Source organism: Amycolatopsis sp. lyj-90 (assembly GCF_046549035.1).
In the GTDB taxonomy this organism is placed as follows: domain Bacteria; phylum Actinomycetota; class Actinomycetes; order Mycobacteriales; family Pseudonocardiaceae; genus Amycolatopsis.
The window spans coordinates 282,904-340,574 of sequence record NZ_JAJPWP010000009.1 but is presented as its reverse complement, the minus strand read 5'-3'; the positions used below and the strand labels follow the sequence as shown (position 1 = coordinate 340,574).

Below are 57,671 nucleotides of genomic sequence, written 5' to 3'. Positions count from 1 at the left end.
CTGCGTGGCCGGCGATCCTGTCGAAATCGGTGTCTTCGGGGTGCTCTTCGGCGAAGTCCTTCAGCTTGCGGGTGATGCGCTCGTACTCGAGTGGCGCCCTTTCCGACAGGCTGGCCGCGATCGCTCCGCGGAAGGCGTCGTGCGGAGCGTCTTCCTCGATCAGGATCGTTTCCATACCGTGGATGCCCAGTACCCGGAGCTGCTCCCCGGACACGACGTCGCGAGGCAGCATCATGCCCGGATACGGGTCGTTGATCACGACGGAGTTGACGGTGACCGCCGACCTCGAAGACATCCCGGACGCGTTCCGGCTTCCGGGCGACGGCCTCGGCGGCACGGCCGCGGCGGGGTGGAGGTCGACGGAGATCACCGCACGACGGCGAGCCTGCTTCCGGGTGAGGTTCTCCGGTAGCGGCCCGTCGCCGAGATCACGCCCCCGTGACGTCGGGACGATGTCGATGTCCGACGCGGGAATCGGCGAGTCTTCCGGCAGCTTGCCGCCGACAGCGGCGCGCAGTTCCTTCTCGACCGTTTCGGCGCGTTCCTGCCCCGTCCTCGTCGCCCGGGCCCTGTCCAGGAAACCACCGTTGCCGTATCCGACGACACTCACGGCGGGGCGGCCGTGGCGGACCGCCGACACCACGAGATCCGCCGCTTCGTCCAAAGTGGAGCGTCCCGACGGGGGAAAGTCCTTGCCGCCCTGGTCGAAATGGATCTCGAACTTCACCGGGCCGGTTCCCTCGTGCGGGACGACCGTGGAGACGAGGACGTCCTGGTCCGTGTCGGAGGCGATCGTCGTCAGCGGGGTGTCTCCGGGGAGGGTGGACCGCAGTTCCCGGGCGATGGCCGGGACCCGCGGATCGTCCGCCCGCCCGCGCACTTCCACCGGCGGCGGGACGGGCTGGGCGGCGACCACCTCCGCGAACTCGGCCAGGTTCGCCAGCACGGTCTCCGGTTTCCCGACCCCGGCCCCGTCGTCTTCGTCCCCGAACGGCATGGAGCCCGGGATGGACCTCTCGATCAGGTCGCCGTCGGCGGTAGCCACGACGTCGAAACCTCCCGGCGCCTGCCGGAAGACGGGCGGGTCGTCGTCGCCCGCGACCAGGTACGCGCCGTGCTCCGTCACCTCGATTTCGGAGTTCCCGGTGAACCGGAAGCCCAGCCAGTGACCGTCGCCGGTGACCACCGGAGTGCCGTCCGCGCGGAAGCCGATCCGGCTCGCCACCACCACTTCGCCCGGCCCGGCCCCGGTTTCCTGATCGGGCGTGGACCAGACGGCCGTGTCGCCCGCGAGGGCGTCGGTCTCGATGCCCTCTTCGGCGAGTCCGTGCAGCACGGTGGACACGTAGCCCTGGATGTCCGGCGAGCCGAGTCCGCAAGCGACGAACCGCAGGGTCCTGCCGTCGGTCCAGGTACCGTCCTCGGCGAGCCGGGTCAGCAGGGCGGTCATCACCTCGGGGGTGATCGGCCGCCCGCCGAACACCGGGACACCCTCGGGGCCGACGTGCGCGACCAGGGTGAAGAACCGGGGATCCTCGCGGAGGGCGCGGAACGCGTTCCGCTGAGCCTCGGTCGCCGCCAAAGTGGCCGACGGGTCGGTGAGCCAGATGCCGGAGCCTTGGCGTTCCGCTTCGGCCAGCACATCTGCGGCGAGCCTGTCGGCGGATTCGGGCTCGGGCTCGGGTGTCTCGGGAGCGAGCGGCTGGGCCTGCACCGAATCCGGCTGTGAAGGCACCACGACGGCGCGATCCGACAAGACGTCCCGGCCGACCACGAGGTCGTTGCGCCTGGCCCAGCGGACGAACCCGTCGACCGAAAGGTAGTCGTACTGGAACTTCTTCGGATCACCGAGGACGAACATCCGCTCGCCGCCGACCTCGGCCGCCTTGAGGAACATCTGATGGGACTCGGTGCCGACCCGGACGCCGGTGCCGGACCGGAGCCACTGCCAGAACGAATCGGGATCGTCGAGCCGCGACGAAAACGACACCTCCGGCTCGTTTCGCAGCTGGCCTTCGTAACGCTCGCGGGGAGCGAGCGCGAGATGCCGGGAGACGGCGGCACGGAACGGGTTGTCGTCGAGTCCGGTCGCGCGCCGCATCGGCTGGTCCACGGCGAGCGGCAGCAGAAGCGGGGCACTCAGCGCCCAAGCGCCGGGAATGATCTTCTTCGTCAGGATGGGGACCGAAGACCCGTCGCGCCGGTCGAGCCGGACCACTCCGGCGAGCTTCTGCAGGGTCCGGCCCCACTGGGTGGTGAGCCGGGCCCATTCCTTGCGGACGGCGGGATCGGCGGCGTCTTCCGTCGCGAGCCGGAGTGCTCGCCGTTCGAGGGCGTCGAACCGGTTCTCGGCGTCGGCGATCCGTTTCGCCGCCAGGTCGCCGATGGTCCGGCCGAACGGCCGGTCCTTCTTGTCCAGCTGATCCACCCGCACCGTGCGCAGCTGATCCCGGACCGCGTCGGCGACGCCGCGGCCCACCAGGACCAGGCCCGCGATGGTCGGGACCGTGCTCCGGACGTCGGTGTTCGTGGCCGCCGCTTCGCAGGTGTTCATGAAGTGCTGCTCGTCGTGACCGGTGGTGGCGAACAGCGCCTCGGTCATCGCGGCGGGATTGGCCAGGAGCGCCTCGAAGAGCGGGCTGTGCTGCAGCGTGCCCCGTGACTCCGGTGCGACGTTGGTGAGTCCCAGCCGGGCCAGGCGGGACGGCAGTTCCTCTTCGGGCCGGTACTCGATCCCCCGCAGCGTCGATCCTTCGACGGTGAACGGGTCGCGGCCTGCCTCCAGGTTCACCGCGAGGTCGCCGAGCACCTGACGCAGCCTGTCGATCGACAACGGCTGCACGACCCGGCGATCGCGCACGGTCCCCAGGCCGAGCCGGGAATTGTCCCGGACGTCCCGCTCCCGCGACGGCATCAGCGACGTCACCAGCACGGCGTCGTTGACCAGTGACCGCACCCGCGCGCGGACGTCCGGATCGGTCAGGGCCGCGTCGATACGGCCCAGCAGGGCGGAAATCTCGTCCGAGCCGAGGACGGCCTCGAGGTGGTTCTCGAGCCGTCCGCCTTCGGCGATCCGCGACAGCCCACCGAGTCCGGTGTCGGCGGTCACCAGGTTCGGCAATCCGGCGAAGACGGCCTCGTAGCGGGCCGCGTACTCGTCCGTGCCGGGCAACGCCGGCTCGGCGTCCTCGTCGCCGACGTCGGTGCTCTCGGCCTGGCCGCCGCCGTCGGACTCGCCGAACGTGTGGTTCACCGGGGCCTGCCTCGTCGGCGTCCTCGTCTCGGCCTCCCCCGGGATGAGGCGGGTGCCCAGGAAGTCGGCCGAGGACGAAAGAACCACGCGCACCGGCTCGCCGTGGGCGGGGCCGAGGAAGACGGTCGTTCCGCGTTCGGTCAGCAGCCGCAACCGGACGTTGAGCGCCCGCGCGACCTCCTTCGGGGTCGCGTGCCGCAGCGAGGCGCCCAGTTCCCGCAGTTCCGCCTGGCGCGAAGGCGAATCGGGCGCCAGCGTCTTCGCGATCGCCTCGATCAGGTTCGACTGGACCGTGTCGCCGCCGACCGTGAAGGTCTCGCGCCGGTCCCGGGTCAGGATCGTCCGCTGGAGGTCGGTGAGCGGGGACGGCGGCACTCCCGGAAGGTCGTCCTGGCCGGGGTCGTCGATCCGGCTTTCCACCCCGAGCTGGCTTTCCAGGACGTGCTGGATCTGCCAGGCGTGCCGCGGCAACAGTTTCGGCGCCTGCCCCGGGTTGACCACATCGGCGCCCATGACGCCGCCGTCGCCGGTGACGACGCCGGACGTGCCGTCGTCCTCCTTGCTCAGGAACACGCGGTCCGGATCGTGTTCCTCGTCGGGCGCGCCGAGGTAGTGGAGCAGTTCGTGGGCCAGCTCCTCCGGGGTGGCGTCCGGCCGCCAGGTGGTCTGGGTGGTGCGCTCGTCGTCGCGGGCGACCACGTCGTACGCGCGGTACCGGGGTTCGCCGTTCGCACTCGGCAGCCTGTCGTCGGTGAACTCGACGCGGACGTGCAACTGGTCGCCGTTCGGCAGGCCATGACGTTTGTTGATCAGGGTTTCGATGCCCGTCCGCGCGCGTTCGCGCAACCGCGTGAGCTGCTCCTCGGTGACGCCGGGGCCGGGCACGAGGTTGATCGGCACGGTGAATTCGGTGACCTGACGGTCGCCGACCTCGAACCTGCTGACGCCGTACCGGATCACGCCGTCGTAGCGTTTGTCCTTCCCGGTGAGCAGCGTGGTGAGCACGTCGGCGGTCTCGGTGGCCACCGCCCGCCTCGGCGTGTTCGCCCGCTGGTGCTCCCACTGCCGGGGGTCGAGCGGATCCGTCACCGTGAACCACGGCGCGTCGGTGGCCCGGCTGTGCCGCCACGCCTCGTCTTCCGGCGATTTCGGCTGCGCCGCCAGCCGGGTGAATTCGTGGTCCAACGCGTCCTTCGCCAGCCACCAAGCGTCCTGTTTGGACTCGGCGAAGTCCAGCCACGCGGCCTGCACCAGCGCTTGGGTCCTGGCCACCTCTTCGGCGGCGGTGTCGCGCTGGACCCGGGCCTCCACCACGGTTTCCCACGCTTCGACCACCGCCGTCTGCTGCTCGGGGTCGTCGTCCCCGGCCGCCATGGCCTCCAGTTCGGCTTCCAGCGTGTCGGTGGCGGTCGTCAGCTGGTCGAGCCGGGTTCGCGCGGCCTCGGCGACGTTTTCGGCGTCCCGCAAGGTTTGTTCGGTCGAACGCGCGTACCTGTGGTGCCGTTCCGCGAGGGTGCCGGGACGCTCCGCCCGTGCCGCGGCGACCGTGGCCCGCCAGTCGATGCCGACACCCAGTTCCCGCACCAGGGCTTGAGCCTGGAGACGGTGCCGCTCCGCTCCGGTCTCGGCCTCCCGCCACGACTTCGCCGTCCTGGCGACCCTTCCCTGCCGTGCCTTCAGCGTGCGGGAAAGCTTCTGGCCGGTGAACTCCGTCAGGTCGCCGACCGGCATCCGCACGTCCGCCGAGGCGGGCAGCGCGAGGTCGACGACCTCGGTGCGGCCGCCGACCTTGACCACGATCCGGTAGTCCACGTCGAACCGCACCAGCGCGGTCCGCCCGGCGGGTTTGAGGTTCGCGGCGGCGGACACGGCCGTCCCGTCGGTCGTGGCGGCGGCGGGCTCGTCGGCCCAGCGCCCCTCGACGCCGGTGACCAGGCCCCCGATGTTGGCCGAGTCCTTGACCGGCGCGACCGAAGGGCCGCCGATGGTCATCTCGCCGACCTCGGCCGTCTTGCGTTCCGCGGACCGGGTCACCGTCGCGTTCTTCGGGTTCTCCAGGTTGACGCCGTCGCTCAGCGCGACCAGGCGGGGCGTGGTGAGGCGCGCGTGCACCTCGACGTCCGCGCGTTTGCCCCGCAGCACGGCCGCTTCACGGAGGGCGGGCACGGGAAGGCTTTCCTTCGTCATCGAGGGCAGGAACGCTTGCAGCACTTGAGGGCTCAGCGTGGACCACAGCGCGTTGACCGTGCCGGTGCCGTAACCGGTGATGCCGCTGTCCGCCCCGGCGAGGGTGAGCGTGTCCCGCACGACCTCGCGCAGCCGGGCGGCGGCGCGCACGGATTCCACCGACGCCGCTTCCGGCAGTTTCGCCACCCCGCCCTGGCGCCAGGCCTTCAGCTCGCCGGGGAGCGCGTCCCGTCGCGACAGCCTGGCGGGGCCGGAGTTCTCGACGGTGTTCGCGCCCGGCGTCAGGTTGTCGGCCAGCAGCCGGATGCCGAGGTTCCGTTCCCCGGTGCTCACGAAGGCGACGGATCGGCCGTCGTGCCGCACCTCGAGGGTGAACTCGATCGGGACGTCGAACCTCGCGGCGGGCCCGGTTCCCGTCCGCAAGTGGGTTTCCTGCTTGCCGGTGACCTCGTTCGTGCTGGTCGTCTTGGTGACGCCGACGCCCGCGGTGACGGCACCGCCGACCGACGTCACCGTCGCGCCGCCGGAGAACTTCTCCTGCCCGCCCAGCCGCAGCGCGGCGGCCCACGAGGTGGCCTTGCCGTCCGTGCGGGTTTCCTTGATCGCGCGCGCGGTGCTGTGCTCGATGGTCCGGCCGTCGTTGACGACCTCGCGGAACTTCGGTTCGCCCACGACGTTCGCGCTCAGCAGGACCTGGTAACCGCGGTCGGTGAACAGTTTCGGCAGATGCGCCTGGAGGGGGACGCCGCCGTCGAGGGCGCTGTCCACCAGCGCTTGCACGCCGTCCGGGGAGAGGAGGTCGGTCAGCCGCGACCAGTTGTTCATCGCGTCGTCCAGGAACGAGCCGGGCAGCAACGGCACGCCGAGCCGGGAAAGCCGCTTGGTCAGCGCCGGGGCCAGGTCGGACAGATCGGGCAACCGCTCGATCGCGCCCAGCCCCAGCGCGGCAGGCCGCCGCAGCGGCAGCGTCGTGGGCCGGGAGACCCGCTCTTTCCGCTGCCGTGTCGCCGGCGCCTCGGGCAGGAGACGGTATTCGCGGGCCTGCTCCTCGGTGAGCCAGACGTAGGCGGCGCCGGGAAGGTCGACGAAACGGGCGGCACCGCGGGCGTCGGGACGCACCACGGTGGTCTGCTGCCGCGCCTCGGCGAGCACCGTGAAGGCGATGTCGAACCGTGCCAGCACCCTCGGCGTCCCTGCCGCCGTGGTGACGTTGCGGTCCACGCTCGCGGAAATGTCGAGACCGTCGGCCTCGGTGGTCGTCTTCGCCCACGGTTTCCCGGACACCCCACCGGTACCGGAACTCGCGGGATCGTCGTTCGCCGCGCCGGTGACCACGGCCCCGGCGGTGACCGTCCACCCGCTGCTCCTGCTCTTGCCGCTCTCGAACCGGAACCCGCCCGCGGTGGAGCGTTCCGCGCCCGCGTCGTCGGCCACCCGGACGAAAACGGGGTTGCTCAACCGGGCGACGACACCCAGCCTGCCCACCCTGTCGGCCACGCGCCGGGGATAGACGAGTTCGGTGCTCAACACCCCGCGGGTGAACGAACGCAGAGCCGCCTTGATGTTCTCGGCGCTCAGCATCGCCTGGACACCGGCCCAGGCGTCGCTGCCGGGAAGGGTGAGCGCGCGGTCGCCGTCCGAAGCCTCCACCAAGGCCGCCATGGCCGCTTCGCTGACACGGCCGGTGTGCGCGATGGCTTCGACGCCGACCCACTCGCCGACGTCCGGCGGCGCGAGGGCCTGGAGGTGCCCGATGATCGACTTCGGCGGGTCGAACGCGCGCACCCGCGGCGCGCCGGGGGCGAACCGCGCGGGATCGGCCGTCAACGTGGCGCTGTCCGCTGTCAGCAGCGTGTACGCCGCCGGAAGCCGGTACGGGCCTTCGTCGGACTCGTCGGGGGTCGTGTAGATCGGCCGGACCTCAGGAACCTGCGTCCCCGGCAGCCCGGGGAGCGTCTGCCGGACCACCGCGCGGGAACGGGAGTACCCGGTGATGGTCACGACGAACCGGCCCGTGTGCTCGAAGACCTGCGAGTCGGGACTGCCGATGTTCAGGGAGGTCGCGTCGGCCGTCGGTCCGCCGCCGGTCTTGGTGGTGGTGGAGCGGCCGTACTTCGCCGACGCCGTCGGCACGATGCCCAGCGTGGCCGCGCCTGCCCCGGCGCCGACGGTCACCTTGGCCTCCGGGCCGACCGACCAGCCCTGGGTGGACGAGGACGACGCGCCGAGCGCCGGGCTGGTCGTCGTGGCGTTGCGGACCACGCGTTCCGTGACCTGCCCGCGGTGTTCGGCCGACTTCTGTTCCAGCCGGACGGTGACGGTGACGTGGTCCTGCCGGAAATTGCCCTGCCGCTTGAGGGTCACCGAGACACCGGCTCCCAGCAGCGCGTCCATCCGGTTGCGCAACGCCAACGGCGACAGCGCGGCCTGCAGCCGGTGTTCGTTGGCGAGCATCTCCAGCGTCCGCGCCGCGTTCGCCTTGTGCCCGGCCCAGCCCGGCAGGAGATCCGCGTACCGGGAGACTTCCCCGAGCCTGGCGCGAACCTCGTCGAGCACGCCGTCGGCGCCCTCGAACCGGCCTACTCGCACGTTGCCCGCCGCGAGCCCCGCGGCGAGGTGCGCGGGCTGGAACTTCTTCTTGCCCGGTGGGGTGATCCCGGTTCCGGTGCCCGGCGGCACCGGGAGTCCCCGCGCGGCCGCCTCCGCCATCCCGACCCTGGCGTAGACCGTCGCCGTGACGGGCGGCGCTTCCCGGCCGTCCAGGGTCTGCACCACGATTTCGGCCTGGAACCGGTAAAGCCCGATGTCACCCTTGAGCTGGATACCCGACTTCGCCGTCGACGACCGGCCGGACGCGGTGGTGTCCCCCGCTCGCGACGTGAAACCGCCGCCGATCCCGGCCGCGGCGCGCACTCCGCCGATGCCGCCCCCGCCGCCGGCCGCACCCGAGACGTCGAAACCGCGTTTGGTGGCGGCCGAAACGGCCGAGCCGGTGGTCACCGACTCGTGCAACCGCAACTGGGTGCCGGTCGTCGGGCCGACGAGCTCGGCACTGGTCAGCACGGCCTTCATCCGCACCGCGCCGACCTTGCCGCCGTCCGAGCTGAGAAGGGCGGGCGAGTTCACCCAGCCTTCCAGCATCGCGCCGAAGTTCTCCCTGACGCTCGCGGTGCCGAGGAACGCGCGCACCGTGTCCCGCCCGGAAGCGCCCAGCGCGGTCACGGAACCGTGCAGCAGACCGGCGGCGCCGGTGAACAGGCCGTCGAGCCCGGTGACGGCCTCGGGCACCGGGTTCTGCAGCCCGCGCCCGACGGTGGGCTCCAGGTTCGCCGCAGTCTGCCCGGACGGCGCGGTGATCCGCGTCAGGTCGTCCGGCACGCGCAGCGTGACACTGCCCGGGACCGGCGCGGGACGGGCGCCGACCTCGGCACCGGCCTGGTCGTGGACGCTGATCGTGAACTCCACGCCCCTGACCACGCGACGGGAGCCTTCGCCGGAACGGATCGCGCGCTGGTCCGCGGTGGACACGGTGACGGTCTGCGCCACGGCGGGCGCCGCCAGCGCCGCCTTGCCGCCCACGGTGACGTACGGGCCGGCCTGCGCCTGCACCGTGGCGGCCGTGCCGACGTCACCGGCATGCGAGACGGTCGAATTCTCCGAGTTCGTGACACCGGCCTGGACGGTGAGATCCGCCTTGGTCTTCTCTCGCGGCTCGCTCACCACGTCGCCGCGGAAGGCGGCCTGGATCCGGACCTCGCGCCAGCCTTCCGCCGTGCGAAGCGAAAAATGCAGGCCGCTCAAGGCGGACTCGAAGTCGTCGCGAACAGCGTTGCCGATCGCGTCGAGTCGCGCCGGGGTGACTCCGGGGAGGAGTCTGCCGAGTTCTTCTCGCAGGTCCTCGACGCCTTCGACGGCGAGCACCGGGACGGAACCGAGTGCCTGGCCGTCGGCGAGGAACGGCGGCAGGTCGGCGAGCGCGAGGGCTTGTTCGCCCTGCGGGGCTTCGGTGACCACGGGCTCGGGTTCCGGCTCGGGCTCTGGCTCGGTCTGGGTCTCGGTCGTCTCGGTCGTCTCGGTCTCGACGGTCTGGGTCGTCTGGGTCTCGACGGTTTGGGGCTCGGTCGTCGCGGATTCGGTGGTGGTCGTCGTGGTGGCTTCGGTCTGAACGGGTGCGGCGGCGGTTTCGGCGGAAGCGGTGCGCAAGGGGGCGGGGCGAGTGCGCGGACGCTCTTCGTCCGTCGGTGCCGCGGCTTCGGAGGAGGTCCGGACGGCCTTCGGCTCCGGCTGCTTGACGTCGGGCGTCGTCTTGCCGGGCGAACTCGTCTTGACGTCCGACGCCGATTTGGTGGCCTTGGTGTCCGAAGTGGACTTCGACTCCGGCGCCGCTTTGGTCTCGCTCGCGGTTCGTGTGTCCGAAGTGGACGGTGGGTTCGCGGCGGTCGCACTCGGAGCAGTCGTAGTCGGAGTGGTCGTGGTGGTCGTGGTGGGCGCGGTCACCGTCACCGGGTCCGTCCCGGCCTTGGTGTCGAGCGTCGTGTTCGCCGAAAGGTCGCCGAGCGAACCGAACTTCTCCTTCATCGAGGTGATCGCCGCGTCGAGCCCTCGTTCGCCGATCCCTTCGAGCTTGTGGCTGACGGCGCCGCCGACCACTCCGCCCGCGAAGCCCATCCCGTATTCCGCCGCCGACACGGACTCGCCGTTGAGGGCGGCCATCGTCGCCTGGCTCATCACTCCGGAAACGCCCTCGAACAGGAAAACGGTGCTGAATTCGGCGGCCCTGGCCGCGAGGTTGCCGCCGAGACGGTCACTCACGTTGCGGGACAGCACATCCGGCACGTGGTCGGAGAGCAGGCCGACGGCGTCCTTGCCGAGCTTGTCGCCGTGCGGGTCGAGCACCCGGCGCAAACTGTCGTTGAACGCACCGGTGCCGTCCAGACCGTGTTTGCTCCAGTTGTCCACGAACGTGCGCGCGTAGTCCCGGCCGAGCTGCCGGGCAGCGTCGTCGCCGAGGGTCTTGCCGAACGCGGTGCCGAACCTGTCGGCCACCTCGTCGCTGAAGCCCTCGATCGCCCGTTTCGTGAACGCGCTCGCCGGGTCGCTGAGCTGTTTACCGGCCCGATCGGTCAAGGTGCGGCCGATGTCACGCAGCCAGTTGTCGGCGAGCTCGTCGCCGCCCGGCAGCTTGATGTCCTTGACCAGCTTCAGGAGATCGTCGGTGGCGATCTTGCCGAAGTCCTTGCCGAGCAGGCTGCCGATCTTGCGGCCCAGCTTCTCCCCGAGCTCACCGACGGCGCCGCCGAGCAACCCGCCGATCGCGCCCGAGATCGCCGTCTGCTTGGTGGTTTCGTGGTCCCATTCGGTGCGCTCACGCTGGAGGCGCTGGACGGCGGCGTCGATGATCAGCCCGCCGGTGATCCCGATGAACATCTCGAACACGATCGCCCGCACGAGCATCTTGAACAACACGAGCAGATACCCGCGGGTGAGGGCGTAATGCCAGGTGAGGTTCGCGAGCGACGCGCCGGCGGTGACGGAGGCGAGGGCGTACTCCATCGCGATCTCGTAGGCGAGCAGGAAAAGCTGGCCGATCGCGGAGAACTTCGTGTACTCGACGTCCAACGCGACCTTGCGGCAGCCGTCGGCGATCCCCTTCGTGCCCTCGGCCAGCTCGCCCAGCAGGTTCGGCGTCCCGCCGGTGAGCGGCTTCATGCTCTTGTCGAACGACTCACCCGCTTGGGGCATCGACAGCTTCTGGTCGATGCCGCGTTTGACCTTGGCGATGTCGTCCGGCAGCTTGGCGAGCTGCTCGGTCACCAGGTCGTACTCCTCGGCCACCCGCCGGAACTTGTGCTGGTTGGCGGCGGGCCACGAGACGCCGAGTACCTCGAGGAGGGTGCGCGCCCACTCCGGAACATCGCCGAAGTCGCTGCGGTCGACCTTGATGGGCACGCTTACCTCCGAACGGTTTCACCGGAGACAACGCACGCCGCCACGTAGATGGTTCACTCCCTTCCCCGAGTGTCCACAAGGGACACTCTATGGCGGCCGCATGTCCGATTGATAGCTGGATGTGCGTTTCGCCAGGGGGTCGTGAGTGATAAAGAGGGTTAGAACGCGCCTTGCCACTCACGACCCCTGTTGCAAAGCGTGCAGATGGGCATCAATCGGACACTCGCTCGCCTGAAGGTGTCCACTGTGTACAGTCGGGATGCGGCAGGCAACCCGACCCAACCACCTGCCGCACGCCTACCCGGTGCTGATCACGCGAGTGACGTCAAGCCTGGCACTTGGCCTTCACCGTCGCCGCCGCGTGGTGCGCGTAGGTCTTGTTCGAGCCCGACCAGTCCCGCCCCCGGTTCAGCAGCTGGACGGCCAGCTTCGCGCCGTTGATCCGGAAAGTGCCGACGCTCACCCACCGGCCGCGGTTCGCGATCTGGTCGACCTGGAACGTCCCGACCGGAGTGCCCTTCTCCACCGCGAACCGGTCGTAGACGCGGTAAACCGACGGGCTGCCCCCGACGGCGGTGAGGTCGCCGTTCGGGATGAACACCGAGACCGTGCAGGTTCCGGTGGTCACGGGGCCGGTGTTGAACGTCCACAGTCCGTACGCGCTGGGGTCGTCCTTGTTCGCGTCGCCGGACATCGGGATGGACGCGAACGACGTGCCGCAGCCGCCGTTCCCGTGGTTCACCCAGCCCGCCTTGCCGTCGCTGTACGCCCCGACACCGGTGAAGCCGGTGCCCCCACCGCAGCCCTTGCCCGCCGTGCCCTCGTAGGACACCGTCTTGGCGGCCGCGGGCGGAGCGGGCGGACCTTGTCGCTGGGGCTGCTGCGCCGGTCCCGGACCGCCACCCGCGGCCGGGGCCCCGGGAGCGGCTGGGCCGGCCGGGGTTCCCGCTTGAGCGGGCGCGCCCGCTTGGCCGACGGGGGCGCCGTCGGCCGTCTGACCGGGGAGCGCTTGACCGGGCTGGGCACCCGGCTGGATCCCGGGCAGGCCACCGGAATTGTCCGTGGGCGGGGCCGCGACGCCCGGCACGAATCCGCCGCCCGGCGGGAGATCCTGCGCGTATCCGGCGTCTTTCGTTCCGTCACCGGGATTGTCGTCGCCCAGCAGCCCGCCGAAGGCCATCGGCAGGGCGACCAGCACGACACCGGCGACAGCCGCCGCGACGATCACCGGTTTGGGCATCCGGCCCGGCGCCGACCCTTCGGTCGCGGTGCTCGCGTCGACGACCGGGGGGACCGCGCCCGCGGCGACGGTCTCGGTGGCGGACGACGTCGATTCGTTGTCTGCCTTCGCTTCCGTGACGGCGGGTGCCGGTTCCGCCGCGGCGACCGCGACACCCGTGGACTGCTCTGCCTCCGTGGGCATGGTGTTCCCGCTTCCTTGGTCGTTCACTAACGCTTGAGACCTTTGTGGACGTTCACGACGTTCGCGCTCTCGGCCGCGGCGAGCTGGGCGGCCATGCCCTTGGTCACGTTGGTCTGGTTCTCGACCACCGTGCTGATCGAGGTGAAGGCGCCCTCGATCTTCGCCGCCGGGGCGTGGAGATTGCCTTTGATCTCCTCACCCATCTCGTCGTCGCCGCAGGCTTCGAGCAGCAGATCGACGCGGTCCTGGCCGAGTTCGCAGATCTGGTACATCTTCGCCGCGATCGAGCTGTATCCCTCGGCGATGACCTCCATGGCCCTCGGGTCCGCGCTGAAGTTCGCCATGGTCTCCCGTCCTCATCCGGTGGTGGTGCCCGTGCCGTGCCCGGCAGCGGGTTTCTGGCCGAGCCCGAACGTGTAGTCGCGTTCCGGGTTCGTGCTCTGCTGGACGCCCGCCCGCGACCGGCGTCGGCGTCTGCCCAGGACGCCGGGTGCGACCGTCGGGTCGGTGCCCCAGGTCTCCTCGTCTTCGGCGAGCCAGGTCGTCCGGTCGCGTTCGCCCTTCCCTTGACCCGCACCGCCGGGACCACCGGCCGTCGGCGGGTAGAACGGCACGCCGTTGCCCGAGGTGCCCTTGGGACCGCCGAGCGGCCCCTGCCCCGTGGCGGGCGGAGTCACCGTTTTCCCTCCTGGCGAAGGCACTTCCGGCGAAACACCGATCCGGCCACCGCCGAGCGATCCGGGTCCACTGTGGAAGTTCGACTGCGGGTCGTACCTCGACATCGTGATCGGCAGGGAGTCCGGCACGCGCAGCGGCGGCAACTGCGGAGGAGGCGTGCGCCGCAGCGACTTGAGATGCCGTTCCAGCGCCGACTCGCCGTTGTAGGTCTTCCGGACGCCCTCCGGCGGCGGATAAGGCTTGCGCAGCCTGTCTTTCTGCTCGAGATTCCCGGATCCCCTCGGACCGATGATCTCGCCGTTGCCGCTCACCCGCGAACCCGGCGGGACGATGATCGGCCTGCCGTCGGGGCCCAGCACGGGCTTGCCGTCGGGGCCGATGACGACGCCGTCCGGACCGACGTACGAACCGGTCGGCACCTTCAGGAACGGGTTCGTCCCAACGGGAACGGGAGGCGGCGGAGGAGGACCGGTCTTGATGAACGGCGGTGGAGGCGGCGGCGGTGCCGTGGACTTCTCGGTGACGACCGGCCCTTCGTCCTTGGCCGGGCCGTCTCCCCCGCCGGGGCCGGGCCCGCTGTCGCCCTGGCCACCGTCGCCGGTGCCACCGCCACCACCGGACCCGCCGGAAAGGTTCAGGTAGACCGGTGTCCGGATCTCAGGCAGGTATTGCCTGGCCGTCCAGTAGGCCGCCTCCAGCAGGCCGACCGCGCTGGCGCCCCAGCTGTCCACCAGGACGAGATGCTCGCCCCAGACCCTCTTCGCCGCCAGCTCCAGCTTCTCCCGCGGCCCGGTCTCGCTGAACTTGCCGCCGAGGATCTTGCTCGCCGGGGTGTTGTCCCCCACCGCGTCCGCGTAGTAGCTGTACGCCTCGTGGCTGTTGATGTCCTTGACCAGCGCGGGTGCCTGCCAGATCGCGCGGATCACCCCGACGGGGGTGGACAGGTCCCGTCCGGTCGCCGTGACCGGAAAACCCAGACCGGTGTCGTAGGTGAAGGAGTTGTCCCCCTCCCACATTTCGCGCCCGTCGTTGAGATATCCGGCGAAATGTTCCATCAGTTGCTTCGCGTCCCGCAGCGCGACCCAGGACGCGCGTTCCCGGCTCAGCTGCTCGATCAGGTTGACGCAGCGGTGGGTGAGCTTGTCCAGCACCGTCCAGAACGCTTCGGCCCCGGTGCCCTGGAAGTCGTCACCGCGGTGCCCGGTCTTGTCCCGCCAGGTCTGCAACGGATACAGCTGCTCGAACAGCAGATTCGCCGCCCCGCCCAGCGTGGCCGCCGCCCGTTCGAAGGTGGCCCTCTTGCCGATGTCGTTCGAATCGTCGCGCAACGAGTTCACGATCTTGTCGATGTTCGCCGAATACGTCGCCGCCAGCTCGGTCATTTCCGGGGTCGCGTCGGCGGTGGCGTAGTACGACGTGTACGCCGTCATGATCTCGGCGTGGAGCAGGTTCGTCGGCACCTTGTTGCTCGGGCCGCGGATATGCGTGTGGGTGCCCCAGGACAGCCAGGTCTTCTTGATGATGTCCTCACGCGAGGGCACGACGGGAAAGTTGGGTTCCGAGGAGAAGATGTTGAGCGCCTGCTCCCACACCCACGTCCGCGAGTCCGGACCGCCCAGGATCACGGGATCAGTCCCTTCGCCTGCCGAAGACGTCCGACGGCGCCTCGTTCCAGAGCCCCGCGAACGCCTTGTCGACCTCGGTGTTGCCCGTCATCGCCGCGCGGAGGTCGTCACGCTGGTCCATGAGCGGGCCGAAGACCTCCACCACCGTGTCCGCCATCTCCCGCCGGGCGCGGCCGAGGACGTCGACCAGGGTCCTGGCCAGTTGCTCGGGCGCCATGGAGCGGTACCTGGTGGTGTGGAACTTCATGCCCACCACGGTGTTCTGCGCGTCCACGGTCACGGTGACCAGGTGATCCGCGGAGGTCGCGGAAGTCGTCCGTGACGCGAGTTCGGCCTTCGCCGACTCGATCCGGTCACGCTGATCCTTCAGCGTGGCCATAGCCTGGTGAAGTTGATCCTCCAGCCAGTCGGCCATCGTTTCCTCCATGTCCGTAGTTGGTCGGGCCGCCGGTCCCGCGTCCCGCGAGCCGCCTGCCGCGTCTGCGGGCACCGAGCACCGACGGCGGGAGCTTCGGGTCGGTGCCCCAGGTCTCCTCGTCCTCGGCGAGCCACGTCGTCCGGTCGCGTTCGCCCTTGTTCTGGTCCGCGCCCGCCCCGGCCCCGCCGCCACCCGCGGTGGGCGGGTAGAACGGCACGCCGCCCATCCCGGTCTGTGGCGCGCCGGTGCCTTGCTGGTTCTTGATCAGCGACGGGCCGCCCTCGGTCGTCACCGGTTTCTCGGGCGGCGACACGGTAGGCGCGGACTTACCGTCGCCGTTCGAGCCGATCGACCCCACGTGCGGCGCCGAGCCCGATGATCCACTGTGGACACCCAGCGGACCGCCGGACGACATCGAGACCGACGAAGGCGCCCCGGACAGCAACGTCGGCATCGACGGGGCGTTGCTGCCGCGTAACGACTTCAAGTACTGGTCGAGCTCGTTCTGGGCGGGGCCGTCCTTCTTGACCGGCTCCGGCCTCGCCAGCCGGTCCTTCTCGGTGAGCTTGTCGCCCTTCGGGCCCAGGATGTCGCCGTTCGGGCCGATCCGGGAACCCGGCGGCACGACGATCTGCCGTCCGAACGGATCGAGCAGCGGCTTCTTGTCCGGGCCGAGGACGACGCCGTCCGGCCCGATCGTCGAGCCCGTCGGCGCCTTCAGGTTGTCGTCCGGTTTCGGGCCGACGGGTGGCGGCTTGTTCGGATTGTTCGGGAACGGCGGGTTGTTCTTGTCGGTCGGTGGCGGCGGGACAGGCGCCTTGGGTCCCTTGGTGTCCTTGTTCCCCTTGTCGTCCTTGGTGGGATCCGGCACCTTCGGCGGCCCGTCCTTGGACCCGGGCGGCGGCTTCGGCGGCCCGTCCTTCGAACCGGGAGGCGGCGGGGGCGGAGTCTGCGACCCCGGCGGAGGCGGCGGGGCGGTCGGCGGCGGCTTGTGGAGGTTGAGCCGCCTCGGTTCCCTGATCTGGGGCAGGAGAAGCGCCAGTTCGCTGTAGTTCGGGGGAAGGTCCTTCAGCACCGCCTGGGCGGCGACGTCCAGCGTCGTCGTCATGTGGTCGGTCCACAGCGCCTTCGCCGCGTCGATGAGCGCGTTCCAGAATTCGGGACTCCTGGCGTCCGCGCCGATGATGTCGCTCTTCGGGTAGCGGTCTTCGAAACCCCAATAGCTGTCGGTGGTCCTGTTCCGCTTCAGATCGGCGGTGAAGGCGTCACAGTTCCAGATCGCCGTCAGGCAACCACCCGGCCAGGCCAGCTGGCTGCCCTTCACGTCGAACTTCCCGAACTTGGCCGTATTGCAGGAAACCGGAGCATCCGACATCCACTTGGCATAGCCCTCGTGGAGCTTGTCGAAAGCCCATCGAAGGCCGGCGGAGGCTTCGTTCGCGCCCGTGGTCTCGGGGTTGTCCTCCGGGCTTTTCGTCTTCAGCTGGTCAGGACGCGTTCCCAGCTGGCTCACCAGGTTGTCGCACCGGAAGATCACGCCGTCCAGGACCTCACGGAACGCTCCGGCGCCGGTGCCCTGGAAGTCGTCGCCCTTCTTCCCGACCTTGTCCCGCCAGCCGCCCAGACCGGTGGACATCCCGCTGAGCAAGGTCTTCGTGCCGTTCAAGGCGTTGAACGCCTTGGTGAACGTCGACGGCTGCGCCACCGGATTGGTGTTGTAGTAGCCGTTCATGGAGTCGAGGATGTCGTTCATACCGCCGTAGTAGGCGGTCATCACCGGCCCGAACGCCTCGTAGTTCGCGCTGGCCACCGCCCAGAACTCTCTCGTGCTCGAGTAACTGTTGACGGTGTAGTCCCAGCCGCTCGGCCGGTAACCGTGGTAGTGCCGGGTGGACGACCAGACATCCCACTTGAGCCACTGCACGTCCATGACGGTCTCGCGAAGAGGCATCTTCTTGAGCTCACCCGACGGGCTGGTGCCGGTGAAGTTGTTGAGGACGTCCTCCCACGGCGTCTTCGTCCCTCCTGGAAGTCCGGAAGTCATCGCGGCTCAGCTCCCCGCGGGCGGCGGGGCGGGAGTGGTCGTGAAGATCTCGCCGAGCTGGCTCATGTTCAGCTCGGTGGACAGTTTGAGGTTCTCGTCCTCGCCCTTCTCCGCGATGTCCACCACGTACGAGATGTTCTCGTTCAACGTGATCAGCTGCTTCCGGATCGCCTCGACCTGGTTGTACAACGACGGCGCCGTCCCGGCGGGGGAAGCCTCGTACTTCTCGATCAGCAACCTGGCGGGCTCCCACGCCTCGGAACCCGCCAGCAGCCGCCGTTTCCCGGCGGCGCTGGTCAAGGTCTGGGCCAGCTCCGCGACGTTCGGATCCTTCACCAGATCGTCGACCATCTTCTGCAGGACCTTGTCCTGGAAGTCCCTCAGAAAACCGGGGGTGATCTTGATGTCGCCGCTGTCCGGCTTGTCCGCCACGCCCTACTCCTTTCCCCGCGACCGGCCTGGACCTAGATTCCCTGGAACTTCGCCCCGATGTTCTGGTCCGTGCGCGTGTAGTTCTCGAAGGACATCGCCAGCGTCTGGTGGCCCTTCTTGAATCGGTTTTCCATGGCGCTGGTCGTGGCGTGCCACTTGCGCTGCAGGTCCGTGTAGGACGTCGCGCCCTGACCGAGCCAGGTGTCGGTCATCGGCTTGATGGTCTTCTCCAGCTCGACCAGCGCGCTGTCGATCGCCTTGCTCAGTCCGACCATCCGCTCGGCAAGGTGCGGAAGGTTGCCGCTGACCGCGAAACCGTCGTAAGGGGTGGTCATGATCGTTTCCTCTCGGTACGGGGGATTACGCCGGTCAGGACAGTTCTTTGAGGACGCGGTCGCTTTCGCCGCCGAACGACGACAACGCGTACAGGTTGATCTCGTCCTCGGCGGTGTTCATCTGCTGGTCGCTCGCGCCGACCATTTCCTTGATCTCCGTGAGCAGCGCGAGAACCTGGACGTAATCGGTCTCCCACGCCTCGAGCTGGTTGAGGAAGGTCTGGGACGCCGCGCCCTGCCAGTCGTTCTTCAAGTCGGCCCGGACCGACGTCACGCCCCCGTGGATCCTCTTGCACTCGCTTTCGCAGTTCTCGATGGCCGAGAGGCCACCCTTCATGCCTGAGTCGGTCTTTTGGAAATGCGGCATGCTCATCGGTTGTCGTCCTTCCCGTGGTGTCGCTGACGCTCCAGGGCAAGCTCACCAACACCGGGCGCGGGAGACCACGCGGAACCACCGGCAGAAGTCGGGTCGCGGGTTCCTCCGGTCAAGAACCGCAGGCGGTGGCCGCGGGCAGGACCGCACCCCCGTCACGCAGCACGGACGGGTCCAGCGCGGCCCCGGTCGGCAGCAAGTTCAGCAGGGTCGTCGGCAAGCCCTTGGCAGCGGAAGGTTCGAGGGCGAGCGCCTTGGCTCCTTCGGGAGGAACGGGATACTTCACGCCGGTGTCGGTCACCAGGAACAGCGCGTCGCCGGGCCTCCCCGACGCGGCCGTCGCCTTGACGAGGGCTCCGGAACCCGGCCGCACGGCGATCCGGTCGACCCGCACACACGGCGCGGCGACACCCGGCTGGCTGAACGGCGGCTGCCCGGCACCGGAAAGCCGGTCGGCGACCGCGACCTGCGTGCGCGGCGAGTCACCGTCCGGAGTGACGAGCGCGCACAGAGCCTGTCCACTGTGGAGGGTGGTCGCCTTCGGCGGTTTCAGCGGTGGCGGCGGTTCGGACGGGGACAGATGCTCGCTGACCACCCGGCCGGGCAGCGACGCCACCGCGACCTCCCCGCCGCCGTAGGCGAGACGGCGGACCTCCGGATCGACGGTCAGCAGCCGCGCGTCGAGCTCCGAGATCGGCCGGAGCCCGGACCGTGTGAGCACGTAGGGCTGCGCCGGCTCGCCCGCCACCGTGTACAGCCTGCCGACAGCGCCGAGGCCGGGCACCTCGGCGCCGAGGCCGTCGATCGCGGGCGGCCCGAAGTCCGGCCCGGCGGGCAGCGCGTCGAGCAGCGCCGATGACGCCTTCACCGGCTGCAGGACCCCGTCCAGCGCGTCGAGCGCTCCCCGCGCTGTCGTCACGCGATGACGTTTGCCGCGCCACAGCAGGAAGTTCGCCCCGTCTTCGGTGACGACCACGACCGCGGCGTCGTCGCCGAGGGGGTTCGCGGTGACCCCGCCCACCCGCAAGGTGGCAGGCCCGGACTGGTCGCGGCCCGCCGCGGCGCACACCTCCCACGGGTCGGCCGCGAGTGACGGCAGCGAGTCGGGCGCGCCGATGATGCCCAGTGGATCACCGCGGGGCACGTCCTTCAGCGACGCTTCGGCGACGTGCTTCACGACGAGCTGCTTGCCCGCGACCAGTTTGGCCGAGGCGTAGTTGAGGACCGGCAGCAGTTTGCCGCCCGCGTAGAGGAAACGCGCCCCGGACGAGTCCGCGACGACCAGTGCGCCTTCCACCCGCCACGACTTGTTGCCGCCCGGTGAGACGAGGCCGAACACCAGCATGCCGAGGCAGGCGAGAACGGCGATCAGCACGCCGATGACACTGCCCCGGTACGTCCGCTGGAGCGGGCTCTCCGGCGCGTCCGGATCGACCCGCAGCAGCGCCGACGAGAGCCTGCCCTGCATGAACTTGTGCGCCTGGACCTGATCGGTCTTCGAGTTCACGATCAGCCTCCGAGACCGCGAATGAAGGCGAAGACGCCGAGCAGCCACAGGGCCAGCGGCAGCAACGAGACCGCCGCGAGGGTTTCCGCGAGATCCGCGAGCCTGCCCCACTGCGGCAGCATCCTCCGGCCGGGAAGCGTCCACCTGGCCACGATCAGCACGGCCGCGAGCAGGAACACGCCCGCCACCATCGGCAGCGGGGTCGCCGCGTCCAGTTGCGAGGCGAGCAGCAGCCGCAGCACGGCGTAGACCCCGGGCACGATCACCGAGAGACGCTGCCACACGCTGCCCAGCGCACGGCCGTGCACCAGCAGCAGGGTGCTGAGCACGGCGGTGAACGTGGTGGCCTGCCATGAGCCGTCCCGCACCACGAATTCGATCGCGACGACGCAGGAGACACCGATCGCGGTGAACAGGGCGGTCACGAAGGAGTCCGCGATCCGGCCCTTGCCGACGACCTCGTCACCGGCGTGCGGTTCGAGTTCCTCCTGCAGTTCGCGGGCGCTGGTGGGCAGCCCCGGCAGCCGCAGCCCGGCCAGCCGGAAGGCGATCCGCGGCACGAACGCGCCGAGCAGCACGGCGACCACCGCGATGATCGTCGCCGACGCGGCGGCACTCGCGCCGCCGAGCATCAGCACCAGGCCACCGGAGGCGCACAGCAACCCGAGTGTGGCGACGGAGATGAACACCGGTGCGGCGCCCGCCACCGCGGCGAGCCCGAGCGCGGCCGCTCCCGCTCCCGCCACGCAGGCCGCGAGCAGTCGCGCGCCGGTGAGCACCGTGCCCTCCGGTCCACTGGGGACGATCGAGCCCGCGAGCCCGACGAACGGGACCGCGGCCAGTGCCAGCGCGAGCGCCGCCGTCGAGTCGCCGAGCGCACGGGCCGCGGTGGCCGAGCAGACCAGCAGGAAGACCGCCGCGGCACCGGCCGCCACCAGCGTCGGCCACGACGTCGGGGCCGACACCAGCAGCGCGAACGCGAACGCGACGAACGCCAGGACGCAGCCGAGCATCGTCCAGCGCGTCGCCTGCGGGCTCCACGAATCGGCACGGCCGCGGGCCTCGGTGGACAGCCCGTCGATGATGTCGTCGAAGTGGACGGTCGGGAGCTGCTCGCGGCGGGGCCGCAGATGCACGGTCTCGCCGTCGCGCAGGTTGAGCGAGTCGACGGTGGATTCCTGGTCCAGCGGTGGCTCCCCGAGCCGCTGCAGCGTCCAGCCGTCGTGGTCCACCCCCTCCTCCGCCAGCTCGCTGCCCGCGTGGCCGAGGATCGTCGGCATCAGGTCGATCAGGGGGATGTCCACCGGAACCGCCAGCTCGAAGCAGGCGGACGGGGCACGGACCCGGAGTTTGCACAGCCCTGAAGTGGTCGCCATGACATACGCCTTCGTTTCGGCGACCGACGCGCGGGATCACGAGTGAACCGTCGCGTGGTCGGATTTCGTCACCTCTTGTGGAGCCGCCACCACAGCGCGTCCGAGAGGGAAGGAATCCGGGCTTGAGTGTAATCACATTCCGCAAGGGGCCGCGACGGCCAGGACCGGAAATGCCCGAGGGCGAGCTGAGCATCCAGGAACCGCCGACGCTGCCCGAAGTCCAGCGCAGCGCCGGCGCGGTCATGATGTACCTGCCGATGGCGCTGTCGTCGACGGCGACCGTGCTGCTGTTCGTCCGGCCGGGCGAGAACGGCGCGTTCAGCTACCTGGCCGCCGGGCTGATGACGGTGTCGTCGATGGCCATGCTGGTCGGACAGCTCGGCCGCAGCGCGGGCGAACGCAAACAGAAACTCAACGACGCCCGGCGCGACTACCTCCGCTACCTGGCGCAGTCCCGGCGCAAGGTCCGTGAAGTGGTCGCCAGCCAGCGGGAAGCCCTCGCCTGGCGCCACCCCGATCCGACGTCGCTGTGGTCGTTGCCCGGCACGTCGCGGATGTGGGAACGCGACGCGCAGGACGAGGACTTCGGGGAGATCCGGATCGCGAGGGGCCCGCAGCGCCTCGCCTGGCGGCTGAACCCGTTGTCCACCAAGCCCGTCGACGATCTGGAGCCGCTTTCGGCGCACGCGCTGCGCCGGTTCATCCACGCCTACGGCACCGTGGACGGCCAGCCGGTCGCCGTGTTCCTGCCGTCGTTCGCCCGGATCCTCGTGCGGGCGGAAGGCGAGGACCGCGAACCGGTCCGGGCGCTGGCGCGGGCGATGATCGCCCACCTCGCCGTCTTCCACTCCCCCGCGGAACTGCGGATCGTCGTGCTCACCTCGCCGGAACGGCGGGCGGCGTGGGAGTGGGTGAAATGGCTGCCGCACAACCTCCACCCCAGCGAGACCGACGGCGCGGGCGAGGCCCGGCTCGTCCTGGAATCGACCGCCGAGCTGGAAAACGCGCTCAGCGACGAGTTCGCGACCAGGCCGGGGTTCGATCCCGACGCGCTGCCGGACAGCCACGAACCGTGCGTGATGCTGTTCGTGGACGGCGCCACCGTGCCGCCCACGTCGAGGCTGGCCGGCGACGGCTACCGCAACACGACGCTCGTCGACCTCTCGTCCGCACTGTCCGAAAAGGACGATCAGCAGACACTGCGGCTCCGGCTCGAAGGCGGGATGCTCAAGCTGATCACGGTGGACCAGCACAACAAGGAGGTCGCGGGCGATCTCGGACGGCCGGACGGGATCGGCCTCAACACCGCGACCGCGCTGGCGATGCGGCTGGCACCGTACCGGGTCGGCGCGCGGCAGCGGTCGGCCGAACCGATGACCGCCAACTTCGACCTGACCGCCATGCTGGGCATCGCCGACATCCAGACCTACGACGTCGCCGCGGGGTGGGCCGCGAAACGGCCCGGCGGCAGGCTCCGCGTACCGCTGGGCGTCGGCCCGACCGGCGCCCCGGTCGATCTCGACATCAAGGAATCCGCCCAGTCCGGCATGGGCCCGCACGGCATGCTGATCGGCGCGACCGGATCCGGGAAGTCGGAACTGCTGCGGACCCTGGTGCTGGCGCTCGCCCTGACGCATTCCTCGGAGATCCTGAACTTCGTCCTGGTGGACTTCAAGGGTGGCGCGACGTTCCTCGGCCTGGACGGCCTGCCGCACACCTCCGCGGTGATCACCAACCTCGCCGACGAGGCCGCGCTGGTCGGCCGGATGCGCGAGGCGCTCAACGGCGAACTGGTGCGACGGCAGGAACTTCTGCGCAAGGCGGGCAACTACAGCTCCGCGCTGGACTACGAACGCGCGCGGGCCAACGGGACCCCGCTCGATCCGCTGCCCACCCTTTTCCTGGTGGTGGACGAATTCAGCGAGCTGCTCTCGGCGCACCGCGACTTCATGGACCTGTTCATCATGATCGGCAGGCTCGGCCGGTCGCTGGGCGTGCATCTGCTGCTCGCCTCCCAGCGGCTCGACGAAAGCCGGATCCACCAGCTGGAATCGCATCTGTCCTACCGGATCGGCCTGCGGACGTTCTCCGCGATGGAGAGCCGGGGCGTGCTGGGCGTGCCGGACGCGTACCAGCTCCCGTCCGATCCGGGCAACGGTTTCCTCAAGAGCGGCACCGCGGCGCTGGACCGGTTCAAGGCGGCCTACGTCTCCGGTCCGCACCGGGTGGTGCGCCGGAACGTGGAACAGGCCGTTGTCGCACAACAGATCGTGCCGTTCACGTCGAAGTTCACCGCCCGCCGCGAACCCGAGCCCGAACCGGTCCCGGTGCCCGAAGCCGAGCCGGAAGGCGCGGTGCAAAGCCTGCTGGAACTGGCCGTCGACAGGCTCCGCGACAGCGGTCCCCCGGCACACCAGGTCTGGCTGCCGCCGCTGGACGCGCCCGGCTCACTGGACGAACTGCTGCCGTCGCTGGTGGAAACCGTCGAACGCGGCCTCAGCGCGGAAGCCTGGTCCGGCCGCGGCGCGCTGACCGTGCCGATCGGCCTGGTGGACCGGCCGTTCGAGCAGACGAGGGATCCGCTGCTGGTCGATCTGGCCGGCAGTGACGGTCACGTCGCCATCGTCGGCGGGCCGCAGAGCGGCAAGAGCACGGCACTGCGGACCCTGATCACCTCGCTCGCGCTGACGCACACCCCGGCCGAGATCCAGTTCTACTGCCTCGACTTCGGCGGCGGAACGCTGTCGAGCCTGCGGAAACTGCCGCACGTCGGCGGGGTGACCGGACGGCTGGACGTCGAACGCATCCACCGCACCATCGGTGAGGTCACCGCGCTGCTGACGCGCCGGGAGCGGTTCTTCACCGACCACGACATCGACTCGATGACCACCTACCGGCGCAAACGGGCGGCGGGCGAGTTCGCGGACCAGCGGCACGGCGACGTGTTCCTGGTGGTGGACGGCTGGTCCACCATCCGGCAGGACTTCATGGATCTGCTGCCGACGTTCGTCGAACTGGCCTCGCGCGGGCTCAACTACGGCATCCACCTGATGCTGGCGTCGAGCCGGTGGAGCGAGATCATCAGCGCCGTCCGGGACCTGGTCGGCACCCAGCTCGAGCTGCGGCTCGGCGACCCGGTCGACTCGGTGATCAACATGCGCGCCGCGGCGACCGTCCCGAAGATCCCCGGCCGCGGCCTCACCGACAAGGAACTGCACTTCCTCACCGCCCTGCCGTCGATCGACGGGGTCGCGGGCGACGTCTCCGAACACGTCGAGACCCTGGTGAGCCGGATCGCGGCGGCGTGGACAGGCCCGTCCGCTCCCCCGGTCCGGATGCTGCCGGTGGTCCTGGACCGGGCCGAACTGCCCGAGCCGGACGCGGACGTGCGGCTCGCCCTCGGCCTCGACGACCAGCGTCTCGAACCGCTGTGGCACGACTTCGAGGACAACCCGCACCTGATGGTCGTCGGGGACGTGGAATCCGGGAAGACGAACCTGCTGCGGCTGGTGATCGACGGCATCACCCGGCGATACGGCCCGCAGGAGGCGCGGATCATCACCGTGGACTACCGCCGCGGCCTGTACGACGCCGTCCCGCAGGAATACCGGCTGGGTTACGCGGTGTCCGGCGACTCGGTGGCGGAGATGATCGACGGCGTCGCCCGCGCGGTGCACACCCGGATCCCGGGCCCGGACATCACCCCGGCCCGTCTGCGGCTGCGCGACTGGTGGACCGGACCGCAGGTGTTCGTGGTGATCGACGACTACGACATGGTCGCGTCCTCGTCGAACGCGCTGTTCCAGCAACTGTTCGATCCGCTGGCCCAAGGGAACGCGCTCGGCCTGCACCTGATCGTGGCCCGGGGCGCCAACGGCATCGGCCGCGGCGCCAACGATCCGCTGCTGCGGCGGCTCACCGAGGTCAACACCCCGGTGATGCTGCTGTCGTGCCCGCTGTCGGAAGGCATGGTGTTCGGCGAAGTCCGGCCGCGCGTGCTCACTCCCGGGCGGGCGCAGTACGTCACGCGGCGCGGGACGACCGTGGTGCAGACCGCGCTTTCCGCGCACGAATCGGAGCTCGTCACGAAATGACCGGCTCGCCCTCCCCCGCCGCGACCCCCGGCAGCGGTGGAGGGTCACCCCGGCGGCTACCCCAGCCGCCGACGCGGAGCCCCGGGACCGGTCCTGCCCCCGGGGCTCCGCCCCTTTCCCGACGCGGGCGCGCAGCTGGCCCTGAAGTACGTGAAGGACTCCTTCCCTACCCTGAAGGTAGGGAAGGAGTCCTTCACGTACTGCCGGTGTGATCCCTGGTGGCGCGGTCCTTGCGACTCGCCCAACCGCCCGCCACCTCCGCATCATTGTCCTGAAGGCCCCCTTTGAGACGGTCAACGTCTCAAAGGGGGCCTTCAGGACACGGGGAAACGTCGCGGTCGCCCGGTTCTCGCGCGACTGCTTCGAGGTCGATGTCCCCAATGCGGCATTGGAGGCGCTGAGCGTCTCCAATGCCGCATTGGGGACACGGCACCGTTCGACGCAGGACGACCTGGACCGCCTCGGTACCCGGCCTTCACGTACTAGACCGCAGCAGTCACCGCTACCGCCCGGCTCGCCACCCGCGCCGCCGTCCCCGCGGCACCACCACGGCCGCCGCCCCCAGCAGGCACACCGCCACCAAAACCCCGCCCACCACAGCGAAAGCGCTCTGCCGGACCGGCGCGACGTCCGGCAGCGGCAGCACGGCGACCGGCTCACGGCGCACCGTCGCGGCCCCGTCGGTCGTCGCGGCCGACGTCAGGGCGGCGAGCGGGTCGAGCACGGGGCCACCGGCCTGCGGCGAAGCGGTGTCGCGCAGCCGCCGGGCGAGGTCGGCCGCCGTCACTTCTCCCCGGTAGGAACGGATCAGCGCCGCCGCGGCGGCCACGTGCGCGGCGGCGAACGCGGGGCCCGCGCCGACGACCTGGCCGCCGCCGGGTCCCTTGCCCACCACCAGGTTTCCCGGTGCGGCAAGGGCTCCCGGTACCGGCGTGCCTTTCCCGTCCGGGCCGATGGCGGTCACCGCGAGCACCCCGGGGAACGCCGCCGGGTAGTACGGGCCCGGAGGGACGTCGCGTGCCGTGGTGAGGTCCCGTCCGGCCGCCGCGACGACCAGGGCGCCCGCGGCGATCGCCCGGTCGACGGCTTGGCGCAGCACCGGATCCGCCTCTGTGACGGCCGCGGCGACGCAAATGATCCGCACTCCCGCGGAGACGGCCGCGTCGAGCGCGCCGGCGATGCCCGCCGCGGTCGCGGCACCGAACTTGTCGGTGCCCCGCACGGCCAGCACCCGCGCGCCGGGTGCGAGCCCGGAGATCCCGGACGCAGGGGGCGCGGCGATCAGGCTCGCGACGACGGTGCCGTGCCCCACGCAGTCCGTCCCGGCCTCGCCTGCCGCGTCTGCGGGCAGCACCGACGTGTCGACGCCGGTGTCCACCACGGCCACGGTCACGCCCGCGCCGGTGGAGAGCGACCACAGGCGGTCCGCGCCGAGATACGGGAGCTGCCACGGCGCCGACGGGATCTTCTTGCCCGACGGGGCGGTGCACGGCTGCCCGGCCCGCAACGTCTGCGGGATCTGCGGGAGCTCCGTGTCCTGCGCGGCCGCGAGGCCACCGTTCGCCAGCAGGACGAGCGTCGCGCACGCCACGGTCAGGTGTCGCCTCATCGTCCCAGTCCAGCACGCGCGGCCGCGGCCGAACACGAAGAAGCACCGGCAGTTTCCCCGCCGAGTGAACCGCAGGAGACCTCCACCGCGTTGTCACCGGTGGAGCCCGCAGAACGACGAGGGGAGCGCTCGTGTCACGGCACGTGCTCACAGTGGACCGCGATCAGGGGTATCGCACCATTTCGGCAGCGCTGCAGGACGCGCGCAACGGCACGGTGATCTCCGTGCTTCCCGGCCGCTACGACGAATCGCTGGTGGTCACGAAGGTGGTCACCATCGCCGCGAGCGACGTCCGCGGCAGCGTGGAGATCGTGGCGCGCAACGGCAGCGCGGTGCAACTCAACGCCGAAGCGGTGAAACTCACCGGACTGGTGCTGCGCGGCCAGCACGAGGAACTGCCCACGGTCGACGTCGCGCGCGGCCAGGCCGCGGTGGAGGACTGCGAGATCATCGGCGCCGCCTGGACCGCGGTGCTGGCCCGCAGTTCGGGCTCGCTCGCGATGCGCGGCTGCCGCGTCACCAATCCCGGTGGCGCGGGGATCGTGGTCACCTCGCCCGCGCCCAGCACGATCGAGGACTGCGTCGTCGAACACGTGCAGACCTCCGCCGTGGTGATCGCCGAACGCGGCAACCCGACGGTCCGCGACTGCACCCTGAGGCACGCCAAGGGCAACGGCGTCTGCGCCAACGGACAGGCGCAGGGCACCATCCAGCACTGCGACATCTCCGCCACCGACAGGCCGGGGATCGCGCTCGAAGAGGACAGCGCGACGAAGGTGCTCGACACCACCGTCCGCGACAGCACGAGCGGCGTCTACGTCAGCACCCATTCCTCCCCCGTGCTCGAGGAATGCCGCATCACCAACACCACCGGCGACGGGATCACCGTCGCCGACGGCGCCGATCCCCTGCTGCGCCGCTGCCGCACGGCCAAGACCGGCGGGGTCGGGGTGCGCGTCACCGGCCGGTCCCGCGGCACCTTCGAGGACTGCGAGGTGGCCGACGCGACCGGCGCGGGCATCCACGTCGACGAGGCGAGCGGCCCGTCGTTCCACCGCATGGCCGTTCGCGGCGGTTCGTCGGCGGGTCTGCTGCTCACCGACGGCGCGACGGCCGAGTTCGACCGGCTGGAGGTCCATGACGTCGCGGGCGACGGCGTCCGGGTCGAGGCGGCGGCCAATCCGCTGCTCCGCCGGGCGACGCTGAACGGCTGCCGCGGCAACGGCGTCGAGGTCACCGGCAACGGCCGCGGCCGACTCGAAGACTGCGAGATCCGCGACGCCAAGAAGGCCGGTCTGAGCGTCTCCGAAGGCGGAAGTCCTTACGTCAGCACGCTCCGCGTGTTCCAGGCGGGACAGTCCGGTGTCCTGATCGGACCGGGCGGCGTCGGCTCGCTCCGGGACTGCGAGATCGTCGACGCGGGCGAAGACGGAGTGGCGGTGCGCGACGGCGGAGAATTGACGTTGTCGCGGTCCACGGTCCGGCGTTCCCGGGGCCACGGCGTGCAGGTGGACGCCGGTGCGCGGGCGAAGCTGACGGCCGACGACCTCAGCGGCAACCGCCGCGACGGCGTCCGGGTCGAGTCCTCCGACGCGGTGAGCGTGGTGGACTGCACCGCGTCCGACAACACCGGGGGCGGCCTGCGCGTCACCGTGCCCAGCGCCCGGCTGTCGGTGGAAAACCTGACCAGCAACGGCAACGGTGCCCCGGACACCGACGGGAGCACGGCGAGCACGGTCGAGGTCGCCGGGGCCGAAGCGGCGGACGCGGCGCCGCAGAGCGCCGAAGACGAGGGCGCGCCGCTCGCGAAACTGGAGGCGCTGGTCGGCCTCAGCGGCGTCAAACATCAGGTCAAGACCCTGGTGAACCTCAACAAGATGGCCCGCAGGCGCGAACAGGCGGGCATGGTCGCGCCGCCGACCAGCCGGCATCTCATCTTCGCCGGGCCGCCCGGCACCGGTAAGACGACCGTCGCCCGGCTCTACGGCAGCATCCTCGCCGAGCTCGGCGTGCTGCGCGACGGCCACCTGGTCGAGGTCGCCAGGGCCGATCTGGTCGCCCAGATCGTCGGCGGGACGGCGATCAAGACCACCGAGACCTTCACCAAGGCACTGGGCGGCGTGCTGTTCATCGACGAGGCGTACACGCTGACGGCGCAGGGCAAGGGCAGCGGACCGGACTTCGGCAAGGAAGCCGTCGACACCCTGGTCAAGCTGATGGAAGACCACCGCGACGAGCTCGTGGTGGTCGCCGCGGGCTACTCGCCGGAGATGACCGCGTTCCTGCAGTCCAACCCCGGCTTGGCGTCCCGGTTCACCAGGACCATCGAGTTCGAGAACTACGCCACCGACGAACTGGTGACGATCGTCGAGCGGATGTGCACCGCCCACCAGTACCAGGTGCCCGAGGACACCAGGAACGCCCTGTCCGTCTACTTCGGACGGATGGAACGCGGTGACGACTTCGGCAACGGGCGTACCGCGCGCAAGGTGTTCGAGGAGATGGTGGACCAGCAGGCGTTCCGCCTCGCGAGCGAACCGGAGGCGGACGACCAGAGCCTTTCGCTCCTGCTCCCCGCCGACGTACCCGGTGGCGTGGCGGAGAACGCGGGCCACGGTGACGACGACGCGCTGACGGCGTTGCGGACGCGGCTCGACTCGATGATCGGCCTGGCCGGGGTGAAGGACGCGATCAACGATCTGGTGAACCTGATCGCCACCGCCCGGCAACGGCGTCAAGCCGGTCTGCCGGTCCCCGCGATCAGCAACCACCTGGTGTTCGCCGGCGCGCCGGGTACCGGCAAGACCACCGTGGCGAGGCTCTACGGCGAACTGCTCGCCGCGCTGGGCGTGCTGCGCAAGGGACATCTGGTCGAGGTCGCGCGGGCCGATCTGGTCGGGCGCTACGTCGGGCACACCGCGCATCTGACCAGGGAGGCGTTCGAAAGCGCGCGCGGCGGCGTGCTGTTCATCGACGAGGCGTACGCCCTCACCCCGGAGGGCGCCACGGGCGGCGACTTCGGGCAGGAAGCCGTCGACACCCTGGTCAAGCTGATGGAAGACCACCGGGACGACACGGTGGTGATCGTCGCGGGCTACTCCGCGGAGATGCGGAAGTTCCTCGCCTCGAACACCGGTCTCGCCTCCCGGTTCTCCCGGCACATCGAGTTCGAGAACTACAGCACCGACGATCTGGTGACCATCGTGCACCGGATGGCACTGACGAACGGCTACGAGTGCGCCCCGGAGACGGTCATCGCGCTGCGGCGGCATTTCGCGGACGTGGACCGCGGCGAAGCGTTCGGCAACGCCCGTTATGCCCGCCAGGTGATGGAGATCATGATGACCCGCCAGGCCGGACGGCTCAGCACTTCAGGCGCTCCCACCGTCGCCGACCTGCGGTTGCTGTCCCCCGCAGATCTCCCCTGACCCCCTTTCGGCGACGCCGCGCCATGGCAGGATGACCGCCATCGGCACGGCGTCGCTGAGAGGGGTTCGACTGCGTGGGTACGACCGCGTTCGGTGACTTCCTGCGCTTCTACCGGCTGCGCGTCCCCCTGACCCAGGAAGAGCTCGCCGAGCGGACCGGGATCAGCGTGCGCAGCATCAGCGACATGGAACGCGGGCGCGTCCGCAGCCCCCAGCGGCGCACCGCGGAACTGCTGGTCGAAGGACTCGGCCTGGCCGGCAAGGAAGCCGCCGACTTCGGCGATCTGGTCCGTTCCGGCCGCCGGTCACCTTCCCCGCCGGAGACCGCGGCGCCGGAGAGCGAACCCGAAACCCCGAGGGCTTTCGTCGCCGTCCTCCCACCCGATCTCACCGAGCTGACCGGGCGGGAAGCCGAACAGCGGATCCTCGACGACATCGCGCAGGCCGCCGAGTCCTCGTCCCGGCTGCAGGTCGCGGTGCTCCACGGCCTGCCGGGCGCGGGCAAGACCGCGCTCGCCGTGGACGCCGGGCACCGGCTCGCCCGGCACTTCGGCGACGGCTGCCTGTTCCTCGACCTGCGCGGCATGGATCTCGAACCGCTCGCCCCGGAACGGGCCGTGCACCGGCTGTTGCGCGGATTCGGCGTGGACGAACGCCAGCTGCCGAACGATCCCGAAGACCGGCTCGCCCTCTACCGTTCCCTGCTGCACGACCGCGACGTGCTGCTCATCCTCGACAACGCCGCCAACGAGGCCCAGGTGCGGCCGTTGCTGGCCACCAGTCCCGGCTCGATGGTGCTGGTGACGAGCCGGAACACGATGGCGGGGCTCGACGCGCGGCACCGGATCTCCCTCGGCTCGCTGTCCGAAGACGAGTCGGTGGAACTGCTCGGCGTGATCGCGGGCCCGCGACGGCTGGCGGGCGAACCGGACGCGGCGCGGCGGGTGGCGAAGCTCTGCGGCGGTGTGCCGCTCGCGTTGCTCATCGCCGGGAACCGGCTGGCCAGCCGGTTCCAGTGGACGATCGCGCATCTCGCCGACCAGCTGGAGAACGAACGGCGGCGGCTGTCCGTGCTCACCGCGGGCGACCTCCAGGTCCGCGCCGCCTTCGAACTCTCCTACCGCCACTTGACCCCCGAGGTCGCCAAGGTGTTCCGGCTGCTCGCGCTGGTGCCCGGTTCGGACACCTCCGTCGAACTCGCCGCGGTGGCCTCCGGGCAGCCGGTGGACGAGGTCGAGGCGGCGCTGGAGAAGCTGGCCGAAGCCAGCCTTCTCGGCTTCAGCGGAACGCCCGGCCGGTACACCAGCCACGACCTGCTGCGCGTCTACGCCATGGAACGGCTCGAAACCGCCGAGAGGGCAGAGGACGTGCACGCCGCCGGGGAACGCGTCCGGAAGTGGCTGCTCACGGTGGCGACCAAAGCGGCGCAGTTCTTCGACCACGACCGGCCGGAGGTGACGATCACCGTCGACGGTCCCGATCCCGTGCGGGACCGGGATTCCGCGGCCCAGTGGCTGGCGCGGGAGCAGACCCATTGGCGCGGTGCGCTGCGCGCGGCCGTCGGACGGGGTGAGCACCGCAGGGTCCTCGATCTGGCCGAAGCGATGCACTGGTACTCGGATCTGCGCGGGACCGGCGAGCTGTGGCTCGAGGTCTTCCGGGGCGGTGCGGCGGCGGCGCGCGCGCTGGGTGACGTCAAGTCCGCAGCCGAGCAGCTGAACTACGTGTCCTGGGCGCTCTACGCGCTTTGCGGGGAATCACGGGAGGCGCTGGCCGCGCACAAGCTCGCGGTGGCGGCGGCGAGCGAGGCGGGCGACGTCGTGACGGAGGCGTGGTCGCTGTACTACGGCTCGGCCATCACCCGGCGGCTCGGCTCGCCCCGCGAGGCCGCGCGGGTCGGCAGGCGGGCGGTGGAACTGTTCGAGCAGGCGGGCTATCCGAACGGGCACAATCTGGCGCTGTCCCTGCTCGGCAGCATGCTGCACACCCTCGGCGAGTTCGACGAAGCCGTGGCCGTGCAACGGCGGAGCGAGGCCTACTACCGCGGTTCGGCCACCGCGCCGGGCAACGACGAACTGCTGTCCATGGTGCTGACCAGGCTCGCCGACAGCCTGGCGGCCAGCGGCGACGTGGCGACCGCGCTGAAACTGCTCGAAGAAGCCGAGTCGTTGTTCCGCAAACACGACGCGATGTTCGGGGTGGCGCGGACACAGCATCTTCGCGGACGGGTCCTGTCCAGGGCCGGGCGGCTGGAGGAAGCGGAAGAACAGCTGGTGGCCGCCCTCGCCGAGGAGCGCCGGTCCGAAACGAAGATCGAGATCATGGTCGAACTGGCCGACCTCGCCGACTCCGGTGCCAAACCCGAGGAAGCCCGCCGTCACCGGGTACGCGCCCTCGCCGAATGCGCCCGGTACGAGACTCCCCACGCCAGGAGCCTGGCCAGGAAACTGGCCACCACGCTCGGCGTCGCCGTCTGAGTCACCATCCGGCGGCCGTGACACCGCTGCAGGCCAGCACCTCCGTCATCGCGATCCTCGCGTGGTGCACCCGCGATTTGACCGTGCCGACCGGCACCCCGATGCTCACGGCCGCGCGCTGCCGCGTGCGGTCGTGCCGGTAGACCTGTTCGAGGGCTTCACGCTGCATCGGAGTCAGCTGGGCCAGTCCTTCTTCGACGACGCAGCGTTCGACGACCTCGTCGGCGAAGTCGGTACCGCCCGGCAGCAGATCGAAGTCGTCGTCGCCGAACACCACCGGGCGGGCGTTGTCGCGGCGGGACCAGTCCACGATGAGGTTGCGCGCGACGGTGAACAGCCAGGCGCGGACCGAACCGCCCTTCCCGGCGAGGGTCTCGCTGTTGCGCCAGGCCCGGAACAGGCATTCCTGCACGATGTCCTCGGCCCGGTGCGGGTCGGTGGGCAGCAGGCGGCGGGTGAACCGCAGCAGATGCTCCCGGTGCTCGGTGTGCAAGGACGCGAGGAAGACGTTGCCGTCGGCAGGCGACGGTGCCCGGTCCGCCAGCGCGGTCACCCGGGTGACACGGTTGCTCGTCACGCTGACCTCCCTGTGATCGACGGCTTTTGCCCGGCTCAATTCCACCTTCCGGCCCGCCCTGCGACCATGAGGAAGGACCGGCAGAAGTGACGCACCGGGGTTCTTCCGGTCCGCGCCCGCTCGCCGGTCCATCGCGCGGCTTTCCCAGGGAATTCCTTGGTACCAAAGGCTTTCACTTGACCGCGGGACGTGACGATCGCCGACTCCGTGAAGGACCCCTTCATTGCGTCTAGCGCAGTGAAGGGGTCCTTCACGTACTTGGGAAGGTGCCGCCCACGACCTGCTCCGGACCCGCCAGATACGGTCGTCGGCATGAATCTGCGAGCCGCGGTGGTGCGGCGGAAACCTGTCGCCGACCTGATCGCCGAAAGTGATCACGGCACGCTGAAGCGCTCCCTCGGCCTCGGGCAGCTGACCATGCTCAGCATCGGCGCGACGCTGGGCAGCGGGATCTTCGTCGTGCTCGGCGAGGCGGTGCCGGTGGCGGGACCCGCGGTCGTGCTGTCGTTCGTGCTCGCCGGGATCACCGCGCTGTTCTCGGCGCTCTCCTACGCCGAACTCGCCGGCATGATCCCTCTGTCCGGTTCGTCCTATTCCTACGCCTACGCCACCCTCGGCGAACTGGTCGCCTGGGTCTGCGGCTGGTGCCTGGTGCTCGAATACGGCGTCTCGGTGGCGTCGGTCGCCGTGGGATGGGGGCAGTACCTCAACGAACTGCTGCGGCTGGCGTTCGGGTTCGCCATCCCGGACGCGTTCAGCCAGCCCCCGGGCTCGGGCGGGATCGTCAACGTCCCGGCCATCGTAGTCGTGCTGCTCGCGATGTTCCTGTTGCTGTCCGGTGCGAAGGAGAGCGCGCGGGCCAACGCGATCATGGTCGTGATCAAGATCGGCACGCTGGTGCTGTTCTGCGCGATCGCGTTCTCCGCCGTGCGGGCGGCGAACTTCACGCCGTTCCTGCCGCTCGGACTGGCCGGGCTGAGCGCCGGGGCCGCGAAACTATTCTTCTCCTACATCGGCTTCGACGCGGCATCGACGGCGGGCGAAGAGGCGAAGAACCCGCAGCGGGACCTGCCGCGGGCGATTTTGCTCTCGCTCGCGATCGTCACCGTGCTGTACTGCCTCGTCGCCGTGGCCGCGGTCGGCGCACTGCCGTGGCAGCGGTTCGACGGCCAGGAAGCCGCGCTTTCGCACGTACTCGGCGCCGTGTCCGGCAACCCGCTGTGGGCCGCGCTGCTCGCGGTCGGCGCGATCGTGGCGATCTCCAGTGTCGTGCTGACCGTCCTCTACGGACAGACGCGCATCCTGTTCTCCATGTCCCGCGACGGTTTGGTCCCGGCGGCGCTGTCCAAAGTGGATCCCAAGTCCGGCACGCCGCGGATCAACACGCTGGTGGTCTCCGGCTTCGTCGCGACGCTGGCCGCGTTCATCCCGCTCGGGAAGCTGGCCGACGCCACCAGCATCGGCACCCTTTTCGCCTTCGGGCTGGTGAACGTCGCCGTCGTGCTGCTCCGGCGGCGGCAACCGGAGGCGCCGCGCTCGTTCCGCGTGCCGTTCGCCCCGGTCACGCCCCTCCTCGGGGTGCTGTGCTGCGGCTACATGATGCTCAGCCTCGACGGCGCGACCTGGATCGTCTTCGGCGGCTGGATGGCGCTGGGCCTGCTCATCTACTTCGGCTACAGCATGCGCAGGTCCCGATTGGCGCGAACATAAAACCCTTCCGCCATTCGCCGCCATAATTCCTGGGCTGTACAGCCGCAGTCTGAGCTGGATCATTGATGTGACGGCGACACGTAGGGGACACTCCCTTCCGATCCACGGAAAATCCCTACCGTGAACCGAGGTCCTTATGCGTCGAAAATATCCCATCCCCGTGCTGACCGTATGCCTCGCACTGTCCCTCACCTCGATTCCGGCGACCGCCGCGGCCCACGAAGCCGGTACGGCGGGCGTCCGCGCCCCCTTCTGCTACGAAGAACCCGTACAGCCGAAGGCCGACGTCAGTGACATCAAAGCCGGTTTCCAGTCTTCGAAATGGCTGCAAACGATCCAGGCCGTGTACAAACGACGATGGCCCAGCGGCGAGGGCCTGGCGATCGCTCAAGCGAAGGACAAGTATTTCAGCCAGTTCGTCACCAAAACCAGCTTCAACGGGCTCGCCGAATCCCTGATGGTGGCGATCCACGAAGAGACCCACATGTGGGATCTCGATCCCTCGAGAACCTCTTGGGACGTGTACATGTCCGCGTGGATCAACAATTCCCGCAAGGCGATGAAGGTCCCGCTCCACGGCGGATTCCCCCGGCGAGAAATACTGCCGCTGATCACGGACAAGCTCACCGACTCGATGGACGGCATCTACCTGCGCGACCAGCAGCAAGGGTCGTATCGCATGCAGGGAGTCATGGCGGAACTCAACGCCGGGCTCATGGGACTGCCCGCGGCGACGGTGGTCGCCGAGTACATCCAGGGCGTGGGTGCCAGCAACTCCCGGGACATCGCCGCCACCAACATCCGGTATCTCCTGCTCTATCTGCGCGTCGCCAAAGCCAAATACCCCGATTACTGGGCCAAGGCGAAGGCCCAGCCCGAACTGCGCGAACTGGTACTCGTCGAGTTCCTCCGCGCGGCGTATTGGCTCGATCAATCCGCGCCTTACGCGAGTAAACTCGGCAGCGCGGACGTGGACAAGATCGTCGCCAAGAACTACGCCCCGGAAAACATCGCGATACTCGAGGAATTCACCGGCGCCAAGGTGAACACGAGTTCGCCGAAGAACTGCTCCACCTGACCTCGCCGACGGCTTGCCGGTGACGGGCACCCTCACCCAGGGCGTAAGTCCGTGACCGGCAAGTCGTTCTCGGCGTGCAAACGCGCGGCCACGAGGGAACGGTGGCACGCTTCGGGATCGCGCTCGACGCAAAGAAGCGCGGTCACCGAGTGGCCCGGCAACCCGGCCACGAGCGGACCGAGCTCGAACGGGTCGAGGATTTCGCGGGTGTAGCGCTCGCTGTACTCGGGCGCCAGCGCGACACGGTTCCGCTTGCCCACGCCCAAGCGGTCGTCCTCGCGGTACTGGAGCCGCCGCAGTTCGGTCGTCGGCGCCAGCTCCTTCACATGCCGGTAGCCGATGTCCGCCGCGGCGAGCGCACGCTGGAGCCGCACCGAGTTCGCCCAGGAATAGTCGGGGCCCCGGACGCCGCGGCGCTGGCGGAGGTCGAGCAGTGACACCACTCCCTCGCCGGTGAGTTTCTCGACGAAGGCGCCGGCCGTGAAGCCGTAGACGCCGATCGTCACGATCCTTCTCACTGTCCGACCTCCGCCTGTCATCCCGCTACGGCAGGAGGAACGGCTGGTCGACGGCCCACAGCCACGACCCGTCCGCCTGACGGCGGGCGACCTCGACGGCGAGCTCCCCGGTGGTCAGCGTCGACACCGTGAGTGCCAGGTCGCCGCTCACCAGCGCCGGATGCTGCCGCCCCGGCAGGAGCTCCGGCGCGGCGGCGACGAACTGCTCGTACACCTTGCGGATCTCCGCGTGCCCGGTCGCCACGCTGCCCGGCGGAAACGCGAGCACCGCCTCCGGCTCGTACAACGCCACCAGCCCGTCGACATCGCCCGCGTTGCCGCGTTCGATGAAGAACCTGCCCAGATCGTTCGGCTCAGTGGCCACAGTCTCGCTTGTCATGCGGATGAGCCTCGCAGCGAATCACGACATCCTGTGTCGTGTATTCCGCTAGGCTTTTCGCATGCGCGCCGACCGGTTGGTCTCGCTGGTGTTGCTGCTGCGCCATCGCGGCCGGTTGTCCGCGGCCACGCTCGCCCGCGAGCTGGAAGTGTCCACTCGCACCGTGCTGCGCGACATCGAGGCGCTCTCCGCGGCCGGTGTCCCGGTCTACGCCGAACGCGGCAGGCACGGCGGTTTCGCGCTGTTGCCCGGTTTCCAGACGGAACTCACCGGGCTGAATCACGACGAGGCGCTCGCGCTGCTGGTCGCCGGATCACGACGCGGCGCGCAAGTGTTCGGCCTCGGATCGGCGCTCGCCTCCGCCATGCTCAAGGTGGTCGACGCGCTGCCCGAAGGCCAGCGGCACACCGCGGCGGGCGCGGCCCAGCGGCTGCTCATCGACCCGGAGACCGATCTGCTCTCGCGCCGGGTGGCGGGCGAAGAGGTTCCCGACACGATCGTGGCCGAGGTCCGGCGCGCGGTGTTCGCCGGGCACAAGCTGCGGATCCGCTACGCGGCGGCGGGCAAGCCGCCCGAATGGCGCACGGTGGACCCGATCGGCCTGGTCACCGTTCGCGAGCAGGGGTACCTGCTGGCCACGAGATCCGGTGAGGATCGCACGTACCGGCTGTCCCGGCTGGCGGCGGCCGAGGAGCTCCCCGAACCCGCGCAACGTCCGGAACTGGTCAACCTGGACCGCGCCTGGCAGGAACGCAGCACGCGTTTCCGGACCGGCGGCGATCAGCTCGCCGTCCGGCTGCGGGTGCATCCGAGACGGCGGGAGGAACTGGTGGGCACCGCGCTGGCCGTCCATTCCGAACAAACGGACGCGGACGGCTGGCTGCGCATGGAAGTGATCTTTCAGGATTCACGACATGCCGAGTGGGCGCTGTGGCAGCTCGCCACGAACGCGGAAGCCCTGGCCCCGCAGTCGTTGCGCACGTCCCTGCGCGATCGCGCCACCGCGATCATCACCGGCTACGGAGGGCCTCCCGAGGCGGAGTGACCACCTGTCCGTTTGTGGTGGTCACTCGCGCGACCACCACAAACGAACCAGCGGCTCATCGAGGAGAAGAGCGAACGTGGCGTGTTCGGGCAGGATCGGCGTTCACGTGTGATCAGGCGGCGATCACCCGTGATCAGAGACGGATCTCGCGTGAAGGGGAGACGATCACCGAGTTCGGCGTACGAGCACGCGAGATCCGTTCCTGATCACACGAGGCACGCCCTTCGCTCACCTTGGGTTCAGCCACAACGGCACCTTTGCCTCACCCCTCAAGACCCGAAACGCCACTCACCACCACGAGGCCACCGATTCCGCCGCCGTGAGGGTCGCACCAGCCTTCCCAGAGCGTCGCGAAAGCCACTTTCGGGACATCAGACGTCCCGAAAGTGGCTTTCGCGACACGGCCAGTCCAGAACCATGCTGCGAAGTCCACCTCTCGACCCTGAAGCCAGAGAAGGGGTCCTTCACCACATTTGACTTACCCCTCGTTACTTCTTGCGGGGCGAACGCTTGCGCGCGGGCTTGGCCGGCTCGTCCTCGACGAGCTCCGGCTCCGCGGCGTCGAAAGCCTCGTAGATCTCGTTCGGGATCCGGCCGCGCTCGGCGATCGAGTACCCGTTTTCGCCCGCCCAGGCCCGCACGGCCTGGTTGCGCTCGCGGTCGACCGGCTTCTTCGCACCGTCGGCGACACCCGCCACCGTGGTCTGCCCGGCCGCGACCTTGACCCGGCGCCCGCCGACGCGTTTGCCCGCCTCGACGTACTGCGCGAGTTCCCCGCGCAGCGCCTCGGCGTTCGAGTCCGACAGGTCGATCTCGTACGAGACACCATCGAGTGCGAAGGGAACGGTCTGTGTCGCGGTCCCACCATCCAGGTCGTCCACGATCTGGACGACGACTTTCTGAGCCATGAAGAGCCTTTCACCAGGTCAAGCGGTAGATCATCCGCATGAGCGATGCTGGCGAGCGTAACCGGCCTTCACGGGATCGGCGGGCTGACACCCGCCGGTGTCACGAGACGTGACACACCACGCAAGAAAACGGAGAACTCACGGGCGGATCAGGCAGCCCGCCAGATCCGGCTGCGCAGATCCGCGCCGCGGATCACCTGGATCCGCCACGGGGTCAGGCGCAGCACGTGCAGCTTCGGATCCGACGGGGCCGTCCAGAAGTTGCCGAGCGGATAACCCGCGCCGCGCGGGCTGGTCCTGCGGTACAGGTCCCACACGTGTTCCTTGACCGGGAGGTCGTTGTCCCAGACGGCGGTCGCGTCCACCGCCACCGAGTTGTTCCCCGGTGCCCAGTAAGAGAAATTGGTGTGCGGGTTGCCTTCGAGGTGGGCCGCCTTGACCGGGGTCCGGTAGGTGGCCAGCCAGCCGAGCGGTCGCCCGTCGACCTTCTCCCACACCGGGATGAGGACCCGGGTCCGAGGGCGGTTCTCCGCGTCGACGGTCACCATCGTGGCGTAGTTGATCGCTCCGACGTAGGTGTCGAACTCGGCTTCCAGTTCGCCGAAGTCTCGGGTCGTCGTGCTCACGCGGCGCTCCGGAAGGACTCGACGGCGCGCGAAAGACTGGCCGCGCCGTGCCCGTCGGCGATCTGCCGGTCGATCAGTTCCTTGATCGGGAGCAGCGTGCCCGCCGGGACGCCCAATTCCTGGCTGGCGCGGACGATCGTGGCCAGCCCCGCCTGGTTCATGGCCAAACTGGACTCGCCGCCGGTGTAGCCGCCGCCGTCGATCTCTTCGGCGAAAGTGGACAGTGCCGGGAACGAATCCGCCAGCCAGGACAACAACATCGGCGTCAGTTCGGTGGCACGGACCCCGGCGGCCGACGCCATTGCCGTGGCGTGCAGGAAACCGCCGATCATGCCGTACATCCCGGCGAGAATGGCGACGTCGTACCCCGAGGCGAGACCGGCGTCGGTGCCGAGGAAAGTGCCCTTCCCCGCTAACTCCAGCCGGGTCTGCCAACGCCGGTGGACGGCCTCCGAACCGCTGTAGCTGATCGAAGATTCGGTGGTGCCGATCGTTTGCGGCACCGCGTAAACGGCTCCGTGGAGATACTCGGCCCCGTGTCCGGCCGCCCACGCCGCCAGCTCGCGCGCGTCCTCCGGCCCGCCGGAGGTGACGTTGACCAGCGCTCGTCCGGCGACCGCGTCGGCCGCATCGGCGAGGACCTGCCGGGCGACGGTGGAATCCAGCAGCGCGACGATCACGAGATCGCCGTCCGCGATCGCCTCCGCGGCCGTGTCAGCCGCCTTCGCCCCGGCCGCGACGAGCGCGTCCGCCTTGTCCGCGCTGCGGTTCCAGACGGTCGTGGGATGGCCGTGGCGAAGGAACGTCTCGGCCAGCGCGCGGCCCAGATTGCCGAGGCCGATGACGGTGACGCGTTCAGGTGTTGTGCTCATGTGCCCAGCCTCGCGACGCCGGCCTTCCGCTACCAGTGACACAGATGACCGGAAGCACCAAATTCGTGCCATAGGATGAGGCCATGAGCGCTGGTTCGGTCGCCCTGGTCGTCCCCGAGGAGATCGGGATCGCCTTCTGGGACCTGTACGAGGTGAGCATCCCCGCCACCGTTTTCGGGATGCCCCAGCCCGATCTGGCCGACCCCTGGTACGACCTGCGGTTGTGCGGAACCGGGGACCGGGCGGTGGAAGCCGCCCCCGGCTTCGCGTTGCGCACCCCGTACCGGCTGGACGACATCGTGGGCGCCGAAACGGTCATCGTGTCGTCGGTACCGGACGACGTCCTCAGCGACGGCGCGCCGGTCTCGCCCGAGCTGATCTCCGCGCTACGCCGCGCCCACGACGCGGGCGCCCGGATGGTTTCCCTGTGCTCCGGCGCCTTCGCGCTCGCCGAGGCCGGACTGCTCGACGGCCGCCGCGCCACCTCGCACTGGATGCACACCGCCCAGCTGGCCGAACGCTTCCCCGAAGTCGAAGTCGACGACTCCGTGCTCTACGTGGACGACGGCGACGTGCTCACCAGCGCCGGGATGACCGCCGGTCTGGACCTGTGCCTGCATCTGGTCCGCCGCGATCTCGGGGCGCATGTGGCGAACCAGCTGGCCCGCCGGATGGTCGTGCCCGCGCACCGGCCGGGCGGGCAGGCCCAGTTCATCGATCTGTCCGTCCCCGCGACCGACGATCAAGGACTGGCGCCGGTCCTCGACTGGGCACGGGCGAACCTCGACCGGCCGTTCACGATCGAAGATCTCGCAAGGCGCGCCATGATGAGCCGCCGGACCTTCTACCGGCGCCTCCAGCAGGCCACCGGTACGACACCGCTCCAATGGCTGCTCTCCCAACGGCTTTCCCAGGCACAGAGCCTCTTGGAATCGACGGACTTCCCGGTGGAGAAGATCGCGGAACTCAGCGGTCTCGGCACGGCGAACAACCTGCGCCACCATTTCCTCAAGCAGGTCGGGGTCTCGCCGGGCGCCTACCGGAACGCTTTCCCGCGACAGCCCCGATTGACCGCCGCCGGGTGATCACCATGTCCTGAATGGACTCTCACCGCACAGCGAATTCAGTGCCGCCGGAGATCCGCCCGACTCGTAGTCAGGCGAAGGGTTGTTCGGCGAAGCCGATCCCGTTGCGCTGAGCCAGCGTGAGGGCCTGCCGAGACACGGCCTTCGGCGGCATGCGCAGGTACTGCCGGTAGCCGTGCGCCCGCAGCCGGACGTCGAAGTTCTGGCCCTCGATGTGCCACAACGGTTCGGGCTGGTCGTCGGGCGAAGCGAGCCGGTGCACGTCGTCGATCTCCAAGAGGTCGTGCAGCGGGCCGAACTGGCCGGTGATGTCCCACGCTTTCTCGAATACCAGCGTGGCCGGCGCGATCCAGAAAGTGAAGTGTTTCTCCGGTGCCACCGGGTCGACCCAGCGCACGATGTAGTCCAAGTCGAGGAGAAGCCGAGTCGGTGGCACCGTGTCGTCCTCGTACTCGGTGACGCCGACGGCGTGGATTCTGCAGTCGTGCCAGCCCATGACCGGAAAGTCCGCGTCGGTCCAGGTGGCCTTGGACAACCCGGAAGGCGGGTGTGCTGAAGCGGTCATCGGGACAGTATCCCGGACACGAAGAAGCCCAGGCCACCTGGCCTGGGCTTGTGCTCCCCCGCTTGGACTCGAACCAAGAACCCTCCGGTTAACAGCCGAATGCTCTGCCAGTTGAGCTACAGGGGATTGTGCTCCGCACCGGCCGGATCGCTCCGACCGATGAGAGAACTTTAGCCCATGCCCTCCGGGCGCCGCACACCCACCCCCACTTTCGGCGGCGACTCGTCAAGCTCGCGTTTTGAGGGACAATGACAGCCGGAGCAAGATCGAACGGGAGGCGTGGACTCGGATGAAGATGTTCCTGCTGGGTGCGGCCGCGGGCTACGTGTTGGGCGCGAAGGCCGGCCGGGGACGGTACGAGCAGATCGTGCGGACCTACCGCAAGATCGCTGACCACCCCATGGTGCAGGGCGCCGCCGGGGTCGCTCGCGCCAAGGTCGGTGAGACGTTCGGGCGGTCTTCGCAGCGCTGACTCGGACCGAAGGGGCCCTTCGCCGCATGTGACGCGGCGAAGGGCCCCTTCACCGCGTCTGACGAGGGGAAAGTCCCCTTCAGCCCACGACGGCGACCACGAAGACCCGCCGGAACTCGAACCAGGTGGTCCCGTCGGGGCGTGGCGGGTAGGCCTCGTCCAGCTTGCGGGCGATCTGCGCGCGGAAGTGGTCCCAGTCGTCCCCGGGGAGGGCCTCCTTGACCGGCCGCAGCGAGGTGCCCGTGATCCATTCGAGCACGGCGTCCTCGCCGGTCAGACGCTGCAAATACGTCGTCTCCCAGGCGTCGACGGCGCACCCCGCGTCGGCGAGCAGGTTCCCGTAGCCGAGCGGGCTGTCGACGGCCTCGTTCTCCCTCAGGACGACGTCGGCGAGGCGCGGAGCCCACTCCTCGGTACGCGCGAGGGCGCGGACCAGGGCGTGCGAGGGGGCGTCGAAGTTGCCGGGGACCTGGAACGCGAGCGTCGCCCCGGACGGCAGGCGGTCCACCCAGCGCCGGAGCAGGACGCGGTGCTCAGGGACCCACTGGAGCACCGCGTTCGAGATGACCACGTCGGTGTCCGGCTCGGGCACCCAGTCGTTGACGTCCAGCACCCGCGCGTCGACACCCCGCGAGCGCGCGGCCTCGACCATTTCGGGGGAACTGTCGCTCGCCTCGATGATCGCGTCCGGCCAGCGTTCCGCCAGGCCGGCGGTCAGATTCCCGGGGCCGCAGCCGAGGTCGGCGACCCGGCGGGGCTTCTCGGCCGGTATCCGCGCGACGAGGTCGTGGAACGGCCTGGCCCGCAGGTCGGCGTAGTCGAGGTACTTGACCGGATCCCACATGGCGCCTCCCAGCGATACAGTACGAGCGTACTGCTAGCCGCGGGGCTTGGCCAGTTTCTCCGCCGCTTCCTCGGCGATCGCCGTGATCACGTCGACGTCGGTGCCCGGATCGGGCCGCACCTGCAGCACCGTGCCGTCCTGGCCGGGGACCTTGCGCTCGACGAACCACGCTCCCCCGGTCCCGAGGTCCTTGCGGTGCCGCCCCCGGATCGAGCCGTCGACACGCTGCCGGATCAGGATCGGGACCTTGCCCGGCCGGTCGAGCTTGAACCGCACAGGGGCCTTGTCGGCCAGCAGTACGGCCTTCCCCGCCGTCCCGGTCTCCTCGGATTCGGTGAGGGTGAGCGCGCCGTCGGACCACGCCGCCTTGCCGACCAGATGCCAGCCGACCCGGCGCGGGCCGGGGACCCACAGGCCGAGCGCCGTGACGAGCAGGTACCCGCCGCCCTCGACCGCCGCGCTCCCGACGACGTGCTCGCCGTCGTCCAGCGAACCGTCGAAGTCCGCAGGGACACGGTCACCCAGCAGGTGACGCAGCCAGCCCATGCTCAGTCCAATCCGCCGATGGCCTGTTCCTTCAGCGCCTTCCGGTACTGCTCCAGCGCGACGAGGTCGCCGAACAACGCGCGGTAGTCGTCCGGCGCCTCGACCGGGGAAAGCCGCTGGAGCTTCGACTTGATCTCGTTGATCTGACGGCCGATCAGGCTTTCCTGCACCGCCGCGAACTGCGCGGAGATGTAGCGCGAGTCGACCTCGCCCTTGGCGCGCAACGGCTCCACCGAAAGCTCGCTGAGCACCCGCCGCACCGTCCCCTGTGGACAATGCGGGGCGGCCGCGTCGAGCAGGGCGGGCCCGGTCAGCCCGGAACCCGCTCCCCCGGCGGCCAGCAGCGCCTTGTGCACGGCGACGTAAACCGGATGGGTGAACGCTTCCTCGGGGAGCGAGTCGTACTCCGCCCCGGCGAGCATCGGCTGCTGCAGGGCCGCCTTGAGCGCTTCACGCTGCGCGATGAACCGCGGATCGCCGGGAGCGGGCCTCGGCAGGTCCTCCTCCGCGGCGGCGGCGGTGGCCGCCGGGGCGTTCCGGCGGGTGTCGACCGTGGTGGAGCGTTTCGCCGAGGCACCCGCGCTGCCGCGGACCCGGTTCACCACCTGCGCCGCGTCCTGCCAGCCGACCCACCAGGCGAGTTTCGACGCGTAACCGTCACGGCTGGCGCGGTCCTTGATGCCCGCGACCATCGGGACGGTCTTCTGCAGCGCCGCGACCTGACCGTCGACGGAGTCGAGGTCGAAGGCCTTGAGCATGCTCTTGATCGCGAACTCGAACAGCGGGATCCGCCGCGCGACCAGGTCGCGCACCGCGGTGTCACCCTTGGCGAGCCGCAGCTCGCAGGGGTCCATGCCGTCGGGGGCGACCGCGATGTAGGTCTGCCCGGCGAAGGTCTGATCGCCCTCGAAAGCCTTCAGCGCCGCCTTCTGGCCCGCTTCGTCACCGTCGAAGGTGAAGATCACTTCGCCGCGGAAGGCGTCGTCGTCCATCATCAGGCGGCGAAGCACCTTCATGTGGTCCTCGCCGAACGCCGTTCCCGACGACGCGACGGCCGTCGGAACCCCGGCGGCGTGCATCGCCATCACGTCGGTGTAGCCCTCGACCACGACGACCTGGTGCCGCTTCGCGATCTCGCGTTTGGCCAGGTCGAGGCCGAACATCACCTGCGACTTCTTGTAGATCGGCGATTCCGCGGTGTTCAGGTACTTCGCCGAGACCCGGTCGTCGTCGTACAGGCGCCGCGCGCCGAACCCGACCACCTCGTTGCCGACGTCACGGATGGGCCAGAGCAGCCGCCGGTTGAACCGGTCCATCGGCCCGCGCTGCCCTTCCTTGGCCAGTCCGGCCGTGAGCAGTTCCTTGACCTCGAACCCGCGGTTGAGCAGGTGCTTGGTGAGCTTGTCCCACCCGGCGGGCGCGTACCCGCAGCCGAACGTCTGCGCGGCGGCCGCGTCGAAACCCCGTTCGGACAGGAAGTCCCGCGCCGTGCGCGCGTCCGGGGTGAGCAGCTGCTCGGCGTAGAACTCCTGGGCGGCGCGGTGCGCTTCGATCAGCCGGGCGCGGGTGCCGCGATCGCGCTGGACGCTTCCGCCGCCGCCTTCGTAGGTCAGCCGGAACCCCGCGCGATCCGCGAGCCGCTCGACGGCTTCCACGAAGGAGATCAGGTCCATCTTCTGGATGAACTTGATCACGTCGCCGCCCTCGCCACAGCCGAAGCAGTGGAAGGTGCCGTGGGTGGGGCGCACGTTGAACGACGGGGTCTTCTCGTTGTGGAACGGGCAGAGGCCCTTCAAGCTGCCGCCACCGGCGCTGCGCAGCGCCACGTAATCGCCGATGACCTCGTCGATCCGGTTGCGCTCGCGCACCTCCGCGATGTCGCTATCCCGAATCCGTCCTGCCACGCCTCCACTCTAGGCCGTGTCCGGGCAAGGCCGGTCGATGGGCCACCGCGACCGGAACACCTTTGACCTTCCCCTCACTTGCCCTTCCCCCGGACCGCCGTGCGGCACACTCGGGGAATGAGCACCGCACTGGACGAACTCGCCGGGAAGTTCGCCACCCTGCGTCCCCACCTGGTGTCGGTCGCCTACCGGCTCACCGGCGCGCTGACCGACGCCGAGGACGCCGTCCAAGAGTCCTGGCTGCGGCTGAGCGGCCTCGACGAGCAACGCCGCTCGGCCATCGAGGACCACCAGGGCTGGCTGACCACCGTCGTCAGCCGCATCTGCCTGGACCGGCTGCGGTCGGCGGTGGTCCGCCGCGAGCGGTACGTGGGCGAATGGCTGCCCGAGCCGGTCCTCGGCCCGCTGGGCACGCCGCCGTCGGAGGATCCGCTGGCCATCGCCGTCCGCGACGACGGCATGCGGATGGCGGCGATGGTGGTCCTCGACCGGCTGACCCCGGAGCAGCGCGTCGCGTTCGTCCTGCACGACGCGTTTTCGGTGCCGTTCGGCGAGATCGCCGAAATCCTGGGCTGCACCGCGGAAGCCGCGCGCCAGCACGGTTCCCGCGGCCGCCGGGCGCTCGCCGACGCCGATCCGCCGCCCCGGACGGTGCTGGCCGAGCAGCAGCGGATCATCGAGCGGTTCATGACCGCGATGCTCACCGGCGACATCCAGGCGGTGGCCGAGGTCCTGCACCCGGACGTCGTCCTGGTCGGCGACGGCGGCGGCAAGGCGCGCACGGCGGTGCACACGGTCACCGGATTCGACAAGGTCACCCGGCTGTTCCAGGGCCTCATGCGGATGTACGACCCGGCAGGCATCGAGCAGGCGAGGCTCGCGCTGGTCAACGGCGACCTCGGGCTCTACATCCCGCCGCAGGCCGCTTCGGCGGGCTACCGGGCGCTGGACGAGCACGTCAACGCGTTCGTCGTCCACGACGGGAAGATCGTCGCGATCTACGACGTGGCGAATCCGGACAAGCTCACCACCGCGCGGTCCCGCGCCGGCGCCTGATCAGGGAAGCGGGATCCGGCAGGCGTCGCCCGAGGTGAACCCCTGCGCGGTGATGTCGAGCGCGCTGTTCATCCGGGCGCGCATGTTCTCGAGCCCGATCTGGTAGGTCAGCTCGATGACGCCCTTGCGTCCGAACTCGCGTTCCAGCCCGGCGACCTGCTCGTCGGTGACGGTCACCGGGCTCGCGGTCATCGCGTCGGCATAGGCGAGCGCGAGCCGTTCCTGCTCGGTGAAGGCGGGCGACTTCGCGTAGTCGTCGATCTTCTTCAGCCGTTCGATGTCGAGCCCCTCGTGCATCTGCAGCATGGTCCCGAAGTCGATGCACCACGCGCAGCCGAGCTGCGTCGCGACCCGGTACACGGCCAGCTCGCGCACGTTCGCCGGCAGGGCCTTGCTGGCCTTCTCGACCAGCATTTCGTGCAGCCCGCTCGCGCGAAGCAGGGCCGGGTGGTGCGCGGAGACCGCCAGCGGCTCGGGCACGGCACCGAAGCGTTTCCCCGCGAACTTGTAGAACAGCTTCAGCATGAAGCCGGCTTCGGTGGTCTTGACGGCGGGAATGCGCGGCATGGTGTCCTCCTCGGTGCGATTTGCGGTCGGAAGGTGGACGAGACGGCCCGCGAGGACGTGACAGTGACGCGCGCCACGATTTAGCCTTTTCGCCGGAACCGCCATTCGATCAACGACGGTACGCTGGTGAGTCGGTAATTCCTTGAACACAGCCGGTGCGAGGAGGACCGATGCTCGCCGTCGAAGATCCCGCGACCGGACAACGGATCACGACAGTCCCGGACGCCGGAGCCGCCGATGTCGACAAGGCGGTACGGGCCGCGGCCCGTGCCTGGCCCGCCTGGCGCGACACCGACCGGCACGCGGCGCTGGCTTCGTGCGCTGTCGTCGTCGAGGAGGCAGCGGAGGTGCTGGCGCCCGTGCTGACCGAGGAGCAGGGAAAGCCGCTTCGGGAAGCCAAAGCCGAGTTCGCCAGTGCGGCGGCACGATTCCGGTACTTCGCGCGGCCGGGACGGGAACCACTGGTCGTCGGTGACGGCCCGGTCGCCGCGATCACGCCGTGGAACTTCCCCGTGCAGCTGGCCGCCGCGAAACTGGCGCCCGCGTTCGCCGCGGGGAACACGGTGGTGCTCAAGCCGTCGCCGCGGACCCCGCTCACCACCCTGCACCTCGGCCGGATGCTGGCGGAGGTGCTGCCGCCGGACGTCCTGACCGTGCTCACCGGGCGGGATCCGCTCGGCGAGCGCCTGGTCGCCCACCCCGGGATCCGGAAGGTCGACTTCACCGGTTCCGTTCCCACGGGCAAGCACGTGGCCGCCGCGGCCGCGCCCGGTTCGAAACGGCTGGCGCTGGAACTGGGCGGCAACGATCCCGCGATCGTCCTCCCCGGCACCGACGCCGCCGTCATCGCGAAACGGCTGTTCTGGAGCGCGTTCGCCAACTGCGGGCAGATCCGCGTGGCGGTCAAACGGGTCTACGCCGTCGGGTCCGCGTACGAAGGCGTCGTCGAAGCACTGGCGGCCTTCGCGGAAACGGTCGTCGTCGGCGACGGCCGGACGCCCGGAACGCAGCTCGGCCCGGTGAACAACCGCCCGCGGTACGACCACGTCATCGATCTGACCGAGCAAGCGCGGGCGGACGGGGCACGGCTCGTCACCGGCGGGCGGCTCGACGGGCCCGGGTACTTCTTCGCCCCGGCCATCCTCGCCGGGGCACACGACGGGATGCGGGTGGTGCGCGAGGATCAGTCGGGCCCGGTGCTGCCGATCGTGCGATGCTCCACAGTGGACGAAGCCGTCGGGCTGGCCAACGCCACGCCGTCGGGCTTGTCCGGGTCGGTGTGGGGCCCGGACGAGGAGCGCGCCGCCGGAATCGCGGCGCGGCTCGGCTGCGGGACGACGTGGGTCAACGAGCACGTGACCGATCGCGAGAGCGTCAGGGAGTGATCGTCCGGACGTCCCAGACCCAGACGCCGTCGACGAACTCGGCGGGCTTCCGCAGCAGCAGGTCCACCGTGGCCCGGAGCGCGTCCTGGTGTTCGCGCGGGATCAGCACGAGCACGTCGGCGTTCCAGTACCGCAGGTCTTCCAGCGCCTGCACCCGTTGCGATTCGGTGATCGTCGCGGGCACGCCGGTCTGCTTGATCTGGTCGAAGATGATCGACGTCGGCCGCTGGATGGCGCCGTAGCGGCCGCGTTTGTCGTCCGGGCCGCTCGGCCCGACGAAATAGCCCTCGGGCATCGAATAACCGAGGCCCGCGTCGATCTGCCAGTGCAGCGGCTCGGATTCGCCGGAACTCGGCAACGGCACGGGCACCACGGTCCCGCCGGGTGCCACGTAGGTCCGCCAGGTGCCGTCGGCGAGGAACCTCGGTGTCGGCGGGCGGTCCTTCACGATCAGTTGCGTCGGCGCGATCGGCAGCAGGACCGCGATCACGACGCCGATCCACACCAGCCGCAACGGGAATCGCCGCTCCCCCGGCACTTCGGGCAGCTTCGACGCGACCGTGTAGACGCGCTCGGTCGCCAAGGCCAGCAGGGCGCCGATGAGCGGGATGCAGCCCATCGCGAGCCTGGATTCCAGCAGCGATTCGAACAGCGGCAGTTCCGACAGGAGTTTCCACGGCCCCGGGATACCGGTTTCTTCGTGCACCACGACGAGTTGCACGCCGAGCGAGAGCCAGGCCATCACGAACATCGAGATCGCCAGCGCCCGCGCGAACACCTCACGCCACAGCCAGACGGTGATGACCACCATCAGCACGATCAGCGGCCAGCCGAAGAAGGCGTTCTCCTCGGTCCGGTTCATCGACACGTCCGCCGCGGCCTGCGGCTGCCCGGCGACCGACTGCGTCGCGAACCGGGTGAACGCGGCCGTGTCGTTGCCGACGGCGCCGTGCTCGATCGCCTGATAGCTCTGCGGGCCGAAGAACTGCCACCACAACGGGAACGCGCACAGCACCAGCGCCACGAGGACCCCGATGCCGACGCCCTTCCCGAGCGGTTTCGCCATCGGCGGGAACTCGCGGTAGTTCGTCGCGAAGTAGGCGATGGCGAAGATCGCGAACGCCATCGCGAAGATCAGCAGCGGCTCTTCGCCGAGGAAGATCTGATACGCCGCCAGGAGGCCGAGGAAGATCCCGTTGCGGACCGGGCGTTCACCGCGCGCGATCTTGAAGACCAGCAGCGCGATGAACGGCAGGACGAACCACGCGACGAAGTTCGGGTGCGCGTTGCCGTGCGAGATCATCGGCGGGGCGAATCCGACGAAGGCGCCGCCGATGGCCGCGCCGACCCGGTGGGTGACCAGATGCCGTGAGAAGACCCAGTACCAGGCCGCCGCCGTGCCGGCGAGACCGCCGGTGAGCGCGATCGCCCAGGTGACCGTCGGCCCGAAGGTGAGCGTGATCGGCGAAAGCGGGATGCCGATGCCGAGCATGGCCGTGTTGGCCATCAGGTTCACGCCGAGCGGATGGTTCTGGAAGTGCGACGAGAGCGGGTTCCTCAGGTGCAGCACGTTGTCCGCGGTGACGGAGAAGAACCACTCCCACAGGTTCTGGTCCGAAGCGCTGTTCCAGAGGTAGCCCTCTTTGAGATCGAGCCAGAGCCCGTTGTAGAGCAGGAAAGCGAACAGCACGAAGCTGCCCATGATGGCGGCGTCGACGGCGGCGAACCGGCGAGGTCTCGTGGGAGTCTCTTCGGCCTCCACGGCCGCCGCCTCAGCCTGGAAAAGGCTCACTGACCATCCTCACGGCTCGACTACGCGGGCGAGAAAGTAGATCACACCCGTCGAGGCATGCCTCACGAGCAGAAGGAAGGGACGATCGACGGCGACCTCGAGAGGTTCGTCGACCATGATCGACGTGAGCCGCATCAGCACCGCCGTCGCGGCGGCGCCTTCGAGGCCCTGTTCGTCGATGCGGAGCACGGACTGGTGGACGACCTCCGACACTTCGAGCCGGTCGTCGTCGGCGAGCCCGGTGAGATCGGCGCGGGCGGTGAACATCGTCCGGACGCCGAGCTCCTGCAGTTTCGCCGTCAGCGGGCTGTCGACGTCGAGGTCGAGTTTCGGCAATGACAGGGCGAGCGTCTTGGACCGCGTGTTCTCCAGCAGCCGCGCCAGCTTGCCCGCGTCGAGTTCGGCGTCGTCGAGATCGCCGTCCGGCAGCAGGATGGTCGCCTCCACCCCGCCCTCGGCGCCGAGGCGGACGACCTGCCAGCCGTCCTCGTGGGTGTGGTCGAGCTGTTTTTCGAGCCACATCGTCGGCACCGTACGGGTACCGGACGGCGCGTGGAAGTCCGCGGGCGCGGTGTTGTCACGCGAGAACGGATTGGTCCAAGCGGTTTTGAGATACAGCGCGTTGACGATCGCGGCGACGGTGTCCGGCGCGACGGTCCCCGGCTTCAGCAGTTCGGGGATCAGCTCGCGGGTGGCCTCGGCGACGTCGGCGTTGATCAGCCGCCGCGCGGCTTCCGGATCGTCGCCGAACGGGGCGCTCGCCACCTTGCCGCCCGGCCAGGCGGCCAGTTCGGCACGGAAGGAGTCCTCGATCGGGAGCCCGTCCCAGGCCCAGAGCGTGTTCGCGACCGCGAGTTCGGGGCCGTCGTCGAGCAGCGACGAGGCCTTGCCCAGCAGGTCGGCGAGCTCGTCCGGGTCGCCGAGCAGCGCGATCAGTTCTTCTCTGGTCTTCCCCTTGGCGGCCTGCGTCACCAGGCCGAGCGCGCTCGCGATCGAGTACGGCGAGAAGCACGCGTTCTCCGCGCGGCTCGCCAATACCCGATAGAGGTCCAGACCAAACCGGAGGTGGCTTTCGACAGCGCCCATGCCGCAGACCGTACCGTGCACGGGCCTGTCCGTCTCCTGTCCGAAAGTTCCGTTCCCTCAGCCGTGGCGGCCCGTGTGCCAAGCGTGCCACGCGTAGGCCTGCGCGTCGGTGAGCGACGCCACCTGGTCGACGACCACGCGCAGGCGGGCCGCGTCGTCCGCGGCGGCCTCCCACGCGGGCAGGAACAGGCCGTCCAGCGCGTCCGGGGCGCGGCGGCACAGCGCCTCGACCAGTTCGGCGAGCGTCTGGCGCTGGCCGTCCTGCATCGCGAGGCGCCGCCTGTCGCTCATCACATACCTCAGCGCGAGCGCCTTGAACAACGCGACCTCGGCCGCGACCTGCTCCGGGATGACCAGTTGCGCGGCATAGCGGCGCAGCGGCCCCTCGCCGTACACCTTGCGCGTCGCGCCGACGACCGCCGTCGCGAACCGGCCGACCAGTTCGCTCGTCAGCCGCTTCAGCGCGACCTGTGCCTTCAGTGATCCGTCGAGGCCCGGTTCGGTGAGCGCCGCGACCACGGGCAGGTCGAGCAGTTCCTTCGCCGCACCCTCCAAAGTGGACTGCGACTGGTGCGAGAACCGGCGCGCCGCCTCGGCCACCGCCGCGCGTTCCTCGGCGTCGGCCAGGACCCGCAGCGAAATCCGGCCCGCCAGCACGCCATCCTCGACGTCGTGCACGGAGTACGCGACGTCGTCGGACCAGTCCATGATCTGCGCTTCCAGACAGGTCCGGCGGTCCGGCGCGTTCTCGCGGACCCATGCGAAGACCTCGGCATCATCGGCGTAGACGCCGTACTTCGGATTGCCCTCTTCACGCTGCCACGGGTACTTCGTCGACGCGTCGAGGCAGGCGCGGGTGAGGTTCAGCCCGCCGACGGCCCCGCCTTCGAGCAGGACCTTGGGCTCCAGCCTGGTCAGGATCCGCAACGTCTGCGCGTTGCCTTCGAAGCCGCCGCACGGCTGCGAGACCTCGTTCAGCGCGCGCTCGCCGTTGTGCCCGAACGGCGGGTGCCCGATGTCGTGCGCGAGCCCGGCGGTGTCCACCAGGTCCGGGTCCGCGCCCAGCTCGTCCGCGATCCCCCTGCCGATCTGCGCGACCTCCAGCGAATGCGTCAGCCGGGTGCGCGGCACCCCGCTGACCTCGGCACCTTCACCGGGGCCGACCACCTGGGTCTTGCCTGCCAGCCGCCGCAGGGCCGCCGAGTGCAGCACCCGCGCGCGATCACGGGCGAAGGCGCTCCGCCCGTCCTCGGCGCCCTCCAGCGCCGCGCCCTTGGGCCGCTCGGGCAGCAGGCGCGCCCTGTCGGCCTCGGTGTAGGTGTCACTCACCCGTCCAGCTTATGCGTGATCACCGACACTTATCGCCGCGTCAGACCTCGCCGGTACCGAACAGAGTGTCCGCCGGGGACTTCGTGAGCCGATAATAAAGCAGCGCGCCCGTCTCGCGGACGATGTAGCGCGCCTGCGTCTCGCGGGTCTGCACCACCGGGCCGCGGTGGGTGGGCGAGGTCCAGGTCTCCAGGCCGACGTCGTCGGCCATGATCCGGGCGCGGAAGGAGTGCCACGGGTCGCTGACCAGCACCGCGGTCTTCCAGCCCCGTTTCTGCACCTGCTCGGCGACGGCGCGCAGGCTGCGCAGGGTGTCGCTGCCCTCACCGACCGGCAGCGTCGCGGAGACGGGCACGCCACGTTTGCGCAGCCACTGCGCTCCGGCCTGTGCCTCGGTGTAGTTGTCGTCGGCCTTCTTGCCGCCCGCGGTGACGATCGTCTTGGCGACGCCCTGGTCGTACAGCGTCTTCGCCTTGGCCAGCCGGGACTCGAAGATCCCCGACGGCCTGCCGTTGTACTGGGCCGCGCCGAGCACCACGATGACGTCGGCCTGATCGCGCACGTCCTCCCGCGCGACCTGCCAGACCCGGAACGCGGTCCCGCCGATGACCGCGACGACGATCAGCAGGAACCCCGCCACGGTCCGGCGCACCCAGTTCGCGCGAGTGGGCTTGGTCCGTCCGGCGGTACTCACGGGGGTGATTCTCGCAGAGCGGCGAGACGATCTCAGAGCCAGCCGTGCTCTTCCGCGAGCCGCACCGCCTCGGCCCTCGTCCTCGCCCCGGTCTTGCCCATCGCGGCCGAAAGATGGTTGCGCACGGTGCCTTCGGAAAGGTGCAGCGCCCGGGCGATGTCGGCCACCGTGCTGCCGTCCTCGGCCACTTTGAGGACATCGCGCTCGCGTCCCGTGAGCGGGCTCGCGCCGGTGGCGAGCGACTCGGCGGCGAGCGCCGGATCGACCACCTTGAGTCCACTGTGGACCCTGCGGACGGCGTCGACGAGCTGCTCTGGCGGGGCGTCCTTGACCACGAATCCCGCCGCGCCCGCCGCCATCGCCCGCGCGAGATAGCCGGGTCTGCCGAAGGTGGTGCAGATGATGATCCGGCACGACGGCAGCGCGCCGTGCAGCTCGGAGGCGGCTTCGAGGCCGTCCTTTCCCGGCATCTGGACGTCGAGCAGCGCGACGTCCGGCGTCGTTTCCTTCGCCTTGGCGAGCACTTCGTCCCCCGAGCCGATCTGCGCGACCACCTCGATGTCGGATTCGAGACCGAGGACGGTGGCCAGTGCCCCTCGCACCATGGCCTGGTCGTCGGCGAGCAGGACCCGGATCACGCGCAGCCTCCAGCGGGTTCGGTGAGCGGTGCACGCGCACCGCTCCGCACGGCGGATTCCGGTACCTCCGCGCGGACGAGCCATCCTCCCGCAGAAGGCGCTGTCGCGGTCAAGGTCCCACCGACCGCGGCCAGCCTTTCGGTGAGCCCGCGCAGGCCGTTCCCCGCCGTCACCTCGCCGCCGTCGCCGTCGTCCTCGACTTCCAGCCAGGTCTTGCCGAAGCGGACCTTCACCCGCTTCGCCCCGGAATGCCGGAGCACGTTGGTGACCGCCTCGCGCAGCACGTAGCCGAAGGTCCGCTGCAGGGCGGGATCGACGTTGTCCACCGCGTGCGGCAGATCCGCGTCGATCTCGGCCGCCCTCAGCGCCGCCCGTGCCCCGGCGATCTCCGCCGACAGCGACACCTCGCGATACTCGGAGACCGTGGCGCGGATGTCCGAGAGGGCACTGCGGGTCAGGCTCTCGACCTCGCTGATCTCCTGCAGCGCGCGGCTGTCGTCCTTGCCGCTCTCCAGGATCCGGCGGGCGAGCCCGGCCTTGACCGTGATGGTGGTGAGGCTGTGGCCGAGGATGTCGTGCAGGTCCCTGGCCAGGCGCTCCCGTTCGCCCGCCACCGCGAGCGTCGCGATCTCCCGGTTGGCCGCCTCCAGCTTCCGCACCGCGCGGACCAGGTTCGCCATGAAGAACATCGCCGCGGTGATCGAGGTGACCGCCACCAGATCGCCGAAGTCGTCCTTCCCGATGGCCAGGTGCACGCCCAGCACCACCAGGAGGGCGCCGCCGTCCAGGATCACCGCCCACGCCGGAGGCAAGGTGAAGGACAGCACCGCCGTCGCGTAGATCAGGATGTACGGGTTGTTGTCGTGCAGGAAGACCAGGACCAGGCCGATGAGCAGCATCAGCACCGAGAAGGTGTAGGTCGTCTTCCGCAGGGAAGGCCGCAGGCTGAGCGGGAACAGCACGTAGCAGGCGCCGTACACGACCAGGAGAGCGATGATCACCAGCTCTTTCCCGGTCGCCCCGTCGGTGCACAGCTCGACCGCGGCCGGGACGAAACTCGGCAGGATGAAGGCGATGCCGAGGATCGCCCACCGCCCCGGCCGGGGCCCCCTCCCGGTCCTCGGCGGCATGTCCGACCACCAGTTCTCACGGCTGTTCAAGCCCGTCGTAACCCTGCCCGGGTAGTCGCTCACCGGTTCACCCTTTTCTCAGACCCGCGCACTGTCCTTACGGTAACGCCTGATCACCAGCGCCCCGAGGACCAAGGTCCACGCCGCCAGTACACCGAGCGCCGCCGTGAAGCTCACCGTGAGATGGTCGGTGACGACCGGGCGGACCAGCTGGATCAGCCAGTACGTGGGCGTCGCCTGGGCGAGGTCGGCCATCCACGACGGCATCCCGTCGATCGGGATCCACATGCCGCCGAGGAACCCCATGCCCATCATCACGATCATGTTCATCGGCTGCATCGACTCCGGCGTGCCGAACTGGCCCAGCAGCAGCCCGAGCAGGACCAGCGGGATCGCGCCGAGCCAGATGCCCAGCACCAGCCGCAGCCAGCCCGCGGCGTCGAGGTGGACCCCCTGGACCAGGACGCCGACCAGTGGAACGAGGAGCAAGGACGGAAGCGCGACGAGCATCGCCGACAGCGCCTTGCCGCCGAGGTAGCCGGTGCCGGTCAGCGGGGTCAGCCGCAGCTGGCGCTGCCAGCCCGTGGACCGCTCGATGGCCAGTTTCGCGCCGCTCGTCATCGCGGCGGAGAAGGTGCCGAAGGCCATCATGTTGACCATGATCACCCCGGAGATGTTCACGTCGCCGGAGCCGAAAACGTTGGCCTGCAACAGGAACATCAGCACCGGGAAGGCGACGGCGAAGAGCACGAACCGCGTCGACCGGAAGGTGCGGACGATCTCGGTCTTGAGAAAGGTCGGGTTCATCGGACAGGTTCCTCGGTCTTGTCGGTCGAGTCGGTCGTCAGGGAAAGGAAGGCGCCTTCGAGGCCGATGGCGCTGATCTCGATGTCGTGCGCTTCGGGCACGCGGGTCAGCAGCGCCCGCAGCGTGGCGTCGGAATCGGAAGTGGAGATGGCGGCGCGGCCACCGCGGAGCTCGAAACCGGTGACCGCGGGGAGCCCCGCGATCACCGGCTCCGCCGCCGCGGGCACCACCGCGCGGACCGTGCGTCCCCCTGCCAGCGCACGGACCTGCGCGACCGAACCGTCCGCGACGACCCGTCCCGACCGCATCAGCACGACACGGTCGGCGAACTCTTCGGCCTCTTCGAGATAGTGGGTCGCGAACAGCACCGTGCGACCGGAGTTCGTGTACTCGTACATGGACTTCCAGAACTCGCGGCGCGTGCCGACGTCCATCGCGGCGGTCGGCTCGTCGAGGATCAGCAGGTCGGGATCGCTGACCAGTGCGACCGCGAACCGCACGCGCTGCTTCTGCCCACCGGAAAGCCTGGTGGACCGCCGGTTCGCGATGTCCTCGATCCCGGCACGGCGCAACGCCTCGCGCACGGGCATCGGCTTGCGGTGCAACGCGGCGACCATGCCGACGGTCTCGGCGACCGTCAGATCCTCGACGAGCGCGCCGCCCTGCAGCATCGCGCCGATCATCCCGTCGCCGACCGCGTCGCCCGGCTCACGCCCGAAGACGGTCACGGTGCCGCTGTCGGGCACGGTGAGGCCCAGGATCATGTCGACCGTGGTGGACTTGCCCGCGCCGTTGGGGCCAAGGAGCGCGACCACCTCGCCCGGCGCGATCGTGAGGTCCACGCCGTCGA

The 57,671-nt window shown here is 69.8% G+C and carries 41 protein-coding genes and 1 tRNA gene (2 of these 42 only partly in view); 10 read left to right on the top strand and 32 right to left on the bottom strand.

What is annotated here, in order from left to right; genetic code table 11:
- From ACLJPX_RS32700 to eccD, 11 genes are all read right to left on the bottom strand, one after another.
- On the bottom strand, positions 1-11,389 hold the 5' portion of the coding sequence (locus tag ACLJPX_RS32700; protein WP_410604291.1) for a hypothetical protein. The gene continues 3,152 nt to the left of window position 1, outside the view; only the first 11,389 of its 14,541 coding nucleotides appear in the window; its start codon is at positions 11,387-11,389; the stop codon falls past the left edge of the window.
- A 325-nt stretch (positions 11,390-11,714) separates the two neighbouring features.
- The gene (locus ACLJPX_RS32695) at positions 11,715-12,812 is read right to left on the bottom strand and encodes a hypothetical protein (RefSeq protein ID WP_410604290.1); all 1,098 of its coding nucleotides are present in this window, start codon (positions 12,810-12,812) and stop codon (positions 11,715-11,717) included.
- Positions 12,813-12,838: 26 nt separating this feature from the next.
- Positions 12,839-13,156, bottom strand: a complete 318-nt coding sequence (locus tag ACLJPX_RS32690) for a hypothetical protein (protein WP_101606133.1) — start codon at positions 13,154-13,156, stop codon at positions 12,839-12,841.
- 12 nt (positions 13,157-13,168) lie between these two features.
- Positions 13,169-15,115, bottom strand: a complete 1,947-nt coding sequence (locus ACLJPX_RS32685) for a hypothetical protein (RefSeq protein ID WP_410604289.1) — start codon at positions 15,113-15,115, stop codon at positions 13,169-13,171.
- Between the two features lie 4 nt (positions 15,116-15,119).
- Entirely contained in the window at positions 15,120-15,494 is a 375-nt protein-coding gene (locus tag ACLJPX_RS32680; protein WP_101613017.1) for a YbaB/EbfC family nucleoid-associated protein, read from the bottom strand.
- Positions 15,469-17,577 carry a hypothetical protein gene (locus ACLJPX_RS32675; RefSeq protein ID WP_410604288.1) on the bottom strand — a complete coding sequence of 703 codons (2,109 nt, stop codon included), beginning with the start codon at positions 17,575-17,577 and terminating at the stop codon, positions 15,469-15,471. Before ACLJPX_RS32675 ends, ACLJPX_RS32680 begins: the two co-directional genes overlap by 26 nt.
- A 6-nt stretch (positions 17,578-17,583) precedes the next feature.
- Entirely contained in the window at positions 17,584-18,009 is a 426-nt protein-coding gene (locus ACLJPX_RS32670) for a hypothetical protein (RefSeq protein ID WP_410604287.1), read from the bottom strand.
- A 32-nt stretch (positions 18,010-18,041) separates the two neighbouring features.
- Positions 18,042-18,344, bottom strand: coding sequence for a WXG100 family type VII secretion target (locus tag ACLJPX_RS32665; protein ID WP_410604286.1), 303 nt, complete (start codon positions 18,342-18,344; stop codon positions 18,042-18,044).
- 34 nt (positions 18,345-18,378) lie between these two features.
- Positions 18,379-18,681 (bottom strand): WXG100 family type VII secretion target, encoded by a 303-nt coding sequence (locus tag ACLJPX_RS32660; protein WP_410604354.1) that lies wholly within the window; start codon positions 18,679-18,681, stop codon positions 18,379-18,381.
- A 148-nt stretch (positions 18,682-18,829) separates the two neighbouring features.
- Entirely contained in the window at positions 18,830-20,224 is a 1,395-nt protein-coding gene (gene eccB / locus ACLJPX_RS32655; RefSeq protein WP_410604285.1) for a type VII secretion protein EccB, read from the bottom strand.
- Between the two features lie 2 nt (positions 20,225-20,226).
- Positions 20,227-21,600: a type VII secretion integral membrane protein EccD gene (gene eccD, locus ACLJPX_RS32650; protein WP_410604284.1), complete on the bottom strand. Its 1,374-nt coding sequence runs from the start codon at positions 21,598-21,600 to the stop codon at positions 20,227-20,229.
- 122 nt (positions 21,601-21,722) lie between these two features.
- Between eccD and eccCa the strand changes: the two genes are divergently transcribed.
- Positions 21,723-25,694 carry a type VII secretion protein EccCa gene (eccCa, locus tag ACLJPX_RS32645; RefSeq protein WP_410604283.1) on the top strand — a complete coding sequence of 1,324 codons (3,972 nt, stop codon included), beginning with the start codon at positions 21,723-21,725 and terminating at the stop codon, positions 25,692-25,694.
- A gap of 502 nt (positions 25,695-26,196) precedes the next feature.
- Here eccCa and ACLJPX_RS32640 read toward each other — a convergent pair.
- Positions 26,197-27,303, bottom strand: coding sequence for a S8 family serine peptidase (locus ACLJPX_RS32640; RefSeq protein ID WP_410604282.1), 1,107 nt, complete (start codon positions 27,301-27,303; stop codon positions 26,197-26,199).
- Between the two features lie 131 nt (positions 27,304-27,434).
- Between ACLJPX_RS32640 and ACLJPX_RS32635 the strand changes: the two genes are divergently transcribed.
- Complete coding sequence (locus ACLJPX_RS32635) at positions 27,435-30,731, top strand: right-handed parallel beta-helix repeat-containing protein (RefSeq protein ID WP_410604281.1); 3,297 nt, start codon at positions 27,435-27,437, stop codon at positions 30,729-30,731.
- Positions 30,732-30,805: 74 nt separating this feature from the next.
- On the top strand, positions 30,806-33,208 hold the full coding sequence (locus ACLJPX_RS32630) for an ATP-binding protein (RefSeq protein WP_410604280.1): 2,403 nt from the start codon (positions 30,806-30,808) through the stop codon (positions 33,206-33,208).
- Between the two features lies 1 nt (position 33,209).
- Here ACLJPX_RS32630 and ACLJPX_RS32625 read toward each other — a convergent pair whose 3' ends face one another.
- Complete coding sequence (locus ACLJPX_RS32625; protein WP_410604279.1) at positions 33,210-33,785, bottom strand: sigma-70 family RNA polymerase sigma factor; 576 nt, start codon at positions 33,783-33,785, stop codon at positions 33,210-33,212.
- A gap of 312 nt (positions 33,786-34,097) precedes the next feature.
- Between ACLJPX_RS32625 and ACLJPX_RS32620 the strand changes: the two genes are divergently transcribed.
- Both ACLJPX_RS32620 and ACLJPX_RS32615 read left to right on the top strand, forming a co-directional pair.
- Entirely contained in the window at positions 34,098-35,495 is a 1,398-nt protein-coding gene (locus ACLJPX_RS32620) for an amino acid permease (RefSeq protein WP_410604278.1), read from the top strand.
- A gap of 160 nt (positions 35,496-35,655) precedes the next feature.
- Positions 35,656-36,573: a hypothetical protein gene (locus ACLJPX_RS32615; RefSeq protein WP_410604277.1), complete on the top strand. Its 918-nt coding sequence runs from the start codon at positions 35,656-35,658 to the stop codon at positions 36,571-36,573.
- 32 nt (positions 36,574-36,605) lie between these two features.
- Here the strand turns inward: ACLJPX_RS32615 and ACLJPX_RS32610 are convergent, their stop codons facing one another.
- Both ACLJPX_RS32610 and ACLJPX_RS32605 read right to left on the bottom strand, forming a co-directional pair.
- Positions 36,606-37,091, bottom strand: a complete 486-nt coding sequence (locus ACLJPX_RS32610) for a DUF488 family protein (RefSeq protein ID WP_410604276.1) — start codon at positions 37,089-37,091, stop codon at positions 36,606-36,608.
- Between the two features lie 25 nt (positions 37,092-37,116).
- Positions 37,117-37,455, bottom strand: a complete 339-nt coding sequence (locus tag ACLJPX_RS32605; RefSeq protein ID WP_410604353.1) for a YybH family protein — start codon at positions 37,453-37,455, stop codon at positions 37,117-37,119.
- Positions 37,456-37,531: 76 nt separating this feature from the next.
- On the opposite strand from ACLJPX_RS32605, the gene ACLJPX_RS32600 reads away from it, so the two are divergent.
- Positions 37,532-38,515, top strand: coding sequence for a helix-turn-helix transcriptional regulator (locus ACLJPX_RS32600; protein ID WP_410604275.1), 984 nt, complete (start codon positions 37,532-37,534; stop codon positions 38,513-38,515).
- A 488-nt stretch (positions 38,516-39,003) separates the two neighbouring features.
- Here the strand turns inward: ACLJPX_RS32600 and ACLJPX_RS32595 are convergent, their stop codons facing one another.
- The 3 genes from ACLJPX_RS32595 to ACLJPX_RS32585 all read right to left on the bottom strand — a co-directional run bounded on the left by ACLJPX_RS32595 (position 39,004) and on the right by ACLJPX_RS32585 (position 40,921).
- The gene (locus ACLJPX_RS32595; protein ID WP_410604274.1) at positions 39,004-39,423 is read right to left on the bottom strand and encodes a histone-like nucleoid-structuring protein Lsr2; all 420 of its coding nucleotides are present in this window, start codon (positions 39,421-39,423) and stop codon (positions 39,004-39,006) included.
- 149 nt (positions 39,424-39,572) lie between these two features.
- Positions 39,573-40,049, bottom strand: a complete 477-nt coding sequence (locus ACLJPX_RS32590) for a pyridoxamine 5'-phosphate oxidase family protein (RefSeq protein ID WP_410604273.1) — start codon at positions 40,047-40,049, stop codon at positions 39,573-39,575.
- Positions 40,046-40,921 (bottom strand): NAD(P)-dependent oxidoreductase, encoded by an 876-nt coding sequence (locus ACLJPX_RS32585; RefSeq protein ID WP_410604272.1) that lies wholly within the window; start codon positions 40,919-40,921, stop codon positions 40,046-40,048. Before ACLJPX_RS32585 ends, ACLJPX_RS32590 begins: the two co-directional genes overlap by 4 nt.
- Before the next feature lie 83 nt (positions 40,922-41,004).
- Here ACLJPX_RS32585 and ACLJPX_RS32580 point away from each other — a divergent pair, with 83 nt between their 5' ends.
- The gene (locus ACLJPX_RS32580) at positions 41,005-42,006 is read left to right on the top strand and encodes a GlxA family transcriptional regulator (RefSeq protein ID WP_410604271.1); all 1,002 of its coding nucleotides are present in this window, start codon (positions 41,005-41,007) and stop codon (positions 42,004-42,006) included.
- Between the two features lie 70 nt (positions 42,007-42,076).
- Here ACLJPX_RS32580 and ACLJPX_RS32575 read toward each other — a convergent pair whose 3' ends face one another.
- Together ACLJPX_RS32575 and ACLJPX_RS32570 are read right to left on the bottom strand one after the other, a co-directional pair.
- Positions 42,077-42,571: a hypothetical protein gene (locus ACLJPX_RS32575; protein ID WP_410604270.1), complete on the bottom strand. Its 495-nt coding sequence runs from the start codon at positions 42,569-42,571 to the stop codon at positions 42,077-42,079.
- Positions 42,572-42,624: 53 nt separating this feature from the next.
- Positions 42,625-42,697: transfer RNA gene (locus tag ACLJPX_RS32570), tRNA-Asn, on the bottom strand.
- 112 nt (positions 42,698-42,809) lie between these two features.
- Between ACLJPX_RS32570 and ACLJPX_RS32565 the strand changes: the two genes are divergently transcribed.
- Positions 42,810-43,043, top strand: coding sequence for a hypothetical protein (locus ACLJPX_RS32565; RefSeq protein WP_233224131.1), 234 nt, complete (start codon positions 42,810-42,812; stop codon positions 43,041-43,043).
- Between the two features lie 79 nt (positions 43,044-43,122).
- On the opposite strand, the gene ACLJPX_RS32560 is transcribed toward ACLJPX_RS32565, so the two are convergent.
- Genes ACLJPX_RS32560 through dnaG form a run of 3 tightly spaced genes read right to left on the bottom strand, consistent with a single transcriptional unit; the run spans position 43,123 to position 46,337 of the window.
- Complete coding sequence (locus ACLJPX_RS32560) at positions 43,123-43,887, bottom strand: trans-aconitate 2-methyltransferase (RefSeq protein ID WP_410604269.1); 765 nt, start codon at positions 43,885-43,887, stop codon at positions 43,123-43,125.
- 33 nt (positions 43,888-43,920) lie between these two features.
- The gene (locus ACLJPX_RS32555) at positions 43,921-44,433 is read right to left on the bottom strand and encodes a hypothetical protein (RefSeq protein WP_101606108.1); all 513 of its coding nucleotides are present in this window, start codon (positions 44,431-44,433) and stop codon (positions 43,921-43,923) included.
- A 2-nt stretch (positions 44,434-44,435) separates the two neighbouring features.
- Positions 44,436-46,337, bottom strand: coding sequence for a DNA primase (gene dnaG / locus ACLJPX_RS32550; protein WP_410604268.1), 1,902 nt, complete (start codon positions 46,335-46,337; stop codon positions 44,436-44,438).
- Positions 46,338-46,454: 117 nt separating this feature from the next.
- Here dnaG and ACLJPX_RS32545 point away from each other — a divergent pair, with 117 nt between their 5' ends.
- Positions 46,455-47,393: a sigma-70 family RNA polymerase sigma factor gene (locus ACLJPX_RS32545; RefSeq protein WP_410604267.1), complete on the top strand. Its 939-nt coding sequence runs from the start codon at positions 46,455-46,457 to the stop codon at positions 47,391-47,393.
- Here the strand turns inward: ACLJPX_RS32545 and ACLJPX_RS32540 are convergent, their stop codons facing one another.
- Positions 47,394-47,960, bottom strand: coding sequence for a carboxymuconolactone decarboxylase family protein (locus tag ACLJPX_RS32540; RefSeq protein ID WP_410604266.1), 567 nt, complete (start codon positions 47,958-47,960; stop codon positions 47,394-47,396).
- A gap of 170 nt (positions 47,961-48,130) precedes the next feature.
- Between ACLJPX_RS32540 and ACLJPX_RS32535 the strand changes: the two genes are divergently transcribed.
- A complete protein-coding gene (locus tag ACLJPX_RS32535; protein ID WP_410604265.1) occupies positions 48,131-49,345 on the top strand; it encodes an aldehyde dehydrogenase family protein in 1,215 nt (404 codons plus the stop codon).
- Here ACLJPX_RS32535 and ACLJPX_RS32530 read toward each other — a convergent pair.
- The 8 genes in view from ACLJPX_RS32530 to ACLJPX_RS32495 are tightly spaced (at most 57 nt apart) and all read right to left on the bottom strand, a layout consistent with a single transcriptional unit that may run on beyond the window.
- Positions 49,335-51,137 (bottom strand): glycosyl transferase, encoded by a 1,803-nt coding sequence (locus tag ACLJPX_RS32530; protein WP_101606103.1) that lies wholly within the window; start codon positions 51,135-51,137, stop codon positions 49,335-49,337. The two genes, ACLJPX_RS32535 and ACLJPX_RS32530, sit on opposite strands and share 11 nt — an antisense overlap.
- 9 nt (positions 51,138-51,146) lie before the next feature.
- Entirely contained in the window at positions 51,147-52,223 is a 1,077-nt protein-coding gene (locus ACLJPX_RS32525; RefSeq protein ID WP_101606102.1) for a serpin family protein, read from the bottom strand.
- Between the two features lie 57 nt (positions 52,224-52,280).
- Positions 52,281-53,552 (bottom strand): deoxyguanosinetriphosphate triphosphohydrolase, encoded by a 1,272-nt coding sequence (locus tag ACLJPX_RS32520; RefSeq protein WP_410604264.1) that lies wholly within the window; start codon positions 53,550-53,552, stop codon positions 52,281-52,283.
- Between the two features lie 40 nt (positions 53,553-53,592).
- Positions 53,593-54,246 carry a YdcF family protein gene (locus ACLJPX_RS32515; RefSeq protein WP_410604263.1) on the bottom strand — a complete coding sequence of 218 codons (654 nt, stop codon included), beginning with the start codon at positions 54,244-54,246 and terminating at the stop codon, positions 53,593-53,595.
- A gap of 32 nt (positions 54,247-54,278) precedes the next feature.
- Complete coding sequence (locus tag ACLJPX_RS32510; protein WP_410604262.1) at positions 54,279-54,884, bottom strand: DNA-binding response regulator; 606 nt, start codon at positions 54,882-54,884, stop codon at positions 54,279-54,281.
- Entirely contained in the window at positions 54,881-56,077 is a 1,197-nt protein-coding gene (locus tag ACLJPX_RS32505) for a sensor histidine kinase (RefSeq protein WP_410604261.1), read from the bottom strand. Before ACLJPX_RS32505 ends, ACLJPX_RS32510 begins: the two co-directional genes overlap by 4 nt.
- 15 nt (positions 56,078-56,092) lie before the next feature.
- A complete protein-coding gene (locus ACLJPX_RS32500; RefSeq protein WP_410604260.1) occupies positions 56,093-56,821 on the bottom strand; it encodes an ABC transporter permease in 729 nt (242 codons plus the stop codon).
- On the bottom strand, positions 56,818-57,671 hold the 3' portion of the coding sequence (locus ACLJPX_RS32495) for an ABC transporter ATP-binding protein (protein WP_410604259.1). The gene runs 79 nt beyond the window's last position; the window shows 854 of its 933 coding nt (coding positions 80-933); its start codon lies beyond the right edge, outside the window; its stop codon occupies positions 56,818-56,820. The genes ACLJPX_RS32500 and ACLJPX_RS32495 overlap by 4 nt, the downstream gene beginning before the upstream one ends.

What these genes read in the sequence shown, in the direction of transcription:
- ACLJPX_RS32585 (WP_410604272.1), bottom strand. Translation starts at nt 40,921, where the DNA reads ATGAGCACAACACCTGAACGCGTCACCGTCATCGGCCTCGGCAATCTG.
- ACLJPX_RS32695 (WP_410604290.1), bottom strand. Translation starts at nt 12,812, where the DNA reads ATGCCCACGGAGGCAGAGCAGTCCACGGGTGTCGCGGTCGCCGCGGCG.
- ACLJPX_RS32675 (WP_410604288.1), bottom strand. Translation starts at nt 17,577, where the DNA reads ATGACTTCCGGACTTCCAGGAGGGACGAAGACGCCGTGGGAGGACGTC.
- ACLJPX_RS32665 (WP_410604286.1), bottom strand. Translation starts at nt 18,344, where the DNA reads ATGACCACCCCTTACGACGGTTTCGCGGTCAGCGGCAACCTTCCGCAC.
- ACLJPX_RS32660 (WP_410604354.1), bottom strand. Translation starts at nt 18,681, where the DNA reads ATGAAGGGTGGCCTCTCGGCCATCGAGAACTGCGAAAGCGAGTGCAAG.
- ACLJPX_RS32545 (WP_410604267.1), top strand. Translation starts at nt 46,455, where the DNA reads ATGAGCACCGCACTGGACGAACTCGCCGGGAAGTTCGCCACCCTGCGT.
- ACLJPX_RS32640 (WP_410604282.1), bottom strand. Translation starts at nt 27,303, where the DNA reads ATGAGGCGACACCTGACCGTGGCGTGCGCGACGCTCGTCCTGCTGGCG.
- ACLJPX_RS32540 (WP_410604266.1), bottom strand. Translation starts at nt 47,960, where the DNA reads ATGCCGCGCATTCCCGCCGTCAAGACCACCGAAGCCGGCTTCATGCTG.
- ACLJPX_RS32500 (WP_410604260.1), bottom strand. Translation starts at nt 56,821, where the DNA reads ATGAACCCGACCTTTCTCAAGACCGAGATCGTCCGCACCTTCCGGTCG.
- ACLJPX_RS32620 (WP_410604278.1), top strand. Translation starts at nt 34,098, where the DNA reads ATGAATCTGCGAGCCGCGGTGGTGCGGCGGAAACCTGTCGCCGACCTG.
- ACLJPX_RS32525 (WP_101606102.1), bottom strand. Translation starts at nt 52,223, where the DNA reads ATGGGCGCTGTCGAAAGCCACCTCCGGTTTGGTCTGGACCTCTATCGG.
- ACLJPX_RS32535 (WP_410604265.1), top strand. Translation starts at nt 48,131, where the DNA reads ATGCTCGCCGTCGAAGATCCCGCGACCGGACAACGGATCACGACAGTC.
- ACLJPX_RS32560 (WP_410604269.1), bottom strand. Translation starts at nt 43,887, where the DNA reads ATGTGGGATCCGGTCAAGTACCTCGACTACGCCGACCTGCGGGCCAGG.
- eccD (WP_410604284.1), bottom strand. Translation starts at nt 21,600, where the DNA reads ATGGCGACCACTTCAGGGCTGTGCAAACTCCGGGTCCGTGCCCCGTCC.
- ACLJPX_RS32680 (WP_101613017.1), bottom strand. Translation starts at nt 15,494, where the DNA reads ATGGCCACGCTGAAGGATCAGCGTGACCGGATCGAGTCGGCGAAGGCC.
- ACLJPX_RS32575 (WP_410604270.1), bottom strand. Translation starts at nt 42,571, where the DNA reads ATGACCGCTTCAGCACACCCGCCTTCCGGGTTGTCCAAGGCCACCTGG.
- ACLJPX_RS32555 (WP_101606108.1), bottom strand. Translation starts at nt 44,433, where the DNA reads ATGGGCTGGCTGCGTCACCTGCTGGGTGACCGTGTCCCTGCGGACTTC.
- ACLJPX_RS32595 (WP_410604274.1), bottom strand. Translation starts at nt 39,423, where the DNA reads ATGGCTCAGAAAGTCGTCGTCCAGATCGTGGACGACCTGGATGGTGGG.
- ACLJPX_RS32690 (WP_101606133.1), bottom strand. Translation starts at nt 13,156, where the DNA reads ATGGCGAACTTCAGCGCGGACCCGAGGGCCATGGAGGTCATCGCCGAG.
- ACLJPX_RS32600 (WP_410604275.1), top strand. Translation starts at nt 37,532, where the DNA reads ATGCGCGCCGACCGGTTGGTCTCGCTGGTGTTGCTGCTGCGCCATCGC.
- ACLJPX_RS32580 (WP_410604271.1), top strand. Translation starts at nt 41,005, where the DNA reads ATGAGCGCTGGTTCGGTCGCCCTGGTCGTCCCCGAGGAGATCGGGATC.